Source organism: Paenibacillus sp. p3-SID867 (genome assembly GCF_025142895.1).
In the GTDB taxonomy this organism is placed as follows: domain Bacteria; phylum Bacillota; class Bacilli; order Paenibacillales; family Paenibacillaceae; genus Paenibacillus_AQ.
In genome coordinates this window covers 1-56870 of record NZ_JAMBDM010000025.1, presented here as the reverse complement: position 1 = coordinate 56870, position 56870 = coordinate 1, and the positions used below count along the sequence as shown (strand labels likewise).

68 protein-coding genes and 1 other annotated feature (1 of these 69 running past the window's edge) are annotated in these 56870 nt (G+C 48.7%); of the genes, 3 read left to right on the top strand and 65 right to left on the bottom strand.

The window, feature by feature from the left end; translation table 11 throughout:
• The 47 genes from secY to M4D81_RS30755 all read right to left on the bottom strand — a co-directional run.
• Positions 1–219, bottom strand: partial view of a preprotein translocase subunit SecY gene (gene secY / locus M4D81_RS30985; protein WP_071221015.1) — the 5' portion only. The gene continues 1080 nt to the left of window position 1, outside the view; 219 of the gene's 1299 nt are visible here — the first part of the coding sequence; its start codon is at positions 217–219; the stop codon falls past the left edge of the window.
• Positions 219–659, bottom strand: a complete 441-nt coding sequence (rplO, locus tag M4D81_RS30980) for a 50S ribosomal protein L15 (RefSeq protein ID WP_071221016.1) — start codon at positions 657–659, stop codon at positions 219–221. The genes secY and rplO overlap by 1 nt, the downstream gene beginning before the upstream one ends.
• 46 nt (positions 660–705) lie before the next feature.
• On the bottom strand, positions 706–891 hold the full coding sequence (gene rpmD, locus M4D81_RS30975; protein ID WP_006212904.1) for a 50S ribosomal protein L30: 186 nt from the start codon (positions 889–891) through the stop codon (positions 706–708).
• A 12-nt stretch (positions 892–903) separates the two neighbouring features.
• Complete coding sequence (rpsE, locus tag M4D81_RS30970; RefSeq protein ID WP_009589212.1) at positions 904–1401, bottom strand: 30S ribosomal protein S5; 498 nt, start codon at positions 1399–1401, stop codon at positions 904–906.
• Positions 1402–1427: 26 nt separating this feature from the next.
• Positions 1428–1796 (bottom strand): 50S ribosomal protein L18, encoded by a 369-nt coding sequence (gene rplR / locus M4D81_RS30965; protein WP_071221017.1) that lies wholly within the window; start codon positions 1794–1796, stop codon positions 1428–1430.
• Between the two features lie 111 nt (positions 1797–1907).
• Positions 1908–2450, bottom strand: a complete 543-nt coding sequence (gene rplF, locus M4D81_RS30960; RefSeq protein WP_071221018.1) for a 50S ribosomal protein L6 — start codon at positions 2448–2450, stop codon at positions 1908–1910.
• 29 nt (positions 2451–2479) lie between these two features.
• Positions 2480–2878: a 30S ribosomal protein S8 gene (gene rpsH, locus M4D81_RS30955; RefSeq protein WP_006212908.1), complete on the bottom strand. Its 399-nt coding sequence runs from the start codon at positions 2876–2878 to the stop codon at positions 2480–2482.
• 33 nt (positions 2879–2911) lie between these two features.
• On the bottom strand, positions 2912–3097 hold the full coding sequence (locus tag M4D81_RS30950) for a type Z 30S ribosomal protein S14 (protein ID WP_074961883.1): 186 nt from the start codon (positions 3095–3097) through the stop codon (positions 2912–2914).
• A gap of 46 nt (positions 3098–3143) precedes the next feature.
• A complete protein-coding gene (gene rplE, locus M4D81_RS30945) occupies positions 3144–3686 on the bottom strand; it encodes a 50S ribosomal protein L5 (protein ID WP_007132558.1) in 543 nt (180 codons plus the stop codon).
• Between the two features lie 28 nt (positions 3687–3714).
• Entirely contained in the window at positions 3715–4071 is a 357-nt protein-coding gene (rplX, locus tag M4D81_RS30940) for a 50S ribosomal protein L24 (RefSeq protein WP_006212910.1), read from the bottom strand.
• A 77-nt stretch (positions 4072–4148) separates the two neighbouring features.
• Positions 4149–4517, bottom strand: a complete 369-nt coding sequence (rplN, locus tag M4D81_RS30935; protein WP_006212911.1) for a 50S ribosomal protein L14 — start codon at positions 4515–4517, stop codon at positions 4149–4151.
• Positions 4518–4553: 36 nt separating this feature from the next.
• On the bottom strand, positions 4554–4820 hold the full coding sequence (gene rpsQ, locus M4D81_RS30930; RefSeq protein WP_009589223.1) for a 30S ribosomal protein S17: 267 nt from the start codon (positions 4818–4820) through the stop codon (positions 4554–4556).
• A gap of 45 nt (positions 4821–4865) precedes the next feature.
• Positions 4866–5063, bottom strand: coding sequence for a 50S ribosomal protein L29 (gene rpmC / locus M4D81_RS30925; RefSeq protein ID WP_007132561.1), 198 nt, complete (start codon positions 5061–5063; stop codon positions 4866–4868).
• On the bottom strand, positions 5053–5487 hold the full coding sequence (rplP, locus tag M4D81_RS30920) for a 50S ribosomal protein L16 (RefSeq protein ID WP_009589221.1): 435 nt from the start codon (positions 5485–5487) through the stop codon (positions 5053–5055). Before rplP ends, rpmC begins: the two co-directional genes overlap by 11 nt.
• Before the next feature lie 2 nt (positions 5488–5489).
• The gene (gene rpsC, locus M4D81_RS30915) at positions 5490–6155 is read right to left on the bottom strand and encodes a 30S ribosomal protein S3 (RefSeq protein WP_006212915.1); all 666 of its coding nucleotides are present in this window, start codon (positions 6153–6155) and stop codon (positions 5490–5492) included.
• 13 nt (positions 6156–6168) lie between these two features.
• Positions 6169–6501, bottom strand: coding sequence for a 50S ribosomal protein L22 (gene rplV, locus M4D81_RS30910; RefSeq protein ID WP_015737624.1), 333 nt, complete (start codon positions 6499–6501; stop codon positions 6169–6171).
• A 36-nt stretch (positions 6502–6537) separates the two neighbouring features.
• Positions 6538–6813, bottom strand: coding sequence for a 30S ribosomal protein S19 (gene rpsS, locus M4D81_RS30905; RefSeq protein WP_006212917.1), 276 nt, complete (start codon positions 6811–6813; stop codon positions 6538–6540).
• 71 nt (positions 6814–6884) lie between these two features.
• Positions 6885–7715 carry a 50S ribosomal protein L2 gene (gene rplB, locus M4D81_RS30900; protein ID WP_006212918.1) on the bottom strand — a complete coding sequence of 277 codons (831 nt, stop codon included), beginning with the start codon at positions 7713–7715 and terminating at the stop codon, positions 6885–6887.
• A 29-nt stretch (positions 7716–7744) separates the two neighbouring features.
• On the bottom strand, positions 7745–8038 hold the full coding sequence (rplW, locus tag M4D81_RS30895) for a 50S ribosomal protein L23 (RefSeq protein WP_006212919.1): 294 nt from the start codon (positions 8036–8038) through the stop codon (positions 7745–7747).
• The gene (gene rplD / locus M4D81_RS30890; protein ID WP_071221019.1) at positions 8038–8661 is read right to left on the bottom strand and encodes a 50S ribosomal protein L4; all 624 of its coding nucleotides are present in this window, start codon (positions 8659–8661) and stop codon (positions 8038–8040) included. Before rplD ends, rplW begins: the two co-directional genes overlap by 1 nt.
• A gap of 26 nt (positions 8662–8687) precedes the next feature.
• Entirely contained in the window at positions 8688–9311 is a 624-nt protein-coding gene (gene rplC, locus M4D81_RS30885) for a 50S ribosomal protein L3 (RefSeq protein ID WP_009589211.1), read from the bottom strand.
• Between the two features lie 41 nt (positions 9312–9352).
• Entirely contained in the window at positions 9353–9661 is a 309-nt protein-coding gene (gene rpsJ, locus M4D81_RS30880; RefSeq protein WP_009589214.1) for a 30S ribosomal protein S10, read from the bottom strand.
• Positions 9662–10121: 460 nt separating this feature from the next.
• Positions 10122–11312, bottom strand: coding sequence for an elongation factor Tu (tuf, locus tag M4D81_RS30875; protein WP_260069231.1), 1191 nt, complete (start codon positions 11310–11312; stop codon positions 10122–10124).
• Positions 11313–11407: 95 nt separating this feature from the next.
• Positions 11408–13489, bottom strand: coding sequence for an elongation factor G (gene fusA, locus M4D81_RS30870; protein WP_071221021.1), 2082 nt, complete (start codon positions 13487–13489; stop codon positions 11408–11410).
• 48 nt (positions 13490–13537) lie between these two features.
• Complete coding sequence (rpsG, locus tag M4D81_RS30865; protein ID WP_006212929.1) at positions 13538–14008, bottom strand: 30S ribosomal protein S7; 471 nt, start codon at positions 14006–14008, stop codon at positions 13538–13540.
• Positions 14009–14061: 53 nt separating this feature from the next.
• Positions 14062–14481 carry a 30S ribosomal protein S12 gene (gene rpsL / locus M4D81_RS30860; RefSeq protein ID WP_006212930.1) on the bottom strand — a complete coding sequence of 140 codons (420 nt, stop codon included), beginning with the start codon at positions 14479–14481 and terminating at the stop codon, positions 14062–14064.
• A gap of 140 nt (positions 14482–14621) precedes the next feature.
• Positions 14622–14873: a ribosomal L7Ae/L30e/S12e/Gadd45 family protein gene (locus tag M4D81_RS30855; RefSeq protein ID WP_015737626.1), complete on the bottom strand. Its 252-nt coding sequence runs from the start codon at positions 14871–14873 to the stop codon at positions 14622–14624.
• A 171-nt stretch (positions 14874–15044) separates the two neighbouring features.
• Complete coding sequence (gene rpoC / locus M4D81_RS30850) at positions 15045–18659, bottom strand: DNA-directed RNA polymerase subunit beta' (protein ID WP_071221022.1); 3615 nt, start codon at positions 18657–18659, stop codon at positions 15045–15047.
• Between the two features lie 93 nt (positions 18660–18752).
• Complete coding sequence (gene rpoB, locus M4D81_RS30845) at positions 18753–22298, bottom strand: DNA-directed RNA polymerase subunit beta (RefSeq protein ID WP_071221023.1); 3546 nt, start codon at positions 22296–22298, stop codon at positions 18753–18755.
• A gap of 348 nt (positions 22299–22646) precedes the next feature.
• Positions 22647–23252: a class I SAM-dependent methyltransferase gene (locus M4D81_RS30840; RefSeq protein WP_260069240.1), complete on the bottom strand. Its 606-nt coding sequence runs from the start codon at positions 23250–23252 to the stop codon at positions 22647–22649.
• A 182-nt stretch (positions 23253–23434) separates the two neighbouring features.
• Positions 23435–23797 carry a 50S ribosomal protein L7/L12 gene (gene rplL / locus M4D81_RS30835; protein WP_071221025.1) on the bottom strand — a complete coding sequence of 121 codons (363 nt, stop codon included), beginning with the start codon at positions 23795–23797 and terminating at the stop codon, positions 23435–23437.
• Positions 23798–23865: 68 nt separating this feature from the next.
• Positions 23866–24369, bottom strand: coding sequence for a 50S ribosomal protein L10 (rplJ, locus tag M4D81_RS30830; RefSeq protein ID WP_009591975.1), 504 nt, complete (start codon positions 24367–24369; stop codon positions 23866–23868).
• A 58-nt stretch (positions 24370–24427) separates the two neighbouring features.
• Positions 24428–24586: a sequence feature (ribosomal protein L10 leader region), on the bottom strand.
• 69 nt (positions 24587–24655) lie between these two features.
• On the bottom strand, positions 24656–25348 hold the full coding sequence (gene rplA / locus M4D81_RS30825; protein ID WP_009591966.1) for a 50S ribosomal protein L1: 693 nt from the start codon (positions 25346–25348) through the stop codon (positions 24656–24658).
• Positions 25349–25428: 80 nt separating this feature from the next.
• A complete protein-coding gene (rplK, locus tag M4D81_RS30820; RefSeq protein WP_006212938.1) occupies positions 25429–25854 on the bottom strand; it encodes a 50S ribosomal protein L11 in 426 nt (141 codons plus the stop codon).
• Between the two features lie 71 nt (positions 25855–25925).
• Complete coding sequence (gene nusG / locus M4D81_RS30815) at positions 25926–26459, bottom strand: transcription termination/antitermination protein NusG (RefSeq protein ID WP_260069230.1); 534 nt, start codon at positions 26457–26459, stop codon at positions 25926–25928.
• A 21-nt stretch (positions 26460–26480) separates the two neighbouring features.
• Positions 26481–26672, bottom strand: a complete 192-nt coding sequence (gene secE, locus M4D81_RS30810) for a preprotein translocase subunit SecE (protein ID WP_006212940.1) — start codon at positions 26670–26672, stop codon at positions 26481–26483.
• A gap of 24 nt (positions 26673–26696) precedes the next feature.
• On the bottom strand, positions 26697–26846 hold the full coding sequence (rpmG, locus tag M4D81_RS30805) for a 50S ribosomal protein L33 (RefSeq protein ID WP_006212941.1): 150 nt from the start codon (positions 26844–26846) through the stop codon (positions 26697–26699).
• Positions 26847–27413: 567 nt separating this feature from the next.
• Complete coding sequence (gene sigH / locus M4D81_RS30800) at positions 27414–28058, bottom strand: RNA polymerase sporulation sigma factor SigH (RefSeq protein WP_006212942.1); 645 nt, start codon at positions 28056–28058, stop codon at positions 27414–27416.
• Between the two features lie 205 nt (positions 28059–28263).
• On the bottom strand, positions 28264–28782 hold the full coding sequence (locus M4D81_RS30795; protein ID WP_071221026.1) for an NYN domain-containing protein: 519 nt from the start codon (positions 28780–28782) through the stop codon (positions 28264–28266).
• A gap of 5 nt (positions 28783–28787) precedes the next feature.
• Positions 28788–29540 (bottom strand): 23S rRNA (guanosine(2251)-2'-O)-methyltransferase RlmB, encoded by a 753-nt coding sequence (rlmB, locus tag M4D81_RS30790; RefSeq protein WP_260069229.1) that lies wholly within the window; start codon positions 29538–29540, stop codon positions 28788–28790.
• Between the two features lie 87 nt (positions 29541–29627).
• Entirely contained in the window at positions 29628–30071 is a 444-nt protein-coding gene (locus M4D81_RS30785) for a Mini-ribonuclease 3 (RefSeq protein ID WP_260069228.1), read from the bottom strand.
• Positions 30068–31474: a cysteine--tRNA ligase gene (gene cysS / locus M4D81_RS30780; protein ID WP_260069227.1), complete on the bottom strand. Its 1407-nt coding sequence runs from the start codon at positions 31472–31474 to the stop codon at positions 30068–30070. The genes M4D81_RS30785 and cysS overlap by 4 nt, the downstream gene beginning before the upstream one ends.
• A 57-nt stretch (positions 31475–31531) precedes the next feature.
• Positions 31532–32221, bottom strand: coding sequence for a serine O-acetyltransferase (gene cysE, locus M4D81_RS30775; protein ID WP_260069226.1), 690 nt, complete (start codon positions 32219–32221; stop codon positions 31532–31534).
• 691 nt (positions 32222–32912) lie between these two features.
• Positions 32913–34376, bottom strand: coding sequence for a glutamate--tRNA ligase (gene gltX, locus M4D81_RS30770; RefSeq protein ID WP_071221031.1), 1464 nt, complete (start codon positions 34374–34376; stop codon positions 32913–32915).
• Positions 34377–34446: 70 nt separating this feature from the next.
• Positions 34447–34935, bottom strand: coding sequence for a 2-C-methyl-D-erythritol 2,4-cyclodiphosphate synthase (gene ispF / locus M4D81_RS30765; RefSeq protein WP_216535502.1), 489 nt, complete (start codon positions 34933–34935; stop codon positions 34447–34449).
• The gene (gene ispD / locus M4D81_RS30760; RefSeq protein WP_260069225.1) at positions 34932–35627 is read right to left on the bottom strand and encodes a 2-C-methyl-D-erythritol 4-phosphate cytidylyltransferase; all 696 of its coding nucleotides are present in this window, start codon (positions 35625–35627) and stop codon (positions 34932–34934) included. The genes ispF and ispD overlap by 4 nt, the downstream gene beginning before the upstream one ends.
• Before the next feature lie 77 nt (positions 35628–35704).
• Positions 35705–36793: a PIN/TRAM domain-containing protein gene (locus M4D81_RS30755; RefSeq protein WP_071221034.1), complete on the bottom strand. Its 1089-nt coding sequence runs from the start codon at positions 36791–36793 to the stop codon at positions 35705–35707.
• A 396-nt stretch (positions 36794–37189) separates the two neighbouring features.
• Between M4D81_RS30755 and M4D81_RS30750 the strand changes: the two genes are divergently transcribed.
• Entirely contained in the window at positions 37190–37585 is a 396-nt protein-coding gene (locus tag M4D81_RS30750) for a nucleoside triphosphate pyrophosphohydrolase family protein (RefSeq protein ID WP_071221035.1), read from the top strand.
• A 122-nt stretch (positions 37586–37707) separates the two neighbouring features.
• Here M4D81_RS30750 and pssA read toward each other — a convergent pair whose 3' ends face one another.
• The 18 genes from pssA to M4D81_RS30660 all read right to left on the bottom strand — a co-directional run bounded on the left by pssA (position 37708) and on the right by M4D81_RS30660 (position 55237).
• Positions 37708–38442 carry a CDP-diacylglycerol--serine O-phosphatidyltransferase gene (gene pssA / locus M4D81_RS30745; RefSeq protein ID WP_071221036.1) on the bottom strand — a complete coding sequence of 245 codons (735 nt, stop codon included), beginning with the start codon at positions 38440–38442 and terminating at the stop codon, positions 37708–37710.
• Positions 38443–38491: 49 nt separating this feature from the next.
• Positions 38492–39568 (bottom strand): DNA integrity scanning diadenylate cyclase DisA, encoded by a 1077-nt coding sequence (gene disA, locus M4D81_RS30740; protein WP_071221037.1) that lies wholly within the window; start codon positions 39566–39568, stop codon positions 38492–38494.
• A gap of 13 nt (positions 39569–39581) precedes the next feature.
• Positions 39582–40949, bottom strand: coding sequence for a DNA repair protein RadA (radA, locus tag M4D81_RS30735; RefSeq protein WP_071221038.1), 1368 nt, complete (start codon positions 40947–40949; stop codon positions 39582–39584).
• Between the two features lie 189 nt (positions 40950–41138).
• Positions 41139–41309, bottom strand: a complete 171-nt coding sequence (locus M4D81_RS30730; protein WP_162487596.1) for a hypothetical protein — start codon at positions 41307–41309, stop codon at positions 41139–41141.
• A 191-nt stretch (positions 41310–41500) separates the two neighbouring features.
• The gene (clpC, locus tag M4D81_RS30725; protein WP_216535499.1) at positions 41501–43957 is read right to left on the bottom strand and encodes an ATP-dependent protease ATP-binding subunit ClpC; all 2457 of its coding nucleotides are present in this window, start codon (positions 43955–43957) and stop codon (positions 41501–41503) included.
• A 110-nt stretch (positions 43958–44067) separates the two neighbouring features.
• Positions 44068–45132 carry a protein-arginine kinase McsB gene (mcsB, locus tag M4D81_RS30720; RefSeq protein WP_071221040.1) on the bottom strand — a complete coding sequence of 355 codons (1065 nt, stop codon included), beginning with the start codon at positions 45130–45132 and terminating at the stop codon, positions 44068–44070.
• Between the two features lie 38 nt (positions 45133–45170).
• The gene (mcsA, locus tag M4D81_RS30715; protein ID WP_071221041.1) at positions 45171–45695 is read right to left on the bottom strand and encodes a protein-arginine kinase activator protein McsA; all 525 of its coding nucleotides are present in this window, start codon (positions 45693–45695) and stop codon (positions 45171–45173) included.
• Between the two features lie 24 nt (positions 45696–45719).
• Positions 45720–46181, bottom strand: coding sequence for a CtsR family transcriptional regulator (locus tag M4D81_RS30710; protein ID WP_009594675.1), 462 nt, complete (start codon positions 46179–46181; stop codon positions 45720–45722).
• Positions 46182–46540: 359 nt separating this feature from the next.
• Positions 46541–47257: a GntR family transcriptional regulator gene (locus tag M4D81_RS30705; protein WP_260069224.1), complete on the bottom strand. Its 717-nt coding sequence runs from the start codon at positions 47255–47257 to the stop codon at positions 46541–46543.
• A 7-nt stretch (positions 47258–47264) separates the two neighbouring features.
• The gene (locus tag M4D81_RS30700; RefSeq protein ID WP_260069223.1) at positions 47265–48281 is read right to left on the bottom strand and encodes a sugar kinase; all 1017 of its coding nucleotides are present in this window, start codon (positions 48279–48281) and stop codon (positions 47265–47267) included.
• Positions 48274–49029, bottom strand: a complete 756-nt coding sequence (gene dagF / locus M4D81_RS30695) for a 2-dehydro-3-deoxy-phosphogluconate aldolase (protein WP_260069222.1) — start codon at positions 49027–49029, stop codon at positions 48274–48276. Before dagF ends, M4D81_RS30700 begins: the two co-directional genes overlap by 8 nt.
• Before the next feature lies 1 nt (position 49030).
• A complete protein-coding gene (locus M4D81_RS30690) occupies positions 49031–50134 on the bottom strand; it encodes a DgaE family pyridoxal phosphate-dependent ammonia lyase (RefSeq protein ID WP_260069221.1) in 1104 nt (367 codons plus the stop codon).
• Positions 50112–51215 carry an amidohydrolase/deacetylase family metallohydrolase gene (locus M4D81_RS30685; RefSeq protein ID WP_260069239.1) on the bottom strand — a complete coding sequence of 368 codons (1104 nt, stop codon included), beginning with the start codon at positions 51213–51215 and terminating at the stop codon, positions 50112–50114. Before M4D81_RS30685 ends, M4D81_RS30690 begins: the two co-directional genes overlap by 23 nt.
• A 352-nt stretch (positions 51216–51567) precedes the next feature.
• Entirely contained in the window at positions 51568–52314 is a 747-nt protein-coding gene (locus tag M4D81_RS30680; RefSeq protein ID WP_071221048.1) for a hypothetical protein, read from the bottom strand.
• Entirely contained in the window at positions 52311–53012 is a 702-nt protein-coding gene (locus M4D81_RS30675) for an ABC transporter ATP-binding protein (protein ID WP_201259395.1), read from the bottom strand. Before M4D81_RS30675 ends, M4D81_RS30680 begins: the two co-directional genes overlap by 4 nt.
• 25 nt (positions 53013–53037) lie before the next feature.
• On the bottom strand, positions 53038–53403 hold the full coding sequence (locus M4D81_RS30670; RefSeq protein ID WP_260069220.1) for a GntR family transcriptional regulator: 366 nt from the start codon (positions 53401–53403) through the stop codon (positions 53038–53040).
• 45 nt (positions 53404–53448) lie between these two features.
• Complete coding sequence (locus tag M4D81_RS30665) at positions 53449–54207, bottom strand: ABC transporter permease (protein WP_260069219.1); 759 nt, start codon at positions 54205–54207, stop codon at positions 53449–53451.
• A complete protein-coding gene (locus M4D81_RS30660) occupies positions 54200–55237 on the bottom strand; it encodes an ABC transporter ATP-binding protein (RefSeq protein ID WP_260069218.1) in 1038 nt (345 codons plus the stop codon). Before M4D81_RS30660 ends, M4D81_RS30665 begins: the two co-directional genes overlap by 8 nt.
• Before the next feature lie 180 nt (positions 55238–55417).
• Here M4D81_RS30660 and M4D81_RS30655 point away from each other — a divergent pair, with 180 nt between their 5' ends.
• A complete protein-coding gene (locus tag M4D81_RS30655; RefSeq protein WP_260069217.1) occupies positions 55418–55726 on the top strand; it encodes a metalloregulator ArsR/SmtB family transcription factor in 309 nt (102 codons plus the stop codon).
• A gap of 2 nt (positions 55727–55728) precedes the next feature.
• Complete coding sequence (locus M4D81_RS30650; RefSeq protein ID WP_260069216.1) at positions 55729–56439, top strand: SRPBCC family protein; 711 nt, start codon at positions 55729–55731, stop codon at positions 56437–56439.
• The last annotated feature ends 431 nt before the right edge of the window (positions 56440–56870 follow it).

The window sequence follows — 56870 nt, the reverse complement described above, 5'->3', positions numbered from 1 at the left end:
GGCGAAGATCGAAAACTGTGATAGTGCGCCCCCCGAGAACGTGTTAAGAAGACCGAACAACTCATTGCCTGTCTGATTCGTCTGGGTAAAAACCTCTTTGTTAACACCGGGAACCGGAACAAAGGATCCAATACGGAAGATGATCAGAACGAATAAGGTGAACAAAATACGCTTGCGAAGGTCATCCACACGCCATATATTTTTCAGGGTCTTAAACATTAGATCACCTCGGTTTTACCGCCGGCAGCCTCGATCTTCTCTACCGCAGATTGAGAAAACTTAGTAGCTTTTACAGTCAAAGAAACGGTAACTTCACCGTTGCCAAGAATTTTGATTCCGCTCTTTGTATTGTTAACAATACCGCTCTCAACCAAAACTTCTGGAGTCACTTCAGTACCTGCTGCAAAGCTGTTAAGTTCTTCGATGTTCACAATCGCGTACTCTTTCCGAGTTGGGTTTACGAAACCGCGCTTCGGAAGACGACGATACAATGGGTTCTGTCCACCTTCGAAGCCTGGACGTACACCACCGCCGGAACGAGAGTTTTGTCCTTTGTGACCGCGACCCGACGTTTTACCCGTGCCGCTACTAGTACCGCGTCCAACGCGCTTGCGCTCTTTGCGGGATCCAGGTGCTGGGCTCAGCTCATGTAACTTCATCGTTCGTTGCACCTCCTTAATATGTCCGGGAATAAACTGCCCGGGATTAACCTTCGATTTCTTTAACAGAAACCAGGTGATTTACTTTCTTGATCATTCCGCGAATTGCAGCATTGTCGCTTTGAACCACGGAATGGTTGATTTTGCGAAGTCCGAGTGTTTTCACGGTTGCACGCTGATCCTCTGGACGACCAATCACGCTGCGTACGAGGGTGATTTCAAGTTTAGCCATGAGATTCCCTCCTTAACCCAACAGCTCTTCGACGGATTTGCCGCGAAGCTTGGCAACATCTTCAACACGCTTCAGGCGGGACAACCCTTCCAAAGTCGCATTGACCATGTTCATGGAGTTCGAAGAACCTAGAGATTTTGTCAAAATGTCGCCTACGCCAGCCAGTTCAAGTACTGCACGAACCGGTCCGCCAGCGATAACCCCAGTACCTTCAGATGCCGGCTTCAACAATACTCGGCCTGCTCCGAAGTGACCTGTTACGAGGTGAGGAATAGTTGTTCCAACAAGTGGAATGTGAATCAGGTTTTTCTTAGCATCTTCAATACCTTTGCGGATTGCATCCGGTACTTCGCCTGCTTTACCGATACCTGCTCCTACCCAACCTTTGCCATCACCGACAACTACCAGTGCACTAAAGCTAAAGCGACGTCCGCCTTTTACAACTTTAGCAACGCGGTTAATGTTTACTACTCTTTCAGTCAGTTCTAAAGTGTTAGGATCTACACGCAAGTCGTTTACCTCCTTTTGAAAATATCTTAGAATTCAAGGCCTGCCTCGCGAGCTGCCTCTGCAAGTGCTTGAATACGTCCATGATACAAGTATCCACCACGATCGAATACGATCACTTTGTAACCTTTGTCTGCAGCACGTTTTGCAACGAGTTCGCCGACTTTACGAGCGGATTCAACGCTTCCGCCGTTCTTGATGTCGTTAGCCAGTTCTTTATCCAGCGTAGAAGCTGATGCCAAAGTCACGCCAGCCACGTCGTCGATCAATTGAGCATAGATGTGTTTCGAAGAACGGAACACGTTCAGACGTGGACGTTCTGCTGTGCCTTGGATTTTCTTACGGACACGCAGGTGTCTTTTCAGACGAGCTTTGTTCTTGTCTTGTTTCGTGATCATGCTTCCATTTCCTCCCTTCAGTTTTGCCTTAAAAGCTTCACTTTTAGACGCATCGGGTAAGTATGGGAGAAGAAGTAAGTTATCCACCAGGTGAATCCCCGGTTAGCTAACTTATTTCTTCTTACCAGCTTTACCTTCCTTACGGATAATGCGTTCACCTTCGTATTTAATACCTTTACCTTTGTATGGCTCAGGCTCACGTACGGAACGAATCTTAGCAGCGTATGCACCTACGCGCTCTTTATCGATACCACGAACCGTGATTTTTGTGTTTGCCGGTACGTCGAACTCGATACCTGGCTCCGGTGTAATTTCAACTGGGTGGGAGTAACCCACGTTCAGAACGATTTTATCTCCGGATTTGCTTGCACGGTATCCGACACCTACCAACTCAAGGTTTTTCGAGAATCCTTCAGTTACACCGTTGACCATATTCGAGACAACGCTGCGGGTCGTGCCGTGAAGAGAGCGATGTGTTTTGTTGTCGGAAGGACGAACAACATTGATCTCGTTGTTTTCTACTGTAATTTGCATGTCTTTATGCAGTTCACGAGTCAAGGTACCTTTAGGTCCTTTAACAGTGATTACAGTGTTATCCAGTGTGACTTCCACACCGTTTGGAATAGCAATTGGTTTACGACCAATACGGGACATTCATTACACCTCCTATCTTGTGACGTTGATTACCATACGTAGCAGAGAACTTCTCCGCCAGCTTTGGATTGACGAGCTTCTTTGTCGGTCATAACTCCCTTAGACGTGGAGATGATCGCAATACCCAAACCACCAAGTACGCGAGGTACTTCGTTGCTCTTCGTGTAAACGCGAAGACCTGGTTTGCTGATTCTTTTCAGACCTGTGATTACACGCTCGTTGTTGGAACCATATTTCAGGAATACACGAATGATCCCTTGTTTATTGTCTTCCACAAACTCTGCATCACGGATGAAGCCTTCACGCTTCAAAATGTCAGCGATTTGTTTTTTAATCGTCGAAGCAGGCATTTCTACTGTTTCGTGGCGAACCGTGTTCGCGTTACGAATACGAGTTAGCATATCTGCAATTGGATCGGACATAGTCATGTAGGATAAACCTCCTTCCCGTTTATAAACTTCTTACCAGCTTGCTTTTTTCACGCCAGGAATCTGGCCTTTATAAGCTAATTCACGGAAACAAATTCTGCAAATTTTAAACTTCTGCAGTACCGAATGTGGGCGACCACAACGTTCACAACGGGTATATGCCCGTACTTTGTATTTCGGTGTACGTTGTTGTTTAACTTTCATCGAAGTTTTTGCCACTTAGCCTGACACCTCCTAAATAGTTTCGGAGAAAAGGACAACCGTCTTATTTCGCGAAAGGCATGCCCAGTTGAGCAAGCAGTTCACGGGATTCTTCGTCGGTTTTGGCAGTCGTTACGATAACGATATCCATACCGCGAACTTTATCCACTTTGTCATACTCAATTTCAGGGAAAATGAGTTGCTCTTTCAGACCGAGCGTATAGTTACCGCGTCCGTCAAATGCTTTGGTGGACACGCCTTGAAAGTCACGTACACGTGGAAGTGTAACGTTGAACAGCTTGTCGAGGAAGTAGTACATACGCTCACCGCGCAGTGTTACCTTCACACCGATAGGCATGTTCTCACGCAGTTTGAATCCCGCGATGGATTTCTTCGCACGGGTGATAACCGGTTTTTGACCAGCAATCAGCTGCATGTCGTTCACAGCGGAATCAAGCACCTTCGAGTTAGCTACAGCGTCACCTACACCCATGTTGATGACAACCTTCTCGATTTTTGGTACTTGCATTACTGTCTTATAGCTAAACTTCTGCATCAGAGCAGGAGTTACTTCGTTCAAAAAACGTTCTTTCATTCTTGCTGCCATGATTCAAGGACCTCCTTTCTAAACCGTCTTATTTATCGATAACTTCTCCGGATCTTTTTGCTACGCGAACTTTTTTACCGTTGTCCAGTACTTTGTAACCGATACGGGTTACTTTTCCGCTCTTCGGATCAACGTGCATAACGTTCGATACATGGATCGGAGCTTCCTTCTCGATGATACCGCCTTGTGGGTTCATTTGGTTTGGCTTCTGGTGCTTCTTAATCATGTTCACACCTTCAACCAAAACACGATTTTCACGAGGGTACGCTGCGATGACACGGCCTTTTTTGCCTTTGTCTTTACCGCTGATGACGATAACTGTATCATCTTTTTTCACGTGCAGTTTGTTGCTATGGGATTCCAGAACTTTTTTCACTTTAGGCATTCGTTACACCTCCTATGACTAGCCAGTTCAACTATTTATCGGGTTCCCGAAAAGTTACGTCACTTTTTGGGGTGTTATTAGATTACTTCCGGAGCCAAGGAAACGATTTTCATGTAGTCTCTTTCGCGAAGTTCGCGAGCAACTGGTCCGAAAATACGAGTTCCGCGTGGGCTTCTGTCGTCTTTAACAACAACAGCTGCATTCTCGTCAAATGAGATGTAAGATCCGTCTTTACGACGTACAGAACGTTTCGTACGAACGACTACCGCTCTTACTACATCACCCTTTTTGACAACGCCGCCTGGTGTTGCTTGTTTGACGGAACATACGATCAAATCACCGATTTGAGCTGTACGACGACCAGTACCACCCAATACGCGGATACACATCAGTTCCTTCGCACCGGAGTTGTCAGCAACAGCTAAACGTGTAAATGGTTGAATCATTTAAATTTCCTCCTTCCATCAAAAACTGATCATATCTTAGATGATAACCGCTTTTTCAACCACTTCTACCAATCTCCAGCGCTTGTCTTTGGAGAGCGGACGAGTTTCCATGATTTTAACGGTATCTCCGATTTGAGCTTGATTGTTCTCATCATGCGCTTTAAATTTTTTCGTGTATTTAATGCGTTTGTGATACAAGTCATGCTTCTTATAAGTTTCAACAGCTACAACAATGGTTTTATCCATTTTATCGCTGACAACTTTACCAATTTGCACTTTACGAGCATTGCGTTCTTCGCTCATTTGTTAGCCTCCTTCCTGAATACAGAACAGCGAGTTTCTGTTTCATTAACTAATCCCAAGTTCTCTTTCACGGATAACGGTTTTAGCACGAGCTATTTCTTTGCGAACGTCACGGATCCGAGTCGGGTTGTCAAGCTGGCCTGTGGCCAATTGAAAACGGAGGTTAAAGAGTTCCTCTTTAAATCCGGCGATTTTTTGCTCGATTTCTGCAGTGGTTAAGTTGCGCAGTTCATTAGCTTTCATTTGCTTCACCACCCACTTCTTCTCGTTTCACAAACTTCGTTTTAACAGGCAGCTTGTGAGCGGCGAGACGCATCGCTTCGCGGGCGATTTCCTCGGACACGCCTCCAAGTTCAAACATGATCTTGCCTGGTTTTACAACGGCAACCCATTTCTCAACGTTACCTTTACCGCTACCCATCCGCACTTCGAGAGGCTTTTGAGTAATCGGCTTATCTGGGAAAATCTTAATCCATACTTTACCGCCACGACGAATGTAACGAGTCATCGCGATACGAGCAGCCTCGATCTGACGGTTCGTGATCCAGCCTGGTTCTGTAGCTTGCAGACCGAATTCGCCGAAGTTCAGTTCAGTACCGCCTTTAGCTTGACCTCTCATATGGCCGCGCTGTTGTTTGCGGTGTTTTACACGTTTTGGTACCAACATGATTAGTTGCCTCCTTCCTGAGCAGCTTGTTTCTTAGCCGTAGGAAGAACCTCTCCACGATAGATCCATACTTTCACGCCGATACGGCCGTAAGTCGTATGCGCTTCTGCTGTACCATAGTCGATGTCTGCACGAAGCGTATGAAGTGGAACAGTTCCTTCACTGTAGCCTTCCGTACGAGCAATCTCGGCTCCGCCAAGACGTCCGCTGACCGATGTTTTAATCCCTTTTGCTCCAGAGCGCATAGTTCTTTGAATCGCTTGTTTCAGCGCACGACGGAAAGATACACGACGTTCCAGCTGTTGTGCAATGCTTTCAGCAACAAGAATAGCGTCCAGTTCAGGGTTTTTGATTTCAGAAATGTTGATGTGAACTTTTTTACCGCCGGCAATTTTAGTCACTTGTCCGCGCAGTACTTCTACTTCGGAACCACCTTTACCGATAACCATACCTGGCTTCGCAGTGTGGATCGTCACGTTCACACGATTAGCCGCTCTCTCGATTTCGATACGGGATACAGCGGAGTCTTTCAATTTATTTTTCAGGTATTCACGGATTTTCACGTCTTCCAGCAAAAGATCACCGAAGTCTTTGCCTGCATACCATTTGGATTCCCAATCACGGATAATACCGATACGGAGTCCTACTGGATTTACCTTTTGGCCCACACGTTTTCCCTCCTTATTTTTCAGCTACCACCAAAGTAATGTGGCTGGTGCGTTTATTGATCCGGCTTGCACGTCCCATCGCACGCGGGCGGAAACGTTTCATAGTCGGTCCCTGGTTGACATAAGCTTGCGTCACAACCAATTTAGTTACATCCAAAGAGTAGTTATGCTCAGCGTTAGCGATAGCCGAGTTCAAAAGCTTCTCAACAACCGGAGATGCAGCTTTCGGAGTGTGACGAAGAATAGCGATCGCTTCGCCAACTTGCTTACCGCGGATCAAGTCAACAACGAGTTGAGCTTTACGAGGAGCAATACGAATCGATCTAGCATGTGCTTTTGCTTCCATATGTTTAACCTCCTCTCAAACAAAGAGCTTCATTAATTATCTTCTTGTTTTCTTATCATCTTCATGACCTTTGTAAGTACGAGTTGGAGCGAACTCACCCAACTTGTGTCCTACCATGTCCTCTGTTACATATACAGGTACATGTTTACGGCCATCGTATACTCCGAACGTGTGACCGATAAATTGCGGGAAAATAGTGGAGCGGCGGGACCAGGTTTTGATCACAGCCTTTTTGCTTGCGGCGTTCATGTCCTCCACTTTTTTGAGCAGATATCCGTCAATAAAAGGTCCTTTTTTCAAACTACGGCTCATATTGAAATCCTCCCTTCACCAAATTGTCTCGTTACCTTCGAGCCTGTCACGAAGTTATGCACAATCGCGCATTACTTCGTGCGGCGGCGAACGATATATTTGTCAGAAGCTTTACCTTTTTTACGTGTTTTGTAACCAAGGGTTGGTTTACCCCATGGAGACATAGGCGATTTACGTCCGATTGGAGCGCGGCCTTCACCACCACCGTGAGGGTGATCGTTAGGGTTCATGACGACACCACGTACTTCAGGACGTTGTCCAAGCCAGCGGCTACGACCCGCTTTACCGATTTTGATCAACTCATGGTCTTGGTTACCCACAGAACCGATAGTTGCACGGCAAACTTTCAGGATGCGACGAACTTCACCGGAAGAAAGACGAACAGTTACGTACTTATCTTCTTTACCGAGAAGCTGAGCTTCTGTACCAGCAGCACGAACCAATTGTCCGCCTTTACCTGGTTTCAACTCGATGTTATGGATAACGGTACCTACCGGAATGTTTTCCAGTGGAAGTGCGTTACCGATCTTGATGTCAGCACCTACTCCAGATACTACTTGGTCTCCAACTTTCAGACCTTTAGGAGCGATGATATAACGCTTTTCACCATCTACATAGTGAATCAGAGCGATGTTGGAAGTACGGTTCGGGTCGTATTCGATTGTAGCAACGCGACCTGGAATGCCGTCTTTATTCCGTTTGAAGTCAATGATACGGTATTTACGCTTATGTCCGCCGCCATGGTGACGAACCGTAATTTTACCTTGGTTGTTACGGCCAGCTGTTTTGCTCAGCGGAGCCAAGAGCGATTTTTCCGGCTGATTCGTGGTGATTTCTTCGAAAGTCGACACGGACATGTTGCGTCGAGCCGGGGATGTCGGTTTATACTTTTTAATAGGCACTGAATTTTCCCTCCTTACTTAAGAAATTCTTATTCAACCGATTCAAAGAACTCGAGCGGTTTGCTGTCTGGAGCCAAAGTCACGATTGCCTTTTTCCATTCGGTTGTGTAACCGGAATAACGGCCATAACGCTTTGGTTTAGCAGGAACACGCATCGTATTCACGTTCGATACTTTAACTTTAAAAATAGATTCGACAGCTTGCTTGATCTCGGTCTTGTTAGCACGGATATCCACTTCAAAAGCATATTTCAGCTCTGCCATGTAGTCAGCCGTACGTTCCGTGATCACCGGGCGCTTGATTATATCGCGTGGGTCTTTCATTACGCGAGCACCTCCTCTACCTTCTGAACTGCTTCCTTCGTAATGATCAGTTGATCGTACGACAGTACGTCAAGAACATTAATGCCGTCAGCCGCTACGAATTTCACACCAGGAATATTACGAGCGGAAAGGGCTACATTATCATCATAGCTTGGAGCAACGATCAGAGCTTTACGGCCAACTTTCAGGTTGCTAAGAATGTTAGCAAACTCTTTTGTTTTTGGCGCATTCAGCGTCAATTGATCCAATACGATAATCGCGTTGTCAATCACTTTGGAAGACAATGCGGATTTGATAGCCAAACGACGAACTTTCTTAGGAAGTTTAAATGTGTAGCTGCGCGGAGTTGGTCCAAATACCACACCGCCGCCTTTCCATTGTGGAGAACGGATCGAACCTTGACGAGCACGGCCAGTACCTTTTTGTTTCCAAGGCTTACGTCCGCCGCCGCGTACTTCAGAACGTCCTTTTACTTTGTGGGTACCACGACGAAGCGAAGCGCGCTGCAACAATACTGCGCTGTGCAATACGTGTGCGTTCGGCTCGATGCCGAATACAGCTTCATTCAATTCTACTTCGCCAACTTGGCTACCGCTGACATTATAAAGTGCTACTTTAGGCATTGTTTGTTCCTCCTTTCTTTAGGCGATTATTTCTTCACCGTTTCTTTGATTTGAACGAAACCTTTTTTTGGTCCAGGAATGGAGCCTTTTACAAGGATTACGTTACGCTCTGCATCGACTTTAACAACTTCGAGCTTTTGAATCGTAACTGTCTCATTGCCCATGTGACCTGGCAGACGCTTTCCTTTAGGAACACGGTTTGCCTGGATCGAACCCATGGAACCTGGTCTACGGTGATAACGGGAACCGTGAGACATTGGTCCGCGGCTTTGGCCCCAACGCTTGATTACACCTTGGAAACCTTTACCCTTGGAAATACCCGTTACGTCAACAAATTCGCCTTCTGCGAAGACATCAGCCTTCAGCTCTTGTCCAACCTCGACACTCGCGAGGTCAACACCGCGAATTTCGCGAACGTAGCGCTTAGGCGCAGTGTTTGCTTTTTTCGCATGGCCTGCTTCTGGTTTGTTAGATCTGTTCTCTTTCTTATCAGAGAAACCGACTTGAATCGCTTCGTATCCGTCGTTTTCCAGATCTTTCTTTTGAAGAACAACACAAGGACCTGCTTCGATAACCGTTACAGGAATTACAACACCCTCAGGGGTAAACACTTGAGTCATTCCGAGCTTTCTACCTAAGATACCTTTCATGTTGACACCTCTTTTCTCTTCTCTAATTCATTATGCAATGCTTACAGTTTGATTTCGATATCTACACCGGACGGCAGGTCCAAGCGCATCAAGGCATCCACAGTTTGTGGAGTCGGGTTCACGATGTCGATCAAGCGTTTATGTGTACGCATTTCGAACTGTTCCCGAGAATCCTTATACTTGTGCACCGCACGGAGAATGGTAATTACTTGTTTCTCAGTTGGCAGCGGGATCGGACCGGATACACCAGCACCCGAACGTTTTGCTGTCTCAACAATTTTCTCAGCGGATTGATCAAGAACTCTGTGGTCGTATGCTTTCAAGCGAATACGAATTTTTTGCTTTGCCATTTTATTCCCTCCTTCTATCGCCCAATTTGGTATCGGACATACTCCGCGAAAATTTTCCAACCACCTGCCTCATGGCAAAGGGGCCGGGTGTGTCGGTAACCTCTCGCATCATCGCAACGTCGCAGAACAACATTCACTATTATATATAAAAGATAGGCGTATTGCAAGCACTAATTCATAATTAATATGCATTTGCATCATTAACCGAAAGTTGCAGGACTTGGTTAATAGATTCCGTCGCTTCAGCATATCATATTGTACCGAGTTATCTCTTCTATATAATAGATTGTTCCGAATCTAAGTAGCTAACATCCATTTGGATATTGTAATCGGGTTACTCGGACTGACCTCAAAAAGGAAAAGAGCCTGATCCAAAGGACCAGACTCTTATATCAGGACAACACATTGTTACTCGTTACAATACACTGTTGCTATATTCAAGGCTGTTCGTAAGCCTTAATTACTTAATGATGCTAGCAACGGAACCAGCACCTACGGTACGGCCGCCTTCACGAATGGAGAACTTAGTTCCTTCTTCAATCGCGATTGGGTTGATCAGGTTAACCGTTACAGTGATGTTATCACCAGGCATAACCATTTCGGAACCTTCTGGCAAGTTGATCACACCAGTTACGTCCGTTGTACGGAAGTAGAACTGTGGACGGTAGCCAGTGAAGAAAGGCTTATGACGTCCGCCTTCTTCTTTGCTCAGTACGTATACTTGAGCTGTGAACTCAGTGTGTGGCTTAACAGAAGCGGGCTTAGCAAGTACTTGACCGCGCTCGATTTGAGTACGTTCAACACCACGAAGCAATGCGCCGATGTTGTCACCAGCTTGAGCGGAATCCAGCAATTTACGGAACATTTCTACGCCCGTAACAACGGATTTCTTAGTTTCTTCAGCGATACCAACGATTTCGATCTCGTCACCAACTTTGATCGTACCACGCTCTACACGACCTGTAGCAACGGTACCACGACCAGTGATGGAGAATACGTCCTCGACAGGCATCAAGAAAGGCTTGTCAGTGTCGCGCTCTGGCAATGGGATGTACTCGTCGATTGTTTTGAACATTTCAACGATTTTTTGTGCCCATTCGCCATCTGGGTTTTGCAGAGCTTCACGAGCGGAACCACGAGTGATCGGAGTGTCGTCGCCTGGGAAGTCATACTCGCTCAGAAGGTCGCGAACTTCCATTTCAACCAATTCCAGGAGCTCTTCGTCTTCAACCATGTCGCATTTGTTCAAGAATACAACGATGTAAGGAACGCCTACTTGGCGGGACAACAGGATGTGCTCGCGAGTTTGCGGCATTGGGCCGTCAGCTGCGGATACAACCAGGATTGCTCCGTCCATTTGAGCAGCACCAGTGATCATGTTTTTAACATAGTCAGCGTGACCTGGGCAGTCAACGTGTGCATAGTGACGAGTATCAGTTTCGTATTCAACGTGGGAAGTCGAAATTGTGATACCGCGCTCGCGCTCTTCTGGAGCCTTGTCGATTTGGTCGAAAGACATTGCAGCACCACCGTAAGTTTTGGACAATACAGATGTGATTGCAGCTGTCAAAGTTGTTTTACCATGGTCAACGTGACCGATAGTACCGATGTTAACATGGGGTTTCGTACGTTCGTATTTAGCCTTTGCCATTTGAACAATTCCTCCTTAAGGGGATATATATGTTAGGCCGGAAGCGGAGTTAACGGGATGTTGGTCCCGCCTCCTATCCAGCAGGTAAAACGTTATTACTCTCCGCCTTTGATCTTGGACACAATTTCATCGGAGATATTCTTAGGAACTTCTTCGTAATGGGAGAGTTCCATGGAGAACACACCGCGTCCTTGTGTACCGGAGCGAAGGGTAGTGGAGTAACCGAACATTTCGGAAAGAGGTACTTTCGCACGGATAATTTGAGTACCACCACGGGAGTCCATACCTTCGATACGTCCACGGCGGGAGTTCAGCATACCCATTACGTCGCCCATGTATTCCTCAGGCACGGTAACTTCAACTTTCATGATTGGCTCAAGCAGGACAGGCTTACACTTGTCTTTAGCTGCTTTCAGAGCCATGGAACCGGCGATTTTAAACGCCATTTCATTGGAGTCAACATCATGGTAAGAACCGTCGACGATTGTTGCTTTAACGTCAACAAGCGGGAAGCCGGCGAGTACACCGTTCTTCATTTGCTCTTCAATACCTTGTTGTGCTGGACCAATATATTCTCTTGGTACCGAACCACCGACAACTTTGCTCTCGAATTGGTTACCGCTACCTGGTTCCAGAGGTTCGAACTCAACCCATACGTGACCGTATTGTCCACGACCACCGGACTGACGAACGAATTTACCTTCAACGCGAGCTGGAGCACGGAATGTTTCGCGGTAAGCTACTTGTGGTTTACCCACGTTAGTTTCTACCTTGAACTCACGACGCATACGGTCGATGATGATGTCCAAGTGAAGCTCACCCATACCTGCCAGGATCGTTTGGCCTGTTTCTTCATCAGTATGCGCACGAAGAGTTGGATCCTCTTCCGTCAACTTACCGAGAGCCACACCCATTTTATCTTGGTCAGCTTTTGTCTTAGGTTCTACTGCGATTTCGATAACCGGATCAGGGAAGTTCATGGACTCCAGGATAACCGGATTTTTCTCATCACATAGTGTATCACCTGTACCCGTATCTTTCAAACCTACGGCAGCTGCGATATCTCCGGCGAATACTTCGGAAATTTCTTGACGGCTGTTCGCATGCATTTGAAGGATACGACCGATACGCTCGCGCTTACCTTTAGTTGCATTCAGTACGTAAGAGCCGGATTGCAGTACACCGGAGTATACGCGGAAGAAAGTCAGCTTACCAACATAAGGGTCCGTAGCGATTTTGAATGCCAAAGCCGAGAACGGCTCTTCATCGGAGGAATGACGGATAGCTTCAGTTCCATCTTCAAGGGTACCCTTGATGTCTGGAACGTCAGTTGGAGCCGGCAAATAATCGATTACGGCATCAAGCATCAGCTGAACGCCTTTGTTACGATAAGAAGAACCACAGATAACCGGGAAGATCTTAACTTCGACAACACCTTTACGCAGAGCAGCTTTCAACTCAGCAATGGTGATTTCTTCACCTTCAAGATATTTCATTGTCAAGTCTTCATCAAGTTCTGCTACCTTCTCAACAAGCTCGTTGCGAAGCTCTTCCACTTGATCCTTGAATTCTGCTGGAATTTCGGTTTCTTCGATATTTTGACCGAGGTCATCCTTATACATAAAAGCTTTTTCCTCGATAATATCGATGATGCCAATGAAATCATTCTCTGCACCGATTGGAAGCTGAATCGCTACCGCATTCGCTTGCAGACGCTCTCTCATATCTTTAACTACGTTCAAGTAGTCGGCACCGATAATATCCATTTTGTTTACGTATGCGATCCGCGGAACTCCATAACGGTCTGCTTGTCTCCAAACAGTCTCCGACTGAGGTTCAACGCCCTCTTTCGCACTGAATACACCTACTGCCCCATCCAATACACGAAGGGAACGTTCAACTTCTACTGTGAAGTCAACGTGCCCCGGGGTGTCGATAATATTAACGCGATGACCCTTCCAAGAAGCGGTAGTCGCAGCGGATGTAATCGTGATACCGCGCTCCTGCTCCTGCTCCATCCAGTCCATTGTAGCTGCACCCTCGTGAACTTCCCCGATTTTGTGCGTACGGCCTGTATAGAACAAAATCCGCTCTGTAGTGGTCGTTTTACCAGCGTCAATATGCGCCATGATCCCGATATTACGTGTATTTTTCAAGGAGAACTCTCTTGTCGCCATGCGAATAGTCTCCCTTCAAAATTAGAAGTATTAATTAGTTGCTGAATCCTACCAACGGTAGTGAGCAAACGCTTTGTTCGCTTCAGCCATTTTGTGTGTATCTTCGCGTTTCTTAACGGAAGCGCCTGTGTTGTTGGAAGCATCGATAATCTCAGCCGCCAAACGCTCTTCCATCGTCTTCTCGCCGCGGTTGCGGGAGTAGTTTACGAGCCAACGTAATCCAAGGGATGTACGTCTCTCTGGTTTAACTTCGATCGGAACCTGGTAGTTTGCACCGCCGACACGACGAGCTTTAACTTCCAATACTGGCATGATGTTCTTGATAGCTGCTTCAAACACTTCCATCGGATCATTGCCTGTACGTTCCTTGATGATGTTGAATGAGTTGTAAAGGATGCTTTGAGCAACACCTCTTTTACCATCCAACATGATGCGGTTGATCAGACGAGTTACCAGCTTGCTGTTGTACACTGGATCTGGAAGCACGTCTCTTTTAGTAACTGGACCTTTGCGTGGCATGGATATCCCCCTTTCTTCAGTCATGAGTCATGTTACAAAAACATGAGCATCAATTAGCTTTTTGCTTTAGGACGCTTCGTGCCGTATTTGGAACGAGCTTGCATCCGGTTGTTTACACCAGCGGTATCAAGTGCGCCGCGAACGATATGGTAACGTACACCCGGAAGGTCTTTTACCCGTCCACCGCGAACCAATACAACACTGTGCTCTTGCAAGTTATGTCCGATACCCGGAATGTAAGCCGTCACCTCAATGCGGTTCGTCAAGCGAACACGAGCATATTTACGAAGTGCGGAGTTCGGTTTTTTCGGCGTCATTGTGCCTACACGAGTGCATACACCGCGTTTTTGCGGAGCGCTCAAGTCGGTCTCCTCACGTTTCAAAGCGTTAAAACCTTTTTGAAGAGCTGGAGATTTCGATTTGTAAACTTTAGCTTGACGGCCCTTGCGAACCAGTTGGTTAATTGTTGGCATGCTAGCCACCCCCTTCCCGTATTTATCATTCGATTACAAACCCCGTTTAAGTCCACAGACCCAGGCGGTTCATAAAAGAACAAATGAAAAGTTTTTGCCGAGAGAAGTAACGTCTTCTCCAACAAAAACGATTTCTCAAATCATGATTTCAAGACAGCTACCATAGCTGCACCAACTTCAATACCGCATGCTTCTCCAAGCTCTATCATCGTGGGTACATAATTGATATGCACGCCATTCTTATCACACTCGGATACGACTTTTGAAATCAAACGTTGGTCGCAATCTTCAGCCACATATACCTCTGTAGCCAAACCGGATTCAACGGCCTTCATCGTTTGTTTGGTGCCAATCTTGATGTGTGCATCCTGTAATCCTTTATCATTAGACACAAGTCATTCCTCCAAAAGAACAGGGAACAAAGAAACTATTCACGCACCTTTGCTATATTAGCATCTGCCCTAATCGATGTCAAGCTATTAAATCAGGAAAAAAGAAACTTTGGGACGAGGAGGTCTTCCGCATCTTAAGATACGGAAATCTCCTCATCACCTGACTGTTTCTTAATCTATAGAAGCTGTTTCGAGTTCCTGACTTTCGTCATTCACATCGTTTTGTCCCTCGAACTTCACGCTGCGATAACGGTTCATACCGGTACCTGCAGGGATCAGTTTGCCAATGATAACATTCTCTTTCAGACCAAGCAGCTGATCGACTTTGCCTTTAATGGCAGCGTCAGTCAACACGCGAGTCGTCTCCTGGAAGGAGGCTGCTGACAAGAACGAATCCGTTTCGAGAGATGCTTTTGTAATCCCGAGGAGAACCGGTTTAGCAACCGCTGGTTCTTTTCCGGAGAGAATAGCGTCTTTATTCGCTGTCTCGTATTCATGCATATCCACGAAGGAGCCTGGCAGCAGGTTCGTATCTCCCGCATCAACGATACGGAATTTACGCAGCATCTGTCTGATCATAACTTCAACGTGTTTATCGTTAATTTCCACGCCTTGGTTACGGTATACGCGTTGAACTTCCTGAAGGATGTAGTTCTGCACGCCGCGGATACCTTTGATACGAAGCATTTCCTTCGGATCAATGGAACCATCGGTCAGTTCATCCCCGGCTTCAATTTGCTTGCCTTCGCTTACGCGCAGACGGGAGCCATAGGTAACAGCGTAAACCTTAGTCTCAGCTTCACCTTGTACTTCGATTTCACGACGGTCCTTCGTTTCGCGGATCTCTTTAACCACGCCGTCGATCTCACTAATGGTCGCTTGACCTTTAGGATTACGGGCTTCAAAGAGCTCCTGGATACGCGGAAGACCTTGTGTAATATCATCGCCGGCAACGCCGCCTGTGTGGAACGTACGCATCGTGAGCTGTGTTCCCGGTTCGCCGATGGATTGAGCTGCGATAATACCAACCGCTTCACCAATCTCAACATGCTTACCAGTAGCCAGGTTACGGCCGTAACATTTTTTGCAGACGCCATAACGTGCACGGCAGCTCAAGATGGAACGAATTTGAAGTTTCTCAACGCCAGCTGCTACGATTTCCTCAGCTTTGTCGGAGTCAATCAATTCGTTACGGTTCACGATAATCTCTTTCGTTTCCGGATGACGGACAGTTTCAAATGCATAACGTCCCTCAATACGGTCGTAGAGATCCTCGATAACTTCTTTACCGTCCTGAATACGGCTAACGGTAAAGCCTTTATCCGTGCTGCACTCATCTTCGCGAACGATAACATCCTGGGCTACGTCAACAAGTCGACGAGTCAAGTAACCGGAGTCAGCGGTACGAAGCGCCGTATCGGCAAGACCTTTACGCGCACCGTGCGTGGACAGGAAGTACTCGAGTACCGTCAGTCCTTCACGGAAGTTCGATTTGATTGGGAGTTCGATGATACGACCCGACGGGTTGGCCATCAGACCCCGCATACCGCCAAGCTGAGTGATCTGCGATTTGTTACCCCGTGCTTTGGAATCTACCATGAGCATGATGGAGTTAAAGCGGTCCATCGATTTCATGAGTACATCCGTGATATCATCCTTGGTCTTAGACCAGATATCGATAACACGATCATAACGTTCTTCATTCGTAATCAAGCCGCGGCGATATTGGTTCGTTACCACTTTAACCTTCTCGTCGGACTCTTTCAGAATTTCATTTTTCTCGTCAGGTACGATAACGTCGGATACCGCAACCGTTACGCCTGCACGTGTGGAATAGGTGAAACCGAGCTGCTTGATTTTATCCAAAATCACAGAGGTCTCCGTTGTATGGTACGTTTCGAAGCAGCGTGCAATGATGGAACCCAGATATTCCTTACCAACAGCACCGCTGATTGGCAGTTCCTGAATCACTTTTTGAATATCTGCACCCTTCTCGTATACGAAATACTTCTCAGGCGTGCCTTGCAGCAGGTTCGTACGAGTCGCTTCATTGATGTACGGGAAGCTGGCAGGGAAAATCTCGTTAAAGATAATCCGGCCAATCGTCGTAATCAAAATCGCATCCTGCTGTTTTTCCGTGAAGCTGGTTTTGCCAAGAGCTTTCACCGGAATCGCTACGCGTGCATGCAGACCAGCTGCTTCACGCTGATAAGCGGAAACCGCTTCGTTCACGCTGCCCAGAATCATGCCGGTACCTTTTTCTTCCTTGTTATCCATGGTCAGATAGAAGGAACCCAGTACCATATCCTGAGAAGGCGTAACAACCGGCTTACCGTCTTTCGGATTCAAAATGTTACCCGATGCCAGCATCAAAAGACGTGCTTCAGCTTGAGCTTCAGCAGACAAAGGAACGTGAACCGCCATTTGGTCACCGTCAAAGTCAGCGTTATACGCTGTACATACGAGCGGGTGAAGACGGATCGCATGGCCCTCAACCAGAATCGGTTCAAATGCTTGAATACCGAGTCTGTGAAGCGTCGGTGCACGGTTCAGAAGAACCGGATGCTCTTTAATAACCTCTTCGAGCACATCCCATACTTCTGGACTTACACGTTCTACTTTGCGCTTCGCACTCTTGATATTATGTGCAAGGCCTTTATTGACCAGTTCTTTCATAACAAACGGCTTGAAGAGCTCAAGCGCCATTTTCTTAGGCAGACCGCATTGATACATTTTCAGGTAAGGACCTACAACGATAACGGAACGACCGGAATAGTCAACCCGTTTACCGAGCAAGTTCTGACGGAAACGTCCTTGTTTACCTTTCAGCATATGGCTGAGGGACTTAAGCGGACGGTTACCAGGACCTGTGACCGGACGACCGCGGCGGCCGTTATCGATCAGTGCATCGACAGCTTCCTGCAGCATGCGCTTCTCGTTTTGTACGATAATATCCGGCGCGCCGAGATCCAGCAGTCTTTTCAGACGGTTGTTCCGGTTAATAACACGACGGTACAGATCGTTCAAGTCGGAGGTCGCGAAGCGTCCGCCATCAAGTTGAACCATCGGGCGAAGCTCTGGAGGAATGACCGGCAGCACATCCATGATCATCCACTCCGGATTGTTGCCGGAGTTACGGAACGCCTCAATCACTTCCAGGCGTTTGATGGCCCGGTTGCGGCGCTGACCCTGTGCAGTGCGCAGTTCTTCCTTCAGGAATTCAAGCTCTTTGTCAATGTCGATGTCTTGAAGAAGCTTCTTAACCGCTTCAGCACCCATGCCTGCTTGGAATCCGTAGCCGTACTTCTCACGGTAGCTGCGATATTCCTTCTCGGACAACAGTTGCTTCTTCTCCAGCGGTGTATCTCCCGGATCGGTTACAACATAAGATGCGAAGTAAATGATCTCCTCCAGAGATCGTGGGGACATATCCAGAGCCAGACCCATACGGCTTGGAATGCCTTTGAAATACCAAATATGCGATACAGGAGCCGCAAGCTCGATATGGCCCATCCGTTCACGACGGACTTTAGCGCGTGTTACTTCAACGCCACAGCGATCGCAGACTACTCCTTTATAACGGACACGCTTATACTTACCGCAATGACATTCCCAGTCCTTCTGCGGACCGAAAATCCGCTCACAGAACAAGCCTTCTTTCTCCGGCTTCAATGTACGGTAGTTAATCGTTTCCGGCTTCTTCACCTCTCCGCGAGACCAAGAGCGAATTTTTTCCGGTGAAGCAAGACCGATTTTCATGTACTCAAAATTGTTAACGTCCAACAAGGAGCAACCCTCCTCAACCTAGTCCTATTTATGTGCTATACGACCATAACACCACCGCCGACTTATAAGCCGACGGGGGTGAATGATTGACCGTTATTCCACTCCGACTTCAGTGCCTTCCAAGTTAAGGCTCAGTTTATCACCTTGAGCATCGTCTTCGTCATCGAGTTCTTTCATCTCGATTTCCTCTTCATTCTCGCTCAGGATTTTGACATCCATACCGAGAGACTGAAGCTCTTTAATCAATACCTTGAACGATTCAGGAACACCCGGTTCCGGAACGTTCTCGCCTTTGACGATGGATTCGTAGGTTTTCACCCGGCCGACCACGTCATCCGACTTGACGGTAAGAATTTCTTGCAGCGTATAAGCAGCACCGTAAGCTTCAAGTGCCCACACTTCCATCTCACCGAAGCGCTGTCCACCGAACTGAGCTTTACCACCCAGCGGCTGCTGCGTAACGAGAGAGTAGGGTCCCGTAGAACGGGCGTGAATTTTATCATCAACCATGTGAGCGAGCTTGATCATGTGCATAACGCCGACGGTAACTTCACGTTCAAAACGTTCACCCGTCCGTCCGTCGTACAATACAGTCTTACCATTGCGCTGCATGCCTGCTTCTTCCATCGTATCAAACACGTCATACTCGCTTGCACCGTCAAATACCGGCGAAGCTACGTGAATGCCAAGCTGGAGCGCAGCCATACCCAAGTGAACCTCGAGCACCTGACCGATGTTCATCCGTGATGGAACCCCTAGAGGGTTCAACACAACTTGAACCGGCGTGCCATCTGGCAGGAACGGCATATCTTCTTCAGGCAAAATACGGGCAACGACACCTTTGTTACCGTGACGTCCGGCCATTTTGTCACCTTCGGAGATTTTACGTTTCTGTGCGATGTAAACGCGAACCAGTTGGTTAACGCCCGGCGGCAACTCGTCGCCGTTCTCACGTGTAAACACCTTCACGTCTACGATGATCCCGTCACTACCGTGAGGAACGCGCAGCGAGGTATCGCGCACTTCGCGAGCCTTCTCACCGAAAATCGCATGCAGGAGACGCTCTTCTGCCGTCAGCTCGGTTACACCCTTAGGCGTTACCTTACCTACGAGAATATCTCCGGCGCTGATTTCGGCACCGATGCGGATAATTCCGCGCTCGTCAAGGTTCTTCAGCGCTTCTTCACCTACGTTAGGAATATCACGCGTAATTTCTTCCGGTCCGAGCTTCGTGTCACGAGCTTCGGATTCGTACTCCTCGATATGAATCGAAGTGTACACATCCTCTTTGACCAGTTTCTCGGAGAGAAGAATCGCATCCTCATAGTTGTAACCTTCCCAAGTCATGAACGCAACAACGACGTTGCGGCCCAGTGCCAATTCACCCATCTCCGTGGATGGACCGTCTGCGAGAATGTCACCTTTTTTGATGACATCACCGCGTTTAACGATTGGACGCTGATTGATGCATGTTCCTTGGTTCGAACGCATAAATTTGTGTAATTTATGTTTAATAAGATCGCCTTTGACTTCTTGTCCGTCGACATTTTCCACACGGCGGACCCAGATTTCATTAGCGGATGAACGTTCAATAATCCCGTCATGTTTGGATACAATACATACACCGGAGTCTTTCGCAGACTTGTGTTCCATTCCGGTTCCGACGAGCGGAGCTTTAGGAATAAGAAGCGGAACAGCCTGCCGCTGCATGTTGGATCCCATCAGCGCGCGGTTGGAGTCATCGTTCTCAAGGAACGGAATGAGCGCCGTCGCTACCGACACGACCTGCTTAGGCGATACGTCCATGTAGTCTACACGGTCGCTCGGCATAGGGAGGATGTTATCGGACTGCTTGTTATAACGGACGATAACCATTTCGTCAGCGAAGGTACCGTCTTCGTTGAGCTCGGCGTTCGCCTGGGCAACGATGTAGTTATCCTCTTCGTCTGCAGTCAGGTAATCGATTTGGTCCGTTACTTTACCGGTCTTCGGATCCACCCAACGATACGGAGCTTCAATGAAGCCATATTCGTTGATGCGCGCAAACGTCGACAAGGAGTTGATCAGACCGATGTTCGGTCCCTCCGGCGTCTCGATCGGACACATACGGCCATAGTGACTGTGGTGAACGTCCCGCACTTCAAAGCCCGCACGCTCACGAGTCAAACCGCCGGGTCCGAGAGCAGACAGACGACGTTTATGCGTCAGTTCCGCAAGCGGGTTGGTCTGATCCATGAACTGGGACAGCTGGGAGCTGCCGAAGAACTCTTTAATCGATGCGATAACTGGACGTATGTTGATAAGCGCCTGCGGCGTAATCACGTTTGCATCCTGAATCGACATTCTTTCACGAACGACACGTTCCATACGGGACAAACCGATACGGAACTGATTTTGAAGCAATTCGCCTACAGAACGCAGACGACGGTTACCCAGGTGGTCAATATCATCCGTGTTGCCAATCCCATGCAGCAGGTTGATGAAGTAGCTGATGGAAGAAATGATATCTGCCTGTGTAATGTGCTTCACCGATTTATCGATGTTTGCGTTCGCGATGACCTTCACGACTTTGGCATCCTCGATCGGCGAGAATACATCGATCGTTTGCAGCGGGATATCCTCGCTGTCCATCACACCGCCGGTAACATGATAATTCTTGAAGCCTACGCTCTTCTCAAGGTAAGGCATGATCTCGTCCAAAAGACGGCGGTCTACGGTTTGACCAGCTTCTGCAATGATCTCACCCGTATCGATGTCTATCAAACTTTCTGCCAAACGCTGATTGAAGAGACGGTTCTTAATATGAAGCTTCTTGTTGATCTTGTAGCGACCAACGTTAGCCAAATCATAACGCTTCGGATCGAAGAAACGGGCAACGAGAAGGCTCTTCGCATTCTCCAGTGTTGGCGGCTCGCCCGGACGAAGACGTTCATAGATTTCGATGAGCGCTTTTTCCGTAGAGTCGGTGTTGTCTTTATCCAGCGTATTTTGAATATATTCATCATTGCCCAGAAGATCCAGAATCTCGGCATCTGTACCAAAACCAAGTGCACGTAAAAGTACCGTTACAGGGATTTTACGGGTACGGTCGATCCGGACATAGATAATGTCCTTCGCGTCCATCTCCAGTTCAAGCCAAGCGCCGCGGTTAGGGATAACTGTTGCAGTGTACGTCGTCTTACCGTTTTTATCCACTTTTGTGCTGAAATAGACGCTGGGAGAGCGAACCAACTGGCTGACAATAACCCGTTCGGCACCATTGATAATGAATGTTCCGGTTTCCGTCATTAACGGGAAGTCTCCCATGAACACTTCCTGCTCCTTGACCTCTCCGGTCTCCTTGTTAATGAGCCGGACTTTCACGCGGAGCGGCGCCGCATAAGTAACGTCGCGTTCTTTCGCGTCATCGACGGTGTATTTCGGTTCTCCAAGGCTGTAGTCAATGAACTCTAGCACCAAATTACCTGTGAAATCCTGAATCGGCGAGATGTCCTGGAACATTTCGCGGAGTCCTTCCTCCAAAAACCATTCATAAGATTTTTGTTGGATTTCAATCAGGTTCGGAACTTCGAGTACCTCGTTAATACGAGCATAACTTCGCCGAGTGCGTCGACCATATTGAACAAGATGTCCTGCCAACTTAAACTCACCCCTCATGTCTACTCACTTTAAAAATTTCATTGCGAACCTCTGTTTGTAACACTATAATGGAACATACAGAGGACACTCCCATAAATAGAGAAAAGCCCTTATCGAATACCTTTTCGAAAAAAGAGCAGCTTATCCATGGTTATGATAATCATCTCATATCCTGTAGATTTGCCCAAAATGTACATATTATACGTCAATATGATCGACTTTATGCATCTTTCCACACATTAAGTCTTGACATTTCAGCCAACTAAAGACAAAGAGACCATCCTAATACTGACATTTTATAATAATACCATACCAGCATACCCAAGTCAACAGCCTAGTCGAACTATTTTAAGAAGATTTCGTCGCTTTGAATATCCGGTATCCTTTATCCTTCGTTACTTCCTCGACCTGATGAAATAGACTCTCCAGCTTCGCTTTCGCTGAAGGCGCGCCTTGCTTCTTCTGAATCACAACCCACAGCTGCCCATCCTCACGCAGATGCTTCCACGCTTCTTCGAATATGGCATGAACCGTCTCTTTCCCGGCACGAATCGGCGGATTGGTAAGAACCACGTCGAATTGCTGACCCTGCACCGCAGCAAACAAATCGCTCTCCAAGATCGTCACATTGGATATACCATTACGTTTCGCATTCTCCTTGGCTAATTCGACAGCACGGCTATTAATGTCGATCATCGTCACATGTCCTTGGGGTGCCATTCTTGCCGCTGACAGACCGATCGGACCATATCCGCAGCCTACATCCAACACCTCAGCATGCTGATTAAAGTTCATAGCCTCTATTAATACCTTGCTCCCATAATCTACGCCACTCTTAGAGAATACGCCCGCGTCACTGATAAAGTTGAAAGTCTGCCCCCGAAGCTCCGTCTTTAACTCCTTACGGTCATGAGCAATTTCCGGCTGATTCGAGTAATAATGTTGATTCGGCATCATTTCCTCCGTCTTGAATCAAAGTCTGCCGCCTAAGATATTTCGCTCTTAAGCGCTCTTATCCCAGTATAACCTTTCTTGCGGAGAATCAGTACGTTGTGATCTCCCCGCCACAATAACAAACCCCTTGAACAAATATTCAAGGGGTTTGATTCTTGCTGACGTGAATCTCAAGAAGTTAATTACTTAACTTCTACGGATGCGCCTGCTTCTTCCAATTTAGCTTTAACAGCTTCTGCTTCTTCTTTAGCTACTTTTTCTTTCAATGGTTTTGGAGCGTTGTCAACCAGTTCTTTTGCTTCTTTCAAGCCAAGACCTGTGATTTCGCGAACCACTTTGATTACATTGATTTTGGACGCGCCTGCGCTAGTCAGGATTACGTCGAACTCGGACTGCTCTGCTTCAGCAGCTACACCAGCGCCACCTACAACAGCTACTGGAGCTGCAGCAGTTACACCAAATTCTTCTTCGATTGCTTTAACGAGATCGTTCAGTTCCAGAACGGACATACCTTTAATTGCTTCCAAGATTTGCTCTTTGCTCATTTAAGTTGAACCTCCATTTATTATTAAGATTTTATAGTTGTTGTTACACAGCTTCAGCAAGACAAAGCTTATGCGCCTTGTTCTTCCTTCTCAGCAACAGCCTTAACTGCAAGCGCGAAGTTGCGCACTGGAGCTTGAAGCACGCTGAGGAGCATGGAGAGGAGACCTTCGCGGGACGGAAGTTCTGCCAGAGCTTTGATTTCGCTCTCTCCGATTACACGGCCTTCTACTACGCCGCCTTTCAATTTCAACGCGTCGTTTTTCTTAGCAAAATCGTTAAGGATTTTTGCTGGAGCGACAGCGTCATTGGTACCAAATGCAACAGCTGTTGGACCAGTCAAGACTTCGTCCAGATCAGTCAGCTCTGCTGCCGCAGTTGCACGGCGAAGCAGCGTGTTTTTCAGTACTTGGAACTCGACGCCAGCTTCACGAAGCTGTTTACGAAGTTCAGTTACTTGCGCAACGTTCAGTCCGCGATAGTCAGCAACTACTGTCGATACGCTCTCGCGCAGCTTAGCAGCAACGACATCAACCGCTTCTTGTTTCGCTTGAATCACTTTTGCGTTTGCCAATGATTACACCTCCTGGTTGTATTAGTAGCGTAAGAGCACCAAGCTCCCCGCTCTTCCTACGGGCACTAAAAAAGCCTCCGTAGAATCACGAAGGCCTGATGAATCATCATTTGGCCGGAGAAACCGGACAAATTGTTGACGTTCTATCATAACACCTCGGTAGGAAATTAAGCCTGCTTAGGGCACCTACTGTCTACGGTAAGCATATTCAACTTTAAGGGTCAGTCTCGAAGACTCACAACTGTTACATAATATCAAACCTCATCGACCAAAGTCAATGGTAATATTATCTGTAGACGGTTGTGTTCACGCGAGCGCTTGGTCCCATTGTCGAGGAAACAGCGATGCCTTTCAGGTATACACCTTTAGCAGCAGCTGGTTTCGCACGATTCAATGCATCGATGAGAGCTTTGAGGTTCTCATTCAATTGAGCTGCATCGAAAGACACTTTACCGATCGGCGCGTGAATTTGACCTGCTTTGTCCAGACGGTACTCGATTTTACCGGCTTTGATTTCTTGAACAGCCTTAGCAACATCGAATGTAACCGTACCAGCTTTAGGGTTAGGCATCAGGCCTTTACCACCGAGCAGACGGCCAAGTTTACCGACTTCACTCATCATATCAGGTGTAGCTACGCAGACATCAAACTCGAACCAGCCTTGTTGGATTTTGTTGATCATGTCTTGATCGCCAACAAAATCAGCGCCAGCAGCTTCTGCCTCTTTCGCTTTTTCACCTTTTGCAAATACCAGAACGCGCTGTGTTTTACCTGTGCCGTGAGGCAAGACAACAACACCACGAACAGCCTGGTCTTGTTTACGCGGGTCTACACCCAAACGTACAGCCGCTTCAACAGTTTCGTCGAATTTGGCAGTTGCAGCCTTCTTCACAAGCTCTACAGCTTCCAAAGGCTCATAAGTTGCTTCGCTGTCAATCAGCTTCGCAGCTTCAACGTATTTTTTACCGTGTTTAGCCATGTTTGTTTTCCTCCTTTGTGGTGTTAGCGGAAATTCCTCCCACATAATCCGAACCTAGTTCGGTTTCAATCAAAAGACAATTAGTCTTCGATTGTGATACCCATACTACGGGCAGTACCTTCTACCATCTTCATTGCAGCTTCAACAGATGCAGCGTTCAGGTCAGGCATTTTTTGCTCAGCGATTTGACGAACAGCGTCACGCTTAACAGTAGCGACTTTCTTCTTGTTAGGCTCGCCGGATCCTTTTTCGATCTTAGCAGCCACACGAAGCAGAACAGCAGCCGGTGGAGTTTTAGTGATGAACGTAAAGGAACGATCTTCAAACACCGAAATTTCAACCGGAATGATCAGACCAGCTTGATCAGCAGTACGTGCGTTGAACTCTTTACAGAATGCCATGATGTTGACACCCGCTTGACCCAATGCAGGACCTACTGGAGGAGCCGGATTCGCTTTACCTGCAGGAATTTGCAGTTTCACAATCTTGATAACTTTCTTAGCCATGGTTGACACCTCCTTGCATCAATAGTGGTAGCGGACGCTTTGACACGCCCTCCCACAAGAAACCTGAAGAACTAAATCTTCTCCACTTGAGTATAATCCAACTCCAGCGGGGTTTCCCGTCCAAACATGTTGACGTGAACTTTCAACTTGCTCTTTTCAGCCAAAATCTCTTCCACGGAGCCCACAAAATTCGTAAAAGGACCAACCTTGATACGAACGGATTCCTTGATGTCGAATTCGATCTTCGGTTTCGGCTCTTCCATGCCCATATGCTTCAGAATCTGTTCTACTTCTTCTGGAAGCAAAGGCGTCGGTTTAGAACCGGACCCTGTCGAACCAACAAAACCGGTCACTCCTGGTGTATTGCGGACAACATACCAAGAATCATCGGTCTGAATCATTTCGACCAAGACATATCCCGGGTAAACTTTACGCATGACGGTTTTTTTCTTGCCGTCTTTGTTTACGATTTCTTCTTCCATCGGAACAAGAACGCGGAATATTTTGTCCTCCATGCCCATGGACTCGACACGTTTTTCCAAATTGGCTTTGACTTTATTCTCATACCCAGAGTAGGTATGAACTACGTACCATCTTTTTTCCATATCAAGCCACCTGGGACCCTTCTAAATTATCGCTTCGATCACAGCGGAAATACCGATGTCTACAACCCAAAAATAAATCGTGACAAACACAATGGTGCCGAGAACAATTAAAGTATAGTTCGTCAGTTCTTTACGATTGGGCCAGCGAACTTTTTTAAGTTCCGCCCAGCTTTCAGAGAAAAAGGAAAACAGAGACTTGAAACCACGTTTCACGCCGACTACACCTCCAAAAGAAAACTATCTGGTTTCGCGATGAGGAGTTTGCTCGTTACAGAACTTGCAAAATTTCTTCATCTCCATGCGGTCGGGGTGATTTCGCTTGTTTTTGGTGGTTGTGTAGTTTCTTTGTTTGCAGCTTGTACAAGCCAAAGTGATAATTACCCGCATGATGTGCACCTCCCGAAGACGTCCTTCTTTGTCAGAAGAATCGATATTGATCCTAGTAGAAACAACCTTGTTCTCATCGAAACCCGGTTATTTCTGCGAGATGAATAAAACCGTTGTTCCAAAAGCTGTAACAACGATCCATTCATAAAACACGCGAATTTAGGCCTACCTAAAACACTTTATCACAAGGGTAGCGCCATTTCAAGCCTTTTTCTCTCTGATTGCGGGCTGCAATAAATGCCATTGCCAGCTAATCCAGGGAATAAGTCCCCGGAATAATGTAAACATCTCACTGTAAAAAACTGTGGCGTTTCACAGTCTTTGTCCATCCTGCATAGCATTTAGTCTATATCCAGTATGTTCAATCTTCCAAGAGATGAAACACCAAATATTACACATTTTGCGTTTTGCGAAGATGGACATCTTGGAATTTCGTCCTATCAGCTAAAAAATCAATGGCGACAAAGTATAAAAAAGATCCTTCGCCGGCCATCCTGATTCAATAACGATCAGGCAATTAAAAAAAGGCTCTGATTGAGCCTTCTGCTTCTTATCCGACACTTGCTATTAATTATCCCTGACTTCCAGATAACGTTCAAGCTTTCGCTTTACTCGCTGGAGTGCATTGTCAATCGATTTTACATGACGCCTTAAATCTACCGCAATCTCTTGATAGGATCGACCGTCCAAATAGAGCATCAGGACTTTCCGTTCCAGATCACTTAAGATCTCTGACATCTTGTCTTCCAGGCCGACAAATTCCTCTTGATTGATGATCAGTTCCTCCGGATCGCTTACCGCGGTACCGCAAATGACATCCAGCAGCGTACGGTCCGAATCCTCATCATAAATCGGCTTGTCCAATGAGACATACGAATTGAGCGGAATATGCTTCTGTCTCGTAGCGGTCTTAATTGCCGTAATGATCTGTCTGGTAATGCAGAGCTCGGCAAAGGCCTTGAACGAGGACAGCTTATCCCCTTTAAAATCACGAATTGCCTTGTACAGCCCGATCATGCCTTCCTGGACAATATCTTCCCGGTCAGCGCCAATCAGAAAATAGGAGCGGGCTTTAGCACGTACAAAATTCCGGTATTTATTGATCAAATACTCCAGCGCCCCGCTATCACCCTCGCGGACCGCCTCGACAATGTCTTCATCGCTTATCACATCATACCCTGACAACATGACTTCCTTGAGGTCCACACTCAATAGAATCCCTCCGGCCCGGAACGCACGGTAGCCCGTCACTCGCTTGAAATATATGACAAGTATATATGATGTCTACTAGACCGTCAACCACGATCTGCCTAAAATAGACCGATAATAACATTTAATGTAAACTTTTTCATAGATTCATATACCGTTTTCATTCTCCAAATGAGCCGACCTCTCGTCCCTATTGTGTAAAACAGTTCTATTCCCTTCGCCAGCGCTCGAACGCCTGTCTCACATCCGGCGGCAGCTTCCCGTCAAGTGTATTCCTGCTCTTGGTCTGCTCTTTCGTTATTTTCTGCTTCACTTCGCGCTCGCTCTGCTCCACCTCGTTAAGCAACTCCCGGGCGGACAGCCGGAGTGCTCCCCGAGCAAAAATCACGTGCTGCTCAATTAAATCGCTGGTCGCCACATAAATTTTTCGCCGGCGGTGGCTGAACTCACCGACTAGCCGTTCAATGCACTCATCGGCGGTTTCTTTCTCCTTCGTAAAAAACACCTGAACCTTGCCTTGCGTGTAGGATTTCCCCAGTCCAGGAACACGGTATGCGTCAAAAATCACCACGACTCTGAGGCCTGAGAACGCCTGGTAATCCGCTAATTTCTCCAGCAGCATGTCTCGCGCTTCATGCATGCTGCTATTGGCGAGCTTCGCAAGATATGGCCAGCCGCCGATCATATTATAACCGTCGACCAGCAGCACATCCCGCCAATCGGCCATCATTGCTAACCTTGAAGGCGGCGACGGCGAAGCACTTCGTACATAACGACACCTGCGGCAACCGAGGCGTTAAGCGAATTGATCTTTCCGGCCATCGGCAGTTTCACAAGCACATCGCATTTCTCACGGATCAGACGCCCCATCCCTTTATTCTCATTACCGATAACGATAGCAACCGGCCCGTCAAAAACATCGGTGTCATACAATTCCTGAACGGCATCAACAACGGTCCCGACAACCCATACACCCATTTCCTTCAGCTGATCGATGGTTTGGCCCAGATTGGTCACCCTAGCTACGGGCACATACTCCACTGCGCCGGCAGATGTTTTGGATACCGTTGCCGTTACTTGTGCGGATCTACGCTTAGGCAGTATGACGCCATGAGCACCCGTGCAGTCTGCCGTCCGGAGAATCGAGCCCAGATTGTGCGGATCCTCGATCTCGTCAAGAAGCAGCAGGAAAGGCGATTCGCCTTTTTCCTCTGCAACCTTCAGCAAATCCTCCACTTCCACATAAGCATAGGGTGCCGCTTGCGCAACCACGCCTTGATGCTGAACTCCCGGAACCATCTGATCCAGCTTGCGTTTGTCCACATGCTGAATGACAATACCCAGTTTCTTCGCTTCCGCGATAATCGGCAGGGTCAGGTGCTTTTGCGCATTTTCTGCAATCCATATTTTGTTGATCGTACGTCCTGATTTGAGCGCTTCCGTTACGGAGTGCTTACCGGCTACTACTTCCTCTTCTTGCAACATGTAGTTCTCCTCCTGCATATCAGCCGGCGTCCCCTCGCGGAAACACCGGCTGTATCGTTTCAATGTGATGCGATATTGTCTAACGGTCTATTTAACAGACCCCTCAATATACTCGATGCTCTTCCCTATGAGCTCACGAAGTCGGTCCTGCTCACCCGTATAATATAAATACCCAATCAGCGTCTCAAATGCCGTAGCATGCCGGTATTCGAGGACGTCGGCATTTTTGGGGATGCTGCCGGATTTGGCGTTGCGTCCCTGACGCACAATATCGCGCTCTTCTTCCGTCAGTTCCGGATCCAGATAAGCCAATATTCGGCTCTGTGCCTTCGCCGACACAAATCCTGTTGCCGAACGGTGCAGGTGATGGGGGCGGAGATTCGCTTTCGATATCAAAAACTGCCGCACCGCCACCTCATAAATGGCATCTCCGATATAGGCAAGCACGATGGGCGGGATTAACCGGGCCGGCTTTGACGGCGGAAAATCGAACCAGCCTACTGCGGGATCATGAAACTCAGGCCCGCTCATTTACGCCGCCAGCGCATACCTTGCGCCGTATCCTCAAGCACGATGCCTTCATCCGCCAGCTTGTCGCGGATTTCATCCGCTCGGGCCCAGTTTTTATTCTTCCGGGCTTCGACACGTTCGGCAATCAGAGCTTCAATCTCCTCATCCAGCAATTCATCCGTGCCTGTATTTACGATGCGCAGCACGCCGTTCATTTCGTTGAAAGCGCGCAGCACTTCATGCAGGTCCGCCGCAGGAATCGAGGCTTCCTTCAACAGCTGATTCGCCTCGCTGGCCCATTGGAACATGGCGGTGATGGCGTCCGGCGTGTTGAAATCATCCTGCATCTTCTGGTGAAATTCGACAAGGACGGCCGATATTTTATCCGCAACTTCCTGGCTTACGTTATCGTCCTTCGAACCGATCGCGGTACTCAATCGATGCTCGATATTAGCCGCCGCATTCGCCAGACGTTCCACGCTGTTCTGCGCCTGCTCCATCACCTCATCGCTATAATTCAGCGGATTGCGGTAATGGGTGGACAACATGAAATAGCGGATAGCTTCTTTCGTATATTGTTCACGAAGTTCCTTAACCAATACACCGTTCCCTAACGATTTCGACATTTTCTCGTTATTGATGCGGATATATCCATTGTGCATCCAATAGTTCGCCAGCGGTTTGCCTGTCAGTGCCTCCGACTGCGCAACTTCGCATTCATGGTGTGGGAACTGCAGGTCCTGGCCGCCGCCATGGATATCCAGCGTATCCCCGAGATAACGACGGGCCATGGCGGAGCACTCAATATGCCAGCCTGGACGGCCGTCGCCCCAAGGACTGCTCCAGTAGATCTCTCCAGGCTTCGCGGCTTTCCATAGGACAAAGTCTTCCGGATTTTCTTTCCGCTTATCCACCTCAATCCGGATACCGAATTGCAGCTCGTCGAGATTTTGCTGGGACAGCTTCCCGTAATCGTCAAACTTGCGGGTCCGGTAGAATACATCTCCCCCGTTCTCATAAGCAAAGTCGCGGTCAATGAGTTCCTGGATGAATTCGATAATGTTCTCCATATTGTCCGTTACCCGTGGATTCAATGTCGCTCTTGGTATGCCAAGACCGTCCAGATCCTCGTAATAGGCGTTAATAAACTTATCCGCGACCTCCGGAACGGTCGTCCCGGTTTGCTCCGCTTTCCGGATCATTTTGTCATCCACATCCGTAAAGTTCACCACGTAATTCACATCATTACCCTGGTTCTCAAAGTAAGCTCGAACCACGTCGAAAAAGATCATCGGCCGAGCATTCCCGATATGGATATAATCGTACACGGTAGGACCGCACACGTAGATCTTTACCTTTCCGGGTTCCTGAGCAACAAACGTTTCTTTCATGCGGGTTAGCGTGTTATAGATTTGCAGTGCCATAGGTAACATCTCAATCCTTTCATTCCATCGCTTATTGTTCCTTCACGGCTTACGGGCTTACTCTTCTTTGGCCGAAGTCACAACGGCCTCGGATACCATGCCTTTAGGCTGGTTTCGTTTGCTCTCATGAAGCTCCGCCCGGAGCTGATCGATCTCCTTCTGCATCGAGCGGAGCATATCAACAATCGGATCGGGCAGATTCGTGTGATCCAGCCGGTCGCGCACCCGCTCCCCGTTCTGTTTCACGATTTTTCCTGGATTGCCGACAACGGTGCTGTTTTGGGGAACAGGTCTTAATACGACTGCATTGGAACCAATGTTACAGTTATCCCCAATCGTAAAGGAACCTAGCACTTTCGCCCCCGATCCGATGACCACATTGTTGCCGATGGTCGGGTGCCGCTTGCCTTTTTCCTTACCGGTTCCTCCAAGCGTAACCCCCTGGTAGATCACCACGTCATCCCCAATCTCACAGGTCTCTCCAATGACAACCCCCATCCCGTGGTCAATGAACAGCCGCTGCCCGATACGGGCTCCCGGATGAATCTCGATCCCTGTCATAAACCGGCTGAACTGGGATATCAACCGGGCCAGCGTATACCATCGCCGCTTAAATAATGCATGAGCTACCCGGTGCGCCCACAGTGCGTGAAGCCCCGAGTAGGTGAATACCACTTCAAAAAGTCCCCGGGCAGCCGGGTCATTCTCGAACACTGTCCGAATATCCGATTTCATCTGTTTAAACATGAACGCTCCCTCTTTCCCCTCTTCCAATCGCGCATGCAACTTGCTATCCATCGTTATTCCTGTAAATAAAAAAACGCCCCTGCAGCTTATCGCTGCAGAGGCGCTAGACCGCGGTTCCACTCTGCTTAGAACCGGCACAAACTTCCTCCCTTCGTCAGGGACGGATTCTACCGATTCTCTTCATGTCATTAACGGCAGACGACCGGCATGATCTAACGATTGTGTTCGCTTCAACCATGCAGCTCACAGGTGCATTTCCGCTGCAGGCGACGGGACAACTCTCAGCCGGCAAATTCAAGTGGTCCTTGTCTTCTGCCGATTGTCCTCTCTGGAACGTGCCTGTTTTACGCGTACTTCTCCTGATCGTAGCTTTTATACGTTTTATATTTGTTGACCTAGGCTTCATAAATGACCGCGTTGCTCACTAGAGACGCTGCGCCGACGGATCGTGCCTTCGATCGCTGTTGTTTTCAGATTTCTTGAACGTAAATCTACATAGTTGAAATCCGAAAACAAAGGCGAACGCTTCGCTTCTCCAGCACAATTCCGTCCTCTCCGCTGCTTCCCTGTATGAGTAAATGCCCCATTTAATAAAACCCTAGATCAAAGAATATTTCACTTATAGTTTGGTGTAATTATAACTGATGATATACGGGCTGACAAGGAACGTTTATCGAGGAAGCCGCCCGAATTATGCGCCTTTGATCTGAGAACGCAAACGGTCAAGCACGCGATCCCTGCCAAGCAGCCAGATCGTCTGGTTCAGGTCGCGGCCATGGGTTTGTCCCGTCAAGGCTACGCGGATCGGCATAAAGAGCTGTTTGCCCTTAAATCCGGTCTCCTTCTGAACTTCCTTGATCAGCGCCGCAATCTTCGGAGCGTTAAACTCATCCGTCTGCTCGATCTTCGCAAGGAATGCCGACAATACGACTGGTACCTGCTCGCCGCCCATCACTTCAATCCCTTCGGCATCCAGCTCCAAATGCGTACGGAAGAACACTTCCGACAGATCCACGATATCCGAAGCCGCCGTCAGCTGCTCCTGATAGAGCGCCACGAGCGCGCGTGCCCATTCCTCTTGCTCGGCCGTAAGCTCGGACGGCAAGCGGCTGGCTTTTTGCAGATGCGGAATGGCTAAATCGGCGATCCGATCCGGATCCGCGTTCTTGATATACGTGTTGTTCAGGTGAGCCAGCTTGTTCGTATCGAATACCGCCGGGCTCTTGGACAGACGATGCTCATCGAAGATCGAGATCAGCTGCTCTTGGGAGAACACTTCCTCTTCCCCTTCCGGAGACCAGCCTAGCAGCGAGATGAAGTTGAACAGCGCTTCAGGCAAATAGCCAAGCTGGTCATACTGCTCGATGAACTGGATGATCGATTCATTACGCTTGCTCAGCTTCTTATGATCTTCGCCCACGATCAGGGTCATATGTCCGAACTGAGGCGGCTCCCACCCGAAGGCTTCATAGATCATCAGCTGGCGCGGCGTATTGGAGATATGATCCTCCCCGCGGAGCACATGGCTGATCTTCATCAGATGATCGTCTAAGGCTACCGCGAAATTGTAGGTAGGAATGCCGTCTTTTTTGACGATAACGAAGTCGCCCGTCTCTTTGCTGTTAAACGAAATCGTACCCTTCACCATATCATCGAATGTGTAGATACGGTCTTCCGGAACGCGGAAGCGGATGCTGGCCACACGGCCTTCAGCCTCAAACGCCTGACGCTGCTCTTCCGTCAACTCCCGGTGCTTCCCGGAATAGCGCGGCGTTTCGCCGCGAGCCATCTGCTCTTCCCGCTCCTGCTCCAGCTCTTCTTCCGTGCAATAGCAGCGGTAGGCAAGCCCGCGATCCAGAAGGTCCTGCCAATATTGTTTATAAATATCAAGACGCTCAGTCTGGCGATAAGGCCCGTACTCGCCCCCGACATCCACGCTTTCATCCCAGTCCATGCCCAGCCACTTCAAGTATTTCAGCTGGCTTTGCTCTCCGCCTTCTACGTTGCGTTTTACATCAGTATCCTCGATACGGATAATGAATTTCCCGTTATTCTTGCGGGCGAATAAATAATTGAATAATGCCGTTCTGGCATTGCCGATATGTAAATGTCCCGTTGGACTCGGTGCATAGCGCACGCGGACTTCTCCGGTCATTGTAAACCCCTCCGCTTCCCTATTATTTCAAGATTCCTAGCTCAAAAAATCCCCTTATTGAACACATACTTCAAGATGATAGCACACCTTTTACGAGGCAGACAACCGATTGCGCGGCGATTCCTTCGCCCCTGCCGGTAAACCCGAGCTGCTCGGTAGTGGTCGCCTTCACGTTCACCTGATCCACCTCAGCATCCAGCGCTTTGGCGATCACTTCCGCCATCTGCGGAATATAGGGTGCCATCTTTGGCTTCTGCGCAATAATCGTGGAATCGATATTACCAAGTGTATACCCGCGTTCCTTGGCCATGACCCATACCTGCTCCAAGAGCTTCAGGCTGTCGGCGTCTTTAAAGGCAGGATCGTTATCGGGAAAGTGGCGCCCAATGTCGCCGAGCCCAAGCGCCCCCAGGATCGCGTCCGTTACGGCGTGCAGCAGCACGTCGGCGTCGGAGTGCCCGAGAAGCCCTTTCTCATAAGGAATCGTGACGCCTCCGATGATGCACGGCCTTCCTTCTACAAGCTGATGTACGTCAAACCCATGTCCTACTCGAATCATTCCATGTCCTCTCCCTTACGTTTCTGTAAAAAAGCCGCATATTCCAGATCCTCCGGCGTGGTGATTTTAATATTGCTGTATTTCCCCTCCACCACGGTTACCGGATGTCCTGCCCGCTCCATCAGCATGGCATCGTCGGTGCCTGTAAACCCATCCTTCGCCGCTGCCTCATGGGCGGACAGCAGGTCGGAAAGACGAAAAGCCTGTGGGGTCTGAACGGCCCACAGACTTTGACGGTCCGGGGTGCCTGTAATCTGCCCCTTACCGTTCACCTGTTTAATCGTATCCTTCACGGGAACCCCAAGTACCGAGGCGCCCTCGCGGATTGCCGCATCGCGGCAGGCTTCAATCTCCTCTTGCGTTACAAACGGCCTTACGCCGTCATGTATCATTACCCATTCTGAAGAAATTTGCTTGATGCCTTGGTATACGGACTGTTGCCTCTCGCTTCCCCCAGGGATTACAGCGGACACCTTGCCCAAACCGTATTCCTGTATCCAGGATTCGCAGCGAGGGACATCCTCCATCCCCGTCACAAGCACAATTTCCTGCAGCCATGGTATCCGGCTGAATGCTTCAAGCGTATGAACGATAATGGGCTTTCCGTTCAGAGCCAGGTACTGCTTGCTCTCCCGGGTACCCATCCTCGTTCCTTTTCCCGCCGCTACAATGACAGCGCCAAAGTTACTCATCAAGCACCAAACTCCTGTCTCACCCAACACGCCCCAAACGGACGAATAGCGGATATGTATATCCCCATCATACCCCTTTACTGGGCTTTTTCCAACAGTTTTGGTTTTGCAAAGATCATTCGGCCCGCCGAGGTTTGCAGTACGCTGGTAACGAGCACTTCCATCATCGTGCCGATGTACTCGCGACCGCCCTCCACGACGATCATCGTGCCGTCATCCAGATACGCAACGCCTTGACCATGCTCCTTGCCGTCCTTGATAATCTGTACCAGAATTTCTTCCCCTGGCAGGACCACCGGTTTGACCGCGTTAGCGAGATCATTAATGTTCAAGACCGACACACCCTGCAGCTCACAAACCTTATTCAAGTTAAAATCATTGGTGACCACTTTGCCTTGAAGCACTTTGGCCAGCTTCACCAGCTTGCTGTCGACCTCGGATATTTCCTCAAAGTCGCCTTCATAAATGAGTACCTTGACGTCCAGTTCTTTCTGGATTTTGTTCAAAATATCAAGGCCGCGCCGGCCGCGATTTCGCTTAAGAAGGTCCGAAGAATCCGCAATATGCTGAAGCTCCTCCAGGACAAACTCAGGAATGACAATCGTTCCTTCGATAAATCCGGTCTTGCAAATATCCGCAATTCTCCCGTCAATAATGACACTCGTATCCAAAATCTTATGTTCCTCTATGCGCCGGCCCTCAGGCTCAGCGGCTTGGCTCCACTTGCCCGACATCCACAAGGACGCCAATTCATCCTTCTTCTCCAGTCCAATGCGAAACCCGATGTAACCGCCGAGCAGCGTAATGCCAACCTGCAGCAGCTGCCCCGCTTGTCCAAGCAAGGACAACCCCGGTGACAGCAATAGCGACAGCAGCAGGCCGCTCAACAGTCCCGCTGTACCCGCAGCCAGCTCATTCATCGGAATCCGGGAGAACGAAGTGATCAGGCTGTGCAGCCATCTCGTGACCCGATCCGCTGACAGCACGCCGATCATGCCAAACAATAATCCTCCAAGCACCGCGAAGGCTCCGCTTCCCGCTGCAAATAAACCTTGTCCAAAAATAGGCGAGAGCCCTGAGAAAGACCGTTCCATTGTATGATATAACGTATACCCGCCCCATGCTCCGCATAATACTGTAAATGCTAAAATAGCTTTTTTTAACATGAGCTTCCGCACACCTCCTTTTTATACCTGAATATCTTTGCTTCTATTTTCCAGTATGGTCCAATTTATAAAGTCGTAATCGTGCCGACCCATCTTTTTTTAAGATTATCGAATGTAACGTTTTTCGGTGGAACCCAATAAATTGGATAATCGCAAGATAAACATCCTCAAAAACGCGGTGTCTCTTCTGTTGAAGTGCATCGATTGACGTTTTTTTATAATATTTCCATATCCCCATATTCTACCGGTTTCGCCTACCCCCATCAGGCTTTGACGTGTACTGACATCAACCTCACAAATGGAATTGACCGCCTGCAGACACCTGAAATTGGTTGAAATCGCCTGAAGTAGTGGAATATAATGAACTCAATTCATAATATCGAGGTGGATGTATAAATGAGCGCTCCTAGTTTACAGGCTTTTCAGGACCAAGTTTCCGAATTGTTGCTCCGTCACCGCAGTCTCTTGGATGTTCTGTCTAAAAATGGTCAAAGCAATGCTTCAGTCAACCGGGCCGTAACCAAGGCCATCACAGAATGCGGATGCATCGAGCTCCACGCTACGAAGCAAACCTTCGATATCGGTGCTGATCTCGAATCAGCCCGGGAATTAGCCGGCACGCACGTCGAAGGCCATCTGTGCGAGAATTGCCGTGAAGCGGTAAGCACCGAGCTTGGCCGCAACCTATTTTATATGTCTGCCCTTGCGAATCTTCTGGACATTCAACTGGATGAGGTTGTTGTCAAGGAGTCGCAGAAATGCTCCACATTGGGTATTTTCAACCTGTCGTAAGACCGTTACCATGATGACGGTTCGTAACGGCAAGGCACTCCATGCATACAAAAAAAGCATTTATCTCGCTGCGCTAGCAGGGAAATAAATGCTTTTTATTTGGAGATATGTCCGAATCCGGCTTATCGGTCAGAGGATTGATAGGCCTCATCTGAATTGGGATCATCTTTTTTGCGACGTTTTTTGCGGTTCAGCCTGCGGAAATTCTGCTGCAAGCCATAACCTGCATACAGGACCAATGGCAAGAATATCAGCTTGGAGGTCTGCTCTGGTAAGAACACGGCAACCATGACTGCGCCAATGATGACGAGCGGCGTAAATTTAATCGCTGTTTTCGGAATGCCAATCTTCTTGAAGTTCGGGTATTTGACTGCGCTAACCATGAGATAAGAAAGCAGAAGTACGGCAATGATCATATAAGTTGCTGTAATCTCTTCATGGAATAACGCCAAGGTTGCCAGCACACCTCCCGCAGCGGGGATCGGCAGGCCGATAAAATATCCCGGTATGCCCGGACGAACATTAAATCTTGCAAGACGCAGTGCGCCGCACATCGGAAATATGGCGGTCACTGTCCAAGCCAATGCTGTATTAATATCCGTAAACGCTACGGTATACATAATGAGTGCCGGTGCTACGCCAAATGAAATTACATCGGATAATGAGTCAAGTTCCTTACCGAGCTCGCTTTGGGCATTTAACGCCCGAGCTACCCGACCGTCCAGTCCGTCAAGGAGCATGGCAATGATAATCATAATAGCCGCCATACTCGTTCGACCTTCCGTCGCCAAGATGATACCAATCATTCCGAGAAACAGATTACCTAAAGTAAACATGTTCGGAATTGATTTCGTCATTTTTTATTCACCTCATTAATGTTACGTACGAACATCGATTGTAGGTCTTTTAGATTTGTCTGTCAATGAATACTTGTTCTTGCAATCGCTTCAGACCTTCTTTAATGGTGCGTGCGCGAACTTCGCCAATCCCGTCCACTTCATCAAGTTCATGGATGGAAGCGGTCATAATGCTGGATAAATCATGGAACTGATCTACCAGATTACGAACGATCACATTCGGCAGGCGAGGGATTTTGTTCAAAATTCGGTAACCACGCGGCAGTATTTCTTCCTCCGATGCAGCGGCGGAAGCCGGATAACCAAGAAGCCTTACAATATGATGAATGTCCAGCAGCTCCTCATCCGTTGAACGCTTCAGCGCGAGAATGATCTCGCGGATCTTCTCCTCGCTGTACTCCCGGGCATAGTCCGCATACAGCAGCCAAGCCTCTTCCTCCATATTGCTCACAAGCTCATCCATCTGCATGCTGATCAAGCGGCCTTCGTTACCGAGCTCGTTGATATAACGCTTGATCTCCTTCTTGATGCGGAGCACCATCTCGACGCGCTGTATCACATTCACAACTTCCGGAATGGTAACCAGTTCTTCAAATTCAGATGCCGAGAGGTTGGTGAGCGATTGATTAAGCACCACACGGTATCGCTCCAAGGTCTGTATAGCCTGATTGGCCTTGGTTAGGATAACGCCGATTTCCTTTAATGCATACCGCAGCGATCCTTGATACAGCGTAATGATGTTTCGGCGCTGCGAGATGGACACAACCAGCTTGCCTGTCTGTTTCGCTACCCGCTCCGCTGTTCTGTGCCGTATCCCTGTCTCGATGGAAGAGATCGAGGAATCCGGAATCAGCTGGGTATTCGCATATAAGATTCGTTTCAAGTCTTCACTCAGGATGATGGCGCCGTCCATCTTGGCCAGTTCGTATAAATAGTTTGGCGAAAAATCGCAGTTAATGGAGAAGCCGCCGTCGACAACTTCCATTACCTCCGGGCTGTAGCCTACAACGATCAGGGCGCCCGTCTTCGCCCGCAGCACGTTCTCCAGTCCGTCGCGAAACGGCGTTCCCGGTGCTACCAGCTTTAGCAAATCATTCATTTTGTCCAGTTGGCTCGTTTCTTTCACCTTCGTATGCCCCCTAATCTAACGCAACCGCTAATGCATCTGCAACGGTGTTTACTCCTATAATTTGTATTCCTTTCGGATGCTTCCATCCCTTCAAACTCTTCTCCGGCATGAGTACGCGCTTAAAACCCAGCTTCTCGGCTTCTCTTACCCTCTGCTCCGCTCTTGAAACGGCCCGAACCTCACCGGTCAAACCCACCTCGCCAAAAATAACGTCATACGGCTTGGTCGGAATGTCGCGGAAGCTGGACGCTATGCTGACCGCTATAGCCAGATCCACCGCAGGTTCGTCGAGCTTCACGCCGCCCGCTACGTTCAGATAGGCGTCTTGGGTTTGCAGGTACATACCCATCCGTTTCTCCAGCACGGCAATGATTAGATTCATGCGGTGGTGGTCCACCCCTGTGCCCATCCGGCGCGGTGACGGGAAGTGGGTGGTGGAGATGAGCGCCTGCAGCTCGACCAGAACCGGGCGAGTTCCCTCCATGCTTGCAACAACGGTTGAACCCGCTACACCTAAAGGCCGTTCAGATAAAAACAGTTCGGATGGATTCCCGACTTCCCGAAGTCCATCCTCACCCATCTCAAAAATGCCAATCTCATTCGTCGAACCGAAACGGTTCTTTACCGCACGAAGCAAACGGTAAGTATGGTGACGCTCTCCTTCAAAATAAAGCACACAGTCCACCATGTGCTCCAGCATCCTTGGGCCTGCAATAGCGCCTTCCTTGGTCACATGACCGACCAGGACGGTCGCTATGCCCTTCACCTTCGCCAATCGCATGAAGCGTGCCGTACACTCCCGTACCTGGGAAACGCTGCCCGGCGCACTGGTTACCTCCGGCAAATACACCGTCTGAATGGAATCAATGACAACAAAACCAGGCTTTACGTTCTCAATGGCTTCCTCAATCGATTCGAGATTGGTTTCACATAGGACATACAGCTCCGGGGACAGCGCCCCGAGCCGATCTGCACGCAGTTTGGTCTGGCGTACGGATTCCTCACCGGAAATGTACAGAACGCGAATACCGTTCTGGGCCAATCGATTGGAGGCTTGCAGCAGCAGCGTGGATTTGCCGATGCCGGGATCACCGCCGACTAACACAAGTGAACCTGGGACAAGCCCGCCTCCGAGCACACGGTTCAATTCCGCAATGCCCGTCTGGATTCTGGGTTCTTTACCGCTTTCTATATTTATGATCGAAAGGGGTTTTTCTTTACTATGAAAAAGAGGGGAATTCATCCCCTGCGTCTTGATTACCGTCTCGGTCTCCTCTACCATGGAATTCCATGATTGGCAGCCAGGACATTTTCCGAACCATTTGGGCGCTTCATAGCCGCACTCGGTACAGAAAAATTTCGTTTTAGTTTTTGCCATGTGAGTCTCCTTTATGTCGCACATCATTTGTCGGATTCCGTAAAACCCTGCAAAATCAGGCATTACTCAAAGTTTACCATTTCTTATAATTCAACGTAAAGGTTAATTGGAAACTTTACGCGGGATGAGAAGGATTTGTTTCAAATTTGAAGGATTGGGGGAAGATCCACATTATTTTGATGCAATTTATCAAACATAAGTACATGTAAACCATACGTGTCCGCTTCGCTGCCGGATCGTTCTTACGATCGCTGTTAAAACCAGGAAACTGGAATTGGAATCATGGTGGTTTCCCGGTTTTAAAGGCGAACGCTGTCGCTTCTTCAGAACGATTCCGTCCTCTCCGCTAGGTTGATACATGAGGATCTGTTCTCCTTATTCGCTAATCATCCCTATGCCTAATTAATTTACCGATTTAAACAGCATTGCTCATTTCATTTACATAACTTCTGAGCATCCAAGTTTCTGCCCCATACAAAACCTTCATCTTCCATTAATCTCAAAATCAAAAACCCCGCCGGATTTAAATCCAGCGGGGCGGGCATACCAACTTATTCAGTTTCGGCTGATGCGGCAGTGACGCTCTCGTTCTTGTGTACAACCAGCTCGCCGTTTGCTTCATCAATGGTGAGCGAATCACCCTTGGCCACAGTACCTTTCAGCAGCTCCTCCGAGAGACGATCCTCGATGTGCTTCTGGATAGCCCGGCGCAGCGGGCGGGCACCGAAGGCCGGATCATATCCTTCCTTCGCAATGAAGGCCTTCGCTTTGTCTGTGAGCTCGAAATGCACCTCGAATTCCTTCAGACGCTTGCGCAGTTCGTCGGACATCAATGTCACGATTTCGGCAATGTGTTTCTCTTCCAGAGAGTGGAATACGATGATCTCGTCAATCCGGTTCAAGAACTCCGGACGGAAGCTCTTCTTGAGCTCATCCATCACTTTGCCTTTCATGTTGTTATAATCGCGACCTGCATCCGTCACCGCAGTAAATCCTAGCGTAGAGTTTTTCTTGATCGCTTCCGCTCCCACGTTGGAGGTCAGGATGATCAGGGTGTTCCGGAAGTCCACCACGCGGCCCTTGGAATCGGTCAAGCGTCCATCTTCCAGCACTTGAAGCAGGATGTTGAATACCTCAGGATGCGCCTTCTCGATTTCGTCGAGCAGGACAACGGAATATGGCTTGCGGCGTACTTTCTCGGTCAGCTGACCGCCTTCCTCGTAACCTACATATCCCGGAGGCGCTCCGACGAGACGTGACGTGGAGTGCTTCTCCATGTACTCGGACATATCGATCCGCACAACCGCATTCTCATCTCCGAACATCGCTTCAGCAAGAGCGCGTGCCAGCTCAGTTTTACCTACCCCTGTAGGACCCAGGAAGATGAAGGAGCCCATTGGACGCTTCGGATCTTTCAAGCCTGCACGTGCACGGCGAACCGCACGGCTGACCGCTTTGACCGCTTCCTCTTGACCGATCACGCGGCTGTGGAGGATTTCTTCCAGATTCAGAAGACGCTCGGTCTCTTCTTCTTTCAGTTTATTTACAGGAATACCCGTCCAGTTGGCGACAACGTCGGCGATATCCTCCGGCGTTACCTCGGAATCGGTACGTCCTTGTTTTTCTTTCCATTGATTCTTCGTGATTTCTAGTTCTTCGCGCAGCTTCTGCTCCGTATCGCGCAGCGCTGCAGCCTTCTCGAATTCCTGGCTTTGGACAGCTGCGTCTTTCTCTTTGCGGATGTCCTCCAGATGCGCTTCCTGATCTTTCAGATTAGGCGGTATGGTATACGTATGAAGGCGAACTTTTGAACCAGCCTCGTCAATCAGATCAATCGCTTTATCCGGTAGGAAGCGGTCCGTAATGTAGCGGTCGGACAATTTCACAGCCTGCTCGATCGCTTCATCCGTAATTTTCACGCGGTGATGCGCTTCATAACGGTCACGCAGTCCATACAGAATCTGAATGGCTTCCTCAGGCGACGGTTGGTCCACCGTGATCGGTTGGAAACGACGCTCGAGGGCAGCATCTTTTTCAATATATTTGCGGTATTCGTCCAGTGTGGTTGCCCCGATGCACTGAAGTTCTCCGCGTGCCAATGATGGCTTAAGAATGTTGGAAGCGTCAATGGCGCCTTCTGCACCGCCTGCACCGATCAAGGTATGCAGCTCATCGATGAACAGAACGATGTTGCCCGCTTGACGAATCTCATCCATGATTTTTTTCAAGCGATCCTCAAACTCGCCTCGGTATTTGGTTCCAGCAACAACTGAGCCCATATCCAGCGTCATGACGCGTTTGTCACGCAGTGTCTCCGGAATTTCATTGTTAATGATGCGTTGTGCCAGGCCTTCTGCAATCGCCGTCTTACCTACCCCTGGTTCACCAATCAGCACCGGGTTGTTCTTCGTACGGCGGCTTAGTACCTGAATCACGCGCTCAATTTCTTTGCTGCGTCCAATGACCGGATCCAGGTTGCCTTCTTTGGCAATGGCGGTCAGATCGCGAGCGAGACTGTCCAGTGTAGGCGTGCTTACGTTTTGCGGCGTGCCATGATGGCTCGATACCGCTTCGCTGCTGCCGAGCAGCTGCAGCACTTGCTGGCGGGCTTTGTTCAGGCTAATGCCCAGGTTGTTCAGCACGCGTGCGGCAACCCCCTCACCTTCACGAATCAGCCCCAGCAGAATATGCTCCGTACCTACGTAGGTATGACCAAGCTTACGAGCTTCGTCCATGGAGAGCTCAATCACCTTTTTCGCTCTTGGCGTATAGGCAATGTTGGTAGGCTGCTCCTGTCCGCGTCCGATTAATGTTTCGACTTCATCCTGAATTTTCTCAAGACCAAGTCCAAGTCCGATCAGCGCTTTGGCTGCAATGCCGTCTCCTTCACGAATAAGTCCTAGCAGGATATGTTCTGTGCCGATATTGTTGTGCCCCAGTCGTACCGCTTCTTCCTGAGCCAATGCAAGCACCTTTTGTGCACGTTCCGTAAATCTGCCAAACATCATAGTATTGCACCTCCACGTTTCAATTAATATATTGAACCTCGCGGATTTCGGTGTATCGTCAGCAATGGGACGCTTAAACCGTCATCCAACTGTAAAACGAGTATAGATCCTTAATGGTTACCCAATGTTTCTCTGATGAGCTTAGCCCTGTACATGTCGCGTTCGGAAGGAGTCATGCCCTCTCCATAGGTCTTCTGCAGAAAGCCCGGCTGCGTCTTCACATTCAGTTCATTCATGACCGGGATTTCCGGACCTTCCAGAAGGCCGAGATCCACACCAAGCCGAACATCGGACAACCGCTGGGCCGCTTCCTTGGAATCCATCACCGCCGCATAGGACAGTATGCCATAGGAGCGCATAACCCGATCCGTAATCCGGAGCTTGGATTCACCCAAGAGCCGGGCTCTGGCATTCTTCTCATGCTCGATGATTTGCAGGGCGACGCTGTGCAGATTCTCAATGATCTCCGACTCGGTTTGACCGAGCGTGATCTGATTCGAGATTTGAAACAGGTTGCCTAATGCTTCGCTGCCTTCGCCGTAAATCCCTCTTACAGTTAAGCCTACCTGCGATACAGCCGAGAGAATCCGGTTAATCTGCTGTGTCATAACAAGAGCAGGCAGATGCATCATGACCGATGCGCGAAGGCCGGTTCCGACATTAGTCGGACAACTGGTAAGATAACCTCGCTTATCATCAAATGCATAATCGATCTCGGATTCAAAAACATCATCCAGCGCCGTGGCGCGTGCCCATGCCTCACGAACCTGAAATCCGGGATATAAACACTGTATGCGCAGGTGATCCTCTTCATTGATCATAATGCTGACGGATTCATCTTCCGTAAGGATGACTGCACCGTTTCGGGATTCATTCGCCAGATTGGGACTGATCAGATGCTTCTCAACAAGAACCTTCTTATCCAGCTCATCAATCTCACTTAATTTAATTACATGTAAATCCCCGAAATCCTGCAAATCGTCCTTATTCTTCAACACATTCGTCAGGCGCTCTAGCACTTCTCCTGACTGCTGATCCGTTGCCAGCAGCGGGAAAGGAAGATGCTGCAGATTGCGCGCCACCCTGACACGGGTGCTGATGACAATGTCGGAATCCTGACCGTTTCCGCGCATCCACTCGCTCAGCGCCGAATCGGTAAACCGGAGATTAGACATCACGCATTCCTCCTACTAAAGTGCAAAATCTTACAATCTTATCCCTGAGCCATATTCCGCTCCAGCTCACGAATTTGGTCCCGGATCTCGGCAGCCGATTCAAACTCCTCCTGCACGATCCGAATTTGAAGCTCCTTCTTAAGCTCATCAATTTGGCGTTTGATCTGAATCCGGCCACCGGTACGCTTCGGCACTTTACCGACATGGGATGTTCCCCCATGGACCCGCTTAAACAATGGATCCAATCGATCCGAAAAATATTTATAACACGAGCTGCAGCCGAACCGGCCAAGCTTGCTGAACTGGGAATACGTCATACCGCATTCTTCGCACTGCAGCGTCTGGGCCATTTTTGCGCCGGGGCTCTGGCCCTTGCCTGAAGGATCCAGATCCAGAAGACCTGACAACAAACTGTGTATAGAAAAACCATTCGACGTACCGGGGATCAATTCCCCTTTTTCGCGGGCACAGGTTTCACAAAAATGAAACTCCGTTTTCTCCCCGTTCACAATTTTGGTGAAATGAAGTGTCGCCGGCCGTTTACCGCATTCTTGGCATATCATAATCCGATGCCCCCTTACACAGACTCACTTACCTAATAAAGAAATAAGCATCGCCTTCATAATCCTTGCACGCAGCTCATCCCGATAAGGAAGCTTCACATTCAGGCACTCCCTTGAAACGGCGGCCCGCATCAGGCTGGCCTCCCGCTTCGTTAAAAAACGGGACTCCTCCAGCTGGTAAATCAATCCTTCAGCCACCGTCTGGTCAATCATGCTGCCAATGGTATGATGAAGATGCTGCTGGAGTGCAGTATGCTGGGGAAGCTCGATACGTTGGATGCGTATGTACCCGCCCCCGCCGCGCTTGCTCTCGACAAGAAAGCCCTTCTCCAGCGTAAACCGTGTACTGATCACGTAGTTAATCTGGGAAGGAACGCAAGAAAATTGCTCCGCCAGATCGTTGCGTTGAATTTCAACGGTACCCTCCGGACTTTCCTGCAGTATGCTCTTCAGGTATTGTTCGATAATATCAGAGATATTACGCATTGGTCTGTTCATCCTCCACTGTTTGAAACGTTAAGACGGATAGTGATCTTACACGTCCGCACAGAGCCTTGCTTATACGTTAATTTTAACCATAATCAAAACCAGCGAACCCTCTCGTTGACTTTGACTTTCTTTGACTTTGATCTCATTATAGCACATTTTTTCATTTTGCCAAGAGGTACTTCTCAATTTATCGCGCTTTGCCTTTATTCTTATTGTACCCAGTTCTTTGATCGCTTATAGCCTCTTCTTCAAGAACAATTCATACAAAGGGCAACAAAAAAGAAGCAGCCCCCATACCGGTGAAAACCGGTTACAAGACCACTTCTCCATATCATAATCCTATATCGTATCAAGCTTTAAGCGTCATAACTGATCAAGTAGTGCTGCAGCTCCGTATTGTAAAAACCGATGCTGTATTCAATGATGCTGCCTGTCCCGTCATAAGAGGTTCTGAGCCGCTTCAGTAACGGAGAGCCTACACTTACTTCAAGCAAGGAGGCAGTCTCTTCATTTGCCACGGTTGCCAGGAAACGGTCGCGGAAATTCTCCAGCGTAATTTGACTTTCCTCGATGCGGTCATAGAGAGACGGTAGTTCGGTGGAACCGAACTCTTCACCCATATCCACTTGGGATGACACGTAGTGAGTGTAGTAAATAAAAGGATTCCCGTCCAGTAAATACAATCGTTCAATAAGCAGGCACCGCTCCCCGAATTTTAAAAACAGTTCGCTGTCCGGCTCATTAAGCACCCATTCCGTCTTCAGGTGACGCTTCCGAATCTGGTGTCCTTCTTCGACCAGAATCTCGGTAAACAGCTTGCCTTTGGAAAGCTTGGAGAAGGAAGTATTCCGGGTCACAATCGTTCCTACCCCGCTCCGCTTCTCTACATACCCTTCCTGATACAACTCTTGGATCGCATTGCGGACCGTCATTTTGCTAACGTTAAATTCCTGCTCCAGCTGCGGCTCGGAAGGAATATGGGAGCCGAGTGGATATTCCCCATGCAGAATCCGATCTTTTATGATCTTCTTGATTTGCAAGTATAACGGACCGTTCTTCCGCGTGATCGACATGCTTCTCCTACCTTTCCACGTCAGACATATGATGACTCATTGCCTGAAGCACTTCGCGTTCGTTCGCCGTCGGCGTATCCCCTGTTACGGTATGGGCAAGCATCGCCGCAGCTGCGGCAAAATCAACCGTCCGATTCGGTTCATAACCCTCCGAGATCCCGTGGATCACCCCGCTGGCGTAAGCATCACCCGCGCCGATACGATCGTGAACGGAAAACGTCAACGTTTTGGAAAAATGAAACGCTCCATCCGTGTAGAGATAGCCTTGCAGGGAATGGGTGTTATCCCCGTTGATCTTGCGGTGGGTACCCGACGCAACCGTAATATTATACTTCGCTGCCACCTTCGGAATCAACTCCTGCAGCTGTTCGTTCCGATCCTCAAGGGTCGTCTCCATGCCAAGGATATAGATAGCATCCTTCTCATTCATAAAGGCGATATCCGCAAGTGACAGCATTTCCTCATAGTGCGGCTTGGCAAACGCATAGCGGTCTGTCCCCCATAAAGAGGGACGATAATTGCAATCGAACACAACGGTTCCCCCGTTAGCCTTAACTTCACGAGCCAGTGTCTTCATTTGACCTCGTACCGTGTCATTCATGGAAAGAGTTATGCCGCAAAAATGGATCATGTCTATCTTTTGGGCAATCGCACCGAAATCGTACATGGCATCCTCTGCCGTGTTAAAGCTGCTGCCCAGCCGGTCCGTATAGGTCACGCGTCCGGGTCTGACACCAAAGCCATTCTCCAGAAAGTACATGCCAACATATTTGCCTCCGCGGCTAATGAGCGAAGTATCAATGCCAAGCTTGCGCAGGTAGGAAACCGCCGCTTCGCCAAGCGGGTTATCCGGCAGCGTGCTGACCAGATAACCGTTATGACCGAACCTTGCCACAGCCGAGGCGATGTTTACCCCCGTGCCGGAAAAAGAGTAATTCAGATGGCTCTCTTGAGCCAAGGAAGCATATCCCGGTACTTGAAGACGCATCATCACTTCGCCATATGCGGCAATCGTCTTAGGCATATTGATCAACCAGCGCTTTTAGCTTGCGATGCAGCTCTTGAACATCGCTAATGATTGTATCTCCGCTTGCCGAGTCGATAATCGAGGAGTACACGTGCGGGATGACCTGCTGCACTCCCGCTTCGAATGCGATGCGCACGATGGCTTCAAAATTCTCTTTATCAATCCCCCCGGTTGGTTCAAGCGCGAATCCTTCCTCCGCACACGCCTTCGCTACCGCGCGGTACTCATCCTCCAGCTTCAAGCCCTGCATCGGGAAGTACTTCAGTGCGTTACCGCCCATATCGCGCACAAGCGCGATAGCCGCTTTTACAGGTACGATGGCTTTGTCCGATCCGGCAGCGCTCACCGGTCCGGTTGAGATATTCACGTAACCCACTTGACCCGAAGGGGACACGAGGCTGTTAATCCAGCTTTCTTTGCCATCCAGATTGGCACGTGTAGCACCGACTGCCGGGAACACCTGATTGATATGCGTGCCCGGATAGCTCTTCACTATCTCGGCAACCACCGCAGCTTGGCGGTTATCCCCGGCACCCAATCCAATCGATACCGCATCTTCGATAACGGACCCGTACTCCTTCATCGCAATAACGGCCTCTTGTGCGTTCGGGTAATTTTTGGACAATACGCCGACCAGCACATGCCCTTCCGAAGCTTCAAAAATTTCCTTCGCGTTCTGAATGCTGCCTGCAAGTACGTTCAATGCCGCGCGATTTCTGTAAAGACGTTTCTCCATATTTGCCATCTTAGTTTCCCCCTGCAATCTGCTGTATTCTCGTTATAATGACTTGCAAATCATCCCCGGAAAGCGAGCGAGGATCAATATCAAAATACCCCTGGCGAACGCCGTAATCCCTGGTGTATACAGCAATATCGCCTTCGCGAAGCTGATCGTTCATGGACTTGGCACTGACCCCGGCCGCATTTTCATCGACTTTCACGCGCCCCCGGAAGATCGCCCTTCCCGCTTCGTCCTGAACAATGGTTACCTCAATGCCCGGCAATTTCGATAAGGATTTCATTTCCTCCAGTGCCGCTTTCTCCTGCTCACTCTTATCTTCCTTCGCCATATACTCATCCAGCGCCTGAAGCAGTCCAAACGTCGTTTCCTTGCCTACCTTCATGCTGCGCCCAATACCATGAAGCTGCGCTTTTACCCACTCGACGTATTGACGTTTGCCGCCGACAATGCCGGAGGTCGGGCCTTCAATTGCCTTGGATCCGCTGTATATGGCCAGGTCCCCGTATTTCACATACTTCTGGATATCCTCTTCGGCAGCAGCATCGATAATCAGCGGAAGTCCGTGTGCCTGGGCCACTTCTGCCGCTTCTTCCACCGAAATCATATTTTTCTGTACGCAGTGATGGGATTTCACATACAAAATGGCGGCTGTACGCTCATTAATCGCTTCTGCGATATGCTCCTTGCGCCCTTCGTTGGCATACCCAACTTCAACGACCTTGCCGCCCCCGAGATAAACCATCGTTTCGACAGGTGCACCATACTGCACATTATGTCCCTTAAACATGATAATCTCGTTCTTCACGATTGGCTCCTGGTGCAGTCGGTCACTGCGTCTGCGCTTGCCTTCGGTAACGATTCCAGCCACGGAAAGCGCGATTCCGCTGGAAGCGGAATTGACAACGACCGCAGCCTCGGAACCAAGGATGCGCGCCATGTAATCCCCCGCCTTATCTACCAGATCCGCGATTTCCACGTAACTCTGCCCGCCGATCCGCATCGCTTCCATGACGGTATCCGTCGGCGCCGATACGCCAAGAATACTCATGCGCCCGCTGGCATTAACCACGCGTTTCAACCCGTATTTAGCATGTAATGAATGATCCATTGACTACCACTCCTCTGGCTTCGATATATCGATCAGCGATTCGGGTCTCCCCTTCGGAATCCGTTAAACTCATAGCGCCCTGCTGCAGGGCAAACAGCGTCAGGTGAGCGGCATCGCCGGCTTGAATTCGGCCAAGCTCCGGACGGCGCAACCATCCTGCTGCATGGTCCGTTACCGCTGAGACCACCTCCTGCAGGCTGTACCCCAAATACAGGAACTTCGTCATGACATTAGCCAGGCTGTAGACCGGGCCATGGATGCGATTCCCGCGATAAATATCGGTGCTGATCGTGTCCGGCTTAATCCCTTGGGCCTTGGCATACTCTGCCACCAAGAACGAGAAGCTTGCCGTTCCATGGCCCACGTCCAGATGAACGCCGCGAGCTATCGCTTCCACCAGGGCAGGGATCGGCTTCCCGTCCGAATCAAATAAATTGTTGGCTTTGCCGTTCAAATAATGAGTAATAATGTCGTCTTTCTGAAGCAGCTCCAATACTTCCTCAATCGGAGGTGGCCCTGACCCGATATGTACCATTAGCGGCAGTGACGTTTTCTCCGATAATTTTCTTGCGAGTCGAAGCGGTTCTACCCCATTGTCCCTGACGACGCTTTTGCTGATTCTGGCCTTGAGTCCAATGATCAGATCCGGATACGTGTTTACCGCCTTTGTTGCCTTCTCGGCATCGATCCATTCTAGACTGGACAACTCGTCGACCCGCTGCAGACCGATATGCGAAATATTCAGAAAAGCAAACACATTCGTCTTGGACCTTGCAACCTCGGCTGCCAGTTCTCCAATCGTATCCGCGCCGCAGCTCCCTGCGTCGATTATGGTGGCAACCCCTTGCTTAACGCCGATTTCGTCGATGGCATCTCCGTAAGGCTCCAGCTTGGCGACCGCATGGACATGCATATCGATCCAGCCGCTGGACACATATAGACCCGTACCATCAAAACTGTTGGCACCCTCGGCCGTGTTCGCATCCGTTATTTCGGTTATGAACCCGTTCTCCATGACAATGTCAAAAGGTTCATCATCATGGACCGTCTTTACATTGCGTATAATAAAACGCTGTTCCAATATCTTCATAGCTTCACTCCTTCAGCCTTGCCGGACCAGCCTTGGATCCTCTTATCCCGTCGGTTTACATTGTGTAAGTTGAGCGTCGTGGTTATAGCATAGCACAGAACGAACGCTACGTGAATATAACGTTATAATGTTTATATCGCATTTCTGTATTTATCCCCTTTTCATAGGATCTAATGGAGGGTTCCACTCTTGCTCAGGAAGGCTATGGGTAGGGTTCTAGTTCTGTCTTGCCCCTGTTATCTCCTTCCATACGCAAAAAAACTGCCCTCGATAGGCAGTCTCTTTGTTCGTCATAGTCTAAACCTTAATCATTTGTCTTCCGGATTCCAAGTATCTCTTTTGGTTAAACCTCAACCTTCCGGTCGATGAGGTAAACCGTTGCATACACGATCAACGCGGCCAATATCACTTCAAAAGCAAGCGCCCCCCAAGCTAATGTATATGGCACGGTCGATACCGTAAGGTCTGCCTCTTTCTCATAAAACGAAATGCTAGCCATAGGACCGGCCCACGCTGCATCTTCTCCGAAAAGCATTTGGCTAAGCCAGCCAAGCACGTATTGCAACACGAAAAACACCAGAATGCCGATCCATGTACTGCCCTTCTTCGTGATACTCCTGGACACGGTAATTGCAAAAAATATCGCAATCATCAAATAGATGAATTTCCATACCATCAGCAGGGCAAGCCCGACATAATACGAAACGGGAACATCAGCGAAATTGATATATTCCCAAATGTCCGCTGCGTTCAAGTAGTACCATAAATGCAGAGCCATCAATATCCCAAGTACCAGCAAGCTTACACATGCCAGTAAAAGTGATGAAACCACATTCCACACGGAATGTACGGGAAGTAAACGTCGGTGATATGCCTTTATGTTAAAGCCGAAGTTCTTGCCAGTGACCACAAGAAGCAATACACTCACGGAGCCATAAGCCAGCATGCTTAGACCCAGCATTATTCCAAGCTCCCAATCTCTTATCGAGCCTGCTACCGTGATCGCAATCTGAACGATGAGAAGGATCGCGAAGGCGCCGAGCAGCGTCGTCGAATTTCTCTTCCAGTCGTATTTGAACAGTTTTATCATTCCGCATACACCTCTTTAAACATCTCATCCACACTTTTTCCGTGTTTTAGGCGGATGTTCTCAACTTCGTCATGCATAACGACTTCGCCGCCCCGAATAAAGATCACTTCATCAAATATCCGCTCAATATCCCGGACCAAATGGGTTGAAATGATAATGCTGCTGTCTTCGTTGTAGAACTCCACAATCGCATCCAAAATTTTGCCCCGGGCTACCGGATCCACTCCGCCAATCGGCTCATCCAGCATATACAGCTGCGCTTCACGGGACAAGGCCAATGATAACTGCAGGCGCTCATTCATTCCTTTGGATAAGGAACTGATGCGGTCATGGGTCTTTAAATTCATGAATTCCAGCATGTTTCGTGCCTTATCCACATTAAAGTCCTCATAAAAATCTTTAAAATATGCCACCGCATCCGATACCTTCATCCAGGATTCCGTCACGGGCCGATCCGGCATAAAGGAAACGACGGCTTTCGTTTCCAGGCCTACCGGTTTGCCATTCACGTAAGCGCCGCCCGTTGTGGGCTGGATCAACCCAGCGGCTATTTTCATAAGCGTACTCTTTCCGCTGCCGTTGGTGCCAAGCAAACCAATGATTTTTCCACCGTTAATATCCAGATTAACATCATGTAATGCTCTGCGGCCGCCGGCATACGTTTTGGTCACGTTCTTTACCTGTAACAGATTTTCCACTATGGTCTCACCTCCGCTTTTTGGATCATGGCTGCTTCACAGCATCTTCCACGATCGTAATGATATCCTGATCTTTAAAGCCGAGCTCCTGCATGCCGCGTATAAACCGTTCCAGCAGATCGCCGGCCATTTCTTTTTTGATTTCCATGATTTTCGATTCCTCGCTTGTTACGTATCGGCCCAATCCCCGCCGCGTCTCCACAATACCCTCACGCTCCAATTCCTGAAAAGTTCGCTGCACCGTGTTTGGATTTATTTGAAGCTCACTCGCTAATTCTCGAACCGATGGGATTTTATCACCGGGCTGCAGTTTGCCGATGATGATTTCTTTCTTTAAATACGTCATGATCTGTAAATAGATCGGCAGATTATTGTCGAATTCTATACTCACTGTCGGGTTGCTCCTTTCCGCCGCTCTACCTCGAACTCAGGTCCCTTATGCGACATCCCGTTTTTTAAACGTAACAAAGCCTATCGCAAGAAACAAGAGGAGATATGCAGCGAGCATCATCATTGAGAATGTTAAACTCATGCCTGGAATCGGAGAGCTTGCGCCTCCGCTGTACATGGAAAGGTCCACGTTCAGGAACAGCAGGTATTTAGACCAGGAGTAACGCGCAAGCAGCTGTACCACCATACTTTCCATAATGACCATAAACATGCCGATGCCGATTGCAGGACCGGTAGATCTCGTTAGAATGCCTACCATAAAGGTTAGCGTTACATAAACGATCGTATACACCAGGTTGTTCACCGCTCCAATGAGCACGTCGCCAAGCGTAACGGAGCCGACATCCATGCCAAACGTAATTTGACCTGTCAGCACGGCTACAGCAAACATGAAGGCCACCAGTGTTAAGATGTAAATCAATACAGCCACATATTTCGATGCCAAAATTTTGGTGCGGCTCTGTGCACGTATAAGCAGCAATTTGATTGTTCCCATACTGTGTTCCTTCGCTACGGCTCCTGCCGTCACGACAATGGCAAGCAGGGTCAGCACTTGCCCCATTCCCTTGGTTGTTACAGCTATCTCGGCAAATTCATAACCGGTACTGCTCCCACCGGAAAACTTATAGAGCAAGAACGCCGTGAAGACCACCATTCCGGCCAAAAGCGCATATGGCAGGAAGAAGCTGCGTTTCTTAAACATTTTGAGCCATTCATTCCAGACGAGATTTCCAAAGCTACGCAATGCGGTTGCCTCCTGTCCATTTTAAGAATTCTTCTTCAAGTGACGATTTGATCTCTTCCACCCGGTAAATCCGTACCCGTGCATCACACAGTGACTGGATCAGCGAAGGAATATCTTCTTCCTGAAGTTGAAGGGTAATGATTCCCTCCTCCAGTTGGGTGCTCCGCAATGTGATGTTTTGCAAATGTCTAATCGTTTGTTCAGCCATGGTCGCGTCATTCACGCGGAAGCTTACTGTAGTAAATTCTTCATTAACGACTGTCCCCCCGATAGAACGCTCGGTTACGAATTTCCCCTCCTGGATAACGACCACACGGCTGCACATCAGTTCCATCTCCGACAGCAGGTGGCTGGATACGAGAATCGCAATTCCCTCATCTTTGGCGATTTGCTTCAAGTAATCCCGCATCTCGCGGATACCGGCAGGATCCAGACCGTTCGTCGGCTCGTCAAGAATGAGGATGGATGGATTATGCAGCAAGGCCTGCGCTATTCCAAGCCGTTGGCGCATTCCCAGGGAATAAGCGCGCACCTTCTTGTGGATGGCATCCTGGAGCCCAACAAGCTTAACCACCTCCATAATTCTCGTGATGGTCACTCCCTCAGACATCCGCTGATACTGTCTCAGGTTGTCATAACCGCTCATGTACGGATAGAATTCCGGATTCTCGATGATGCCCCCGATATGCCGGACGGCTTGAACGAAGTCCTTCTTGATGCTGTGCCCTTTTACCTGTACATCGCCATGGGTCATCTCGATTAACCCTACAATCATCCGAATGGTTGTTGTTTTGCCCGCGCCGTTCGGTCCAAGCAAACCAACGATTTCACCGCGATGAATATCAAAGGATAGCCCATCGACGATGTTCTTCTTGCCAATCGTTTTGGTGACCTGATTGACGGTAAGCACGACGGGCCCTTTCTTGGCATCTTTCCTATTGGTGGAGGCCGTTCCACTGATTCCATCAACCCATTCCCCTGAGGCATTCTCTATATTCGTTGTCCTTTTATTTGAATCGTTTCCGCTCATGTATTAGTTACACTCCTTTTTGTATCGGTGTTATAGTTAAATAGTACACTAGTGTTTTGGTTCTGTAAAGCCTAATTTTTTGTTTAATATTTCGTATTGACATCCATGGGTTGGAAAATTATACTTAACCCATACATATAACCAAAAGGTTATATTTTGAAGGGATGGGGGATTCCAATCATGAGTGATATGTACCGCGCCATTTCCGATCCCATCCGAAGGAAAATCCTAAATATGGTCGCTCATCGAGAGCTCCCTCAGTTGGAGATCGTGAAGGCATTCCATATCTCACAGCCCGCCGTAAAGAAGCATCTTGCCATCTTGCTCGAAGAGGAGCTGTTACTAGAACGAAGAGAAGGCAAGTATTGCTACTACCGATTGAATACCCCGAATTTTCAGCGAGGGTATGCGGAGCTTCAACAAGAGCTTGGCTCTATTCTGGAGAATAAGTTAAGCAGACTTAAACAATATCTTGAGGAGGAATCATAAGAATGGACTCTATTTTCAACCATGTTAAGCGAGAAATTGTCATCCGTACAACACCCGAGCGTGTATGGAAAGCATTGACCGATCCACAAGAACGCAATCGATGGGAAACTCGCCATTGTGAGATCGACCTGAAGGTCGGCGGTCACATCGCCCTTGATTACGGCTGGGGCGTATCCTACACCGGTACGATTGAGGAGCTTACCCCTTACCGCAAACTCACGCTCAAGGGAGAAGACCAGGAGCTTACCATTTGGACCATTGAACCACATACAGAAGGCACCTTGGTCCGCATCGAGTATACAGGATTATGGTCTAATGAGCGGGAGTATATGATGATGGATAACATGGCCTTTGGTACATACCGATTCATGCGGAATATGAAGAGCGTGCTGGAGACTGACCAAGATATCCGCTCCACCTTCTGGTCCAGCTGGATCGGCATGAATCATTATACATACCGTAATGACGGCATAGAGGGCGTCAAAGTCGTTGAAGTGATTGCCCACACACCTGCAGACGGTGTCTTGGAGGAAGGCGATATCATTACGAGTGCTGCCGGTCAGGTCATTCGCCGTTACGATGAGCTGGAAGATAAGGTCACCTCGATGAAGCCTGGCGAGCAGGTTGTCATCGGTTTTATCCGACATGGCAACCCTAGCAGCGCTACACTTACGGTGCTTCCTTATGGACAGAGGAACGTGGTTGAAGCATAAGTTATGAAGTGTACTAAGTAAGGAAGTACATAGGGGCGGCAACTATCCTAGAACGGATCGTCACCGACTTCAGAGGGAACACAGAGCGTGCATGAAGTATATGAGGATACAAGCTGTTTGCTGGCAAGCGAGGGCAATTTCATCGGTCATGATTTTATTGTTAGTTCAAATAGATATCAAAAAGGCGATCCTGCCGGGATCGTCTTTTTGATTTTTGAATCTGTTGTTTGGAGAATGTAGCAACATCCAATCAGTACAACTTCATAGCCAGTACCCGTCTTAGTAACTCACCAAATGTGTAGAAGCGTACTCAGCGCTGATCAATGGGGAACAGCCCCAAGTTATCTGCATATAGGAAAAGACCGCTATCGATTGCTCAATAACGGTCTTTATGGTTGTTCGCTTGGCGACGTCCTACTCTCCCGGGACCC

What these genes read in the sequence shown, in the direction of transcription:
- rplO (WP_071221016.1), bottom strand. Translation starts at nt 659, where the DNA reads ATGAAGTTACATGAGCTGAGCCCAGCACCTGGATCCCGCAAAGAGCGC.
- rpmD (WP_006212904.1), bottom strand. Translation starts at nt 891, where the DNA reads ATGGCTAAACTTGAAATCACCCTCGTACGCAGCGTGATTGGTCGTCCA.
- rplR (WP_071221017.1), bottom strand. Translation starts at nt 1,796, where the DNA reads ATGATCACGAAACAAGACAAGAACAAAGCTCGTCTGAAAAGACACCTG.
- rplF (WP_071221018.1), bottom strand. Translation starts at nt 2,450, where the DNA reads ATGTCCCGTATTGGTCGTAAACCAATTGCTATTCCAAACGGTGTGGAA.
- rpsH (WP_006212908.1), bottom strand. Translation starts at nt 2,878, where the DNA reads ATGACTATGTCCGATCCAATTGCAGATATGCTAACTCGTATTCGTAAC.
- rplE (WP_007132558.1), bottom strand. Translation starts at nt 3,686, where the DNA reads ATGGCAGCAAGAATGAAAGAACGTTTTTTGAACGAAGTAACTCCTGCT.
- rplX (WP_006212910.1), bottom strand. Translation starts at nt 4,071, where the DNA reads ATGCCTAAAGTGAAAAAAGTTCTGGAATCCCATAGCAACAAACTGCAC.
- rplN (WP_006212911.1), bottom strand. Translation starts at nt 4,517, where the DNA reads ATGATTCAACCATTTACACGTTTAGCTGTTGCTGACAACTCCGGTGCG.
- rpsQ (WP_009589223.1), bottom strand. Translation starts at nt 4,820, where the DNA reads ATGAGCGAAGAACGCAATGCTCGTAAAGTGCAAATTGGTAAAGTTGTC.
- rpmC (WP_007132561.1), bottom strand. Translation starts at nt 5,063, where the DNA reads ATGAAAGCTAATGAACTGCGCAACTTAACCACTGCAGAAATCGAGCAA.
- rplP (WP_009589221.1), bottom strand. Translation starts at nt 5,487, where the DNA reads ATGTTGGTACCAAAACGTGTAAAACACCGCAAACAACAGCGCGGCCAT.
- rplV (WP_015737624.1), bottom strand. Translation starts at nt 6,501, where the DNA reads ATGGAAGCAAAAGCACATGCTAGATCGATTCGTATTGCTCCTCGTAAA.
- rpsS (WP_006212917.1), bottom strand. Translation starts at nt 6,813, where the DNA reads ATGAGCCGTAGTTTGAAAAAAGGACCTTTTATTGACGGATATCTGCTC.
- rplW (WP_006212919.1), bottom strand. Translation starts at nt 8,038, where the DNA reads ATGAAAGACCCACGCGATATAATCAAGCGCCCGGTGATCACGGAACGT.
- rplD (WP_071221019.1), bottom strand. Translation starts at nt 8,661, where the DNA reads ATGCCTAAAGTAGCACTTTATAATGTCAGCGGTAGCCAAGTTGGCGAA.
- rplC (WP_009589211.1), bottom strand. Translation starts at nt 9,311, where the DNA reads ATGAAAGGTATCTTAGGTAGAAAGCTCGGAATGACTCAAGTGTTTACC.
- rpsJ (WP_009589214.1), bottom strand. Translation starts at nt 9,661, where the DNA reads ATGGCAAAGCAAAAAATTCGTATTCGCTTGAAAGCATACGACCACAGA.
- tuf (WP_260069231.1), bottom strand. Translation starts at nt 11,312, where the DNA reads ATGGCAAAGGCTAAATACGAACGTACGAAACCCCATGTTAACATCGGT.
- fusA (WP_071221021.1), bottom strand. Translation starts at nt 13,489, where the DNA reads ATGGCGACAAGAGAGTTCTCCTTGAAAAATACACGTAATATCGGGATC.
- rpsG (WP_006212929.1), bottom strand. Translation starts at nt 14,008, where the DNA reads ATGCCACGCAAAGGTCCAGTTACTAAAAGAGACGTGCTTCCAGATCCA.
- rpsL (WP_006212930.1), bottom strand. Translation starts at nt 14,481, where the DNA reads ATGCCAACAATTAACCAACTGGTTCGCAAGGGCCGTCAAGCTAAAGTT.
- M4D81_RS30840 (WP_260069240.1), bottom strand. Translation starts at nt 23,252, where the DNA reads ATGCCGAATCAACATTATTACTCGAATCAGCCGGAAATTGCTCATGAC.
- rplL (WP_071221025.1), bottom strand. Translation starts at nt 23,797, where the DNA reads ATGAGCAAAGAGCAAATCTTGGAAGCAATTAAAGGTATGTCCGTTCTG.
- rplA (WP_009591966.1), bottom strand. Translation starts at nt 25,348, where the DNA reads ATGGCTAAACACGGTAAAAAATACGTTGAAGCTGCGAAGCTGATTGAC.
- rplK (WP_006212938.1), bottom strand. Translation starts at nt 25,854, where the DNA reads ATGGCTAAGAAAGTTATCAAGATTGTGAAACTGCAAATTCCTGCAGGT.
- nusG (WP_260069230.1), bottom strand. Translation starts at nt 26,459, where the DNA reads ATGGAAAAAAGATGGTACGTAGTTCATACCTACTCTGGGTATGAGAAT.
- rpmG (WP_006212941.1), bottom strand. Translation starts at nt 26,846, where the DNA reads ATGCGGGTAATTATCACTTTGGCTTGTACAAGCTGCAAACAAAGAAAC.
- M4D81_RS30795 (WP_071221026.1), bottom strand. Translation starts at nt 28,782, where the DNA reads ATGGCCGATTGGCGGGATGTGCTGCTGGTCGACGGTTATAATATGATC.
- rlmB (WP_260069229.1), bottom strand. Translation starts at nt 29,540, where the DNA reads ATGTTGCAAGAAGAGGAAGTAGTAGCCGGTAAGCACTCCGTAACGGAA.
- M4D81_RS30785 (WP_260069228.1), bottom strand. Translation starts at nt 30,071, where the DNA reads ATGAGCGGGCCTGAGTTTCATGATCCCGCAGTAGGCTGGTTCGATTTT.
- cysS (WP_260069227.1), bottom strand. Translation starts at nt 31,474, where the DNA reads ATGGCACTGCAAATCTATAACACGCTAACCCGCATGAAAGAAACGTTT.
- cysE (WP_260069226.1), bottom strand. Translation starts at nt 32,221, where the DNA reads ATGTTTAAACAGATGAAATCGGATATTCGGACAGTGTTCGAGAATGAC.
- gltX (WP_071221031.1), bottom strand. Translation starts at nt 34,376, where the DNA reads ATGACCGGAGAAGTCCGCGTGCGCTATGCACCGAGTCCAACGGGACAT.
- ispF (WP_216535502.1), bottom strand. Translation starts at nt 34,935, where the DNA reads ATGATTCGAGTAGGACATGGGTTTGACGTACATCAGCTTGTAGAAGGA.
- ispD (WP_260069225.1), bottom strand. Translation starts at nt 35,627, where the DNA reads ATGAGTAACTTTGGCGCTGTCATTGTAGCGGCGGGAAAAGGAACGAGG.
- M4D81_RS30755 (WP_071221034.1), bottom strand. Translation starts at nt 36,793, where the DNA reads ATGTTAAAAAAAGCTATTTTAGCATTTACAGTATTATGCGGAGCATGG.
- M4D81_RS30750 (WP_071221035.1), top strand. Translation starts at nt 37,190, where the DNA reads ATGAGCGCTCCTAGTTTACAGGCTTTTCAGGACCAAGTTTCCGAATTG.
- pssA (WP_071221036.1), bottom strand. Translation starts at nt 38,442, where the DNA reads ATGACGAAATCAATTCCGAACATGTTTACTTTAGGTAATCTGTTTCTC.
- radA (WP_071221038.1), bottom strand. Translation starts at nt 40,949, where the DNA reads ATGGCAAAAACTAAAACGAAATTTTTCTGTACCGAGTGCGGCTATGAA.
- M4D81_RS30730 (WP_162487596.1), bottom strand. Translation starts at nt 41,309, where the DNA reads ATGTATCAACCTAGCGGAGAGGACGGAATCGTTCTGAAGAAGCGACAG.
- clpC (WP_216535499.1), bottom strand. Translation starts at nt 43,957, where the DNA reads ATGATGTTTGGCAGATTTACGGAACGTGCACAAAAGGTGCTTGCATTG.
- mcsB (WP_071221040.1), bottom strand. Translation starts at nt 45,132, where the DNA reads ATGTCTAATCTCCGGTTTACCGATTCGGCGCTGAGCGAGTGGATGCGC.
- mcsA (WP_071221041.1), bottom strand. Translation starts at nt 45,695, where the DNA reads ATGATATGCCAAGAATGCGGTAAACGGCCGGCGACACTTCATTTCACC.
- M4D81_RS30710 (WP_009594675.1), bottom strand. Translation starts at nt 46,181, where the DNA reads ATGCGTAATATCTCTGATATTATCGAACAATACCTGAAGAGCATACTG.
- M4D81_RS30705 (WP_260069224.1), bottom strand. Translation starts at nt 47,257, where the DNA reads ATGTCGATCACGCGGAAGAACGGTCCGTTATACTTGCAAATCAAGAAG.
- M4D81_RS30700 (WP_260069223.1), bottom strand. Translation starts at nt 48,281, where the DNA reads ATGCCTAAGACGATTGCCGCATATGGCGAAGTGATGATGCGTCTTCAA.
- dagF (WP_260069222.1), bottom strand. Translation starts at nt 49,029, where the DNA reads ATGGCAAATATGGAGAAACGTCTTTACAGAAATCGCGCGGCATTGAAC.
- M4D81_RS30690 (WP_260069221.1), bottom strand. Translation starts at nt 50,134, where the DNA reads ATGGATCATTCATTACATGCTAAATACGGGTTGAAACGCGTGGTTAAT.
- M4D81_RS30680 (WP_071221048.1), bottom strand. Translation starts at nt 52,314, where the DNA reads ATGATAAAACTGTTCAAATACGACTGGAAGAGAAATTCGACGACGCTG.
- M4D81_RS30660 (WP_260069218.1), bottom strand. Translation starts at nt 55,237, where the DNA reads ATGAGCGGAAACGATTCAAATAAAAGGACAACGAATATAGAGAATGCC.
- M4D81_RS30655 (WP_260069217.1), top strand. Translation starts at nt 55,418, where the DNA reads ATGAGTGATATGTACCGCGCCATTTCCGATCCCATCCGAAGGAAAATC.
- M4D81_RS30650 (WP_260069216.1), top strand. Translation starts at nt 55,729, where the DNA reads ATGGACTCTATTTTCAACCATGTTAAGCGAGAAATTGTCATCCGTACA.